Raw genomic sequence first — 57,671 nt, forward strand, 5'->3', positions numbered from 1 at the left:
CCAAATCCCGTGGCACAGGCATCTTGCCTGTGCAGTCCAAATCCCGTGGCACGGGCATCTTGCCTGTGCAGCCCAAACCAAATCTTTCTGAGATTTTAGCCTCTTCTTTACTTGTGAAATGAATTGCGGCTGCCCCTGCTAAATTAGGGCGTTCTAAAAGCGTGGCATAAATCTGTTTCAAGCGCTTTTTTTTCTGCAAGTCTGCGGGGTCAAGCATACCGCAGGGACGCATAATATATGGCAACTTGTGATATCTAGCAATTGTGGCGGCAAAGGTAGTTACTGGTGAGAAAAGAGCGTGAATGTGGGCGAGGTCAAATTGTTGTGCATTTTGATTCAACCACTGCAATAAACTCAGAGAAAACTTATATCTACGAAACGGATAACAGCGGAAATAAATAATTTGATAACCATTTTGTTTTATTGGTTGATTTAAGGGGACATCTAAGGGAATTTGACCGATATCTCCGTTAGAATCTGTGGTGATAATTGTGACATCGATGTTTTTGGTCGCGAGGGCAGCAGAAAGTCCGAGTACCATTTGACTCGGCCCGCCGTAGACGAGGGAAATGGAGGGGATAATTTGGAGAATCCGCATCAGGGATAGTTATTTAAATCAACATACCAACATCTCCCATTACAAATTTAATTATCTGCAAAATGCTGCCCGTCTAGCTGTTCAGCTTCCTCTCTTTTTGTTGCTGTAATTTGGGTATTGTGAGCCATTGTCTTGGAAAATTCATACATTTCACTGGCTTTTGCTTCCGCAGCTTTCACACTTTCAAGGATTTCCACCAGTAGGCTTTCATCTGGTAATTGTTTCATGGCAATGCTTCTAATCTCTCAACTACTTTGTCTATCATAATTTTCGATTCAGGAGCCATCTTTAGCAAGGCTGCTAAATAATCTCCGGCTTTTTGAACATCTTCATCGGGCACACCAGCCATCAATACATTGCCCACAATGTGCTCTGCTTGTAAGCGAGTACCTGCTACGTTGAATTGAAAATTGGTGATGGAAGAAAAGTATTGCATCAGTATTTCATTCTGGGGAAAAAGAGACATTGCTCTTCTAAGTGCAAAAAGTCCCTGCGTTGCTTGGCGCTCGCTATCGTCTAGTACCTGGTAGAGCTCGTCAACCAAAGAGCGTATCTCGGAAGGAATAGACATTTACCAAAGTTATTATTTAACACTTGCATTATAGCTAAAAGTTACAACAATTCTTTGTAGAATTCCAACAACTGCTCAGCTAAAGCTTTATTGGTATAATTGCTCATCGCTCTATGATAACCCCGATCGCCCAAATCGGCCGCCAACTCCCGCCGCTCCATTAATTTCTGCAAACATTCTCGCAAAACCCCTGCATTTCCTTCGGGGAATAATAAGCCCGCATCGCCGATGACGTGGGGAATTTCCCCGCAGTCGGAACCAATCACCGGAATTTTACAGGCCATCGCTTCGATTAAAACGTGACCGAATTGTTCTTTCCAGCCCACCGTGGTCAAAGTTTTGAATTTATAGCTGGTTTGCGAGGGCAATACCAAACAGTTCATTAAGTTAATGTAGGGGGGAATTTCTTCGTGAGAAACGCTTTCTACCCAGATTATGCGATCGCTGATTCCCCATTCAATACATTTTTCGGCGAGGTGCGTCCGCAATTTTCCTTGTCCAACTAACAGCCACTTCCAAGAGATTTTTTTCAACCCTGCCAAGGCTTCAGCTAAAGTCAACAATCCTTTTTCTTCGACAAATCGCCCTACAAATCCTACCACAAAATCGGTCTGTTCAATACCGAACCTGCGCGATAAATCAGCGTCTTTACCAGTGTGGCGAAACAAAGCTTCATCTACTCCGAGTTGGGGCATTACTTTTACCGCACCTTGATAGCCCCGCTGCCGCAAAATTTTAGCTCCATCTAGGTTGCCTGCAATAATTCCGTCGGTGTGCTGAAGATTGTAATTTTCTAAGATTGAAACAGGCCACTTCAATTTATAAGGCAGATTCCACCAAGTAAATAATATATTTTTTGCTTGCAATTTTAGCAGTTTATTTAGTAATATTAACTGAGCGCAAGCGATAGATTTTGAACCTTGTTCAACTTGAATTATCTGGGGCTTTATTTTATGCAAAAGTTCAATTAAATCTGTACCAAAAGTTAGCAATCCTTGATTGTTTTGACTAAAGTTGGAGACTGGGACTACTTTAAATGAACCTGTTTGATAAAATTGCGTTTCTATAATTTTATTTTGTACGCCTCCGGGTTTCCAACGCTGCGGCACTACAACTGTTACTTCAATATCGGGTTCTAGGTTGGCTAATATCTTGAATTTTTCCCGATTAATGTCCACAATATAGGTGTGACTAGCCACGAGAATTCTCATTTATTGGGAAGGGCGAATGGGGAATAGGTAATTATTCATCGTTAATCTTGTCTTGATGGCTATAACTTTGTCCATCATTCCAAAGAGATTGAATTACTGTGTTTATAGCACTGAGAAAACCCAGGATATAAAAAGCAAATCTAGTTAGGATTTTAATGGGCGATCGGCTTTTATAACAAGGTGGATTTCCCAAAACGTGGCAGTCAAAGAGTTTGGCAAAAAATCGCAGGCATTGAAAGGCTGTTAAATTTTTCAATCCCATGAGGAAATGGTTGTGATAAAATGTGACTTGATATTCGATCGATCGCGTGCTGACATCGTGACAGCCCCCGCTCTCTTCCCCCAAGTGAACTAAACAGGCCTTGGGATCGTACCAAATTTTCAGGCCAGTCGATCGCAATCTCAAACAAAAATCCGACTCCTCCCGCACCGCACTCCCTGCAAACCGCTCGTCAAACCTCAGCCCGCACTCGGCAAAAACCTGCCGGCGAAATGACATATTGCAGCCTCTAGCCGAGAGCACCTGCTGCGGTTTGACTGTATGCACCAAATCGATAAAATACCAGGCAATCCCGGCATCCATAGCTTCTGAGGGCAAATATTCGATCGCCAAATCGCCTCCAGAATTATCGAGTTTCATTCTGTCAAAAACCCTGCCTGCCACACATCCCACATCGGGTTTTTCTAAATAATTGTCAGCGTGAGCAGCCAAAAAACCATCTGGCAATTGTACATCATCATCAATAAATAAAATAATTTCTCCAACTGCGCGTCGCACTGCATAATTTCGAGCCGCCGGTAAACTCGCCCAATCTACTCTAAACCACCGAATTTGGCCAGCATTTGCCAATTCCTCTAAATAAACTTGAGTTTCCGATTCGTGGGTGCGAGTTTGATCAATTACCAGCACTTCAAAATTCGGGTAATTTTGCCTAATCGCATCAGCCAATGTCTCTCGCAGAGGTTGCTCGCGGTTGTAGGTAGGTATAACAACAGAAATCATCATCACACAATTGAGTGAAAATAAAGTTAAGGGCAGGCATCCTGCCTACCCCACTCGTTATTTTTGGAGAAGTTGATTAAAAATCGAAATTAATAGTTAGAAATTTTGATTTCTGAATTTTGAATTAAAGGATTTCAACTCAAAACTCAACACTCAAAATTCACAACTTTTAGCAAGTCCCCATTTCCATCAGATAGCTATGTGTTGCTGAACGGCTAAAACTAAATTTTCAGTCCAGAAATTAGCCAATTCGGCGCTAGCAGCTTCCACCATAACTCGAATTAGCGGTTCAGTGCCAGAAGCGCGAACCAAAACCCGTCCCTGTTCGCCCATTGCTGTTGTAGCACGCTCGATCGCCTTTTGCATTGCCTCGCACTCGTGCCATTTCAGGCGTTTTTCGCGATCGTCCACCCGAATATTTCGCAGCAACTGCGGATAAGTTTTGAAACTGCCACTTACCAATTGTGCCAAAGATTGCCCGGACTGGCGCACCAGCGAAGCCATATGCAAAGCTGTCAGCAAACCGTCGCCGCTAATACCGTAATGCGGACAAAGAATGTGTCCCGACTGTTCGCCTCCCAACATCGCACCAGTGCGCTGCATTTCAGCGTGAACGTACTGATCTCCCACGTTGGTTCTAGTTAGTTTGCCCCCCAATTCTTCCCAAGCTCGCTCGAAGCCGAGGTTAGCCATTACAGTAGAAATAATTAAATTGGATGGTAACTGTTCGGAGTCGCGCAACTGCCGGCCCCACAGATAAAGAATGTAATCGCCGTCAATCGTTCGACCTTGGTTGTCAACACACAAAACTCGATCGGCATCGCCGTCAAAAGCAAATCCCAAATCGGCATTGTGTTCCAAAACAGCCGCTTGCAAACTGTCGAGATGAGTAGAACCGCAGTTAACATTAATACGATCGCCATCAGGAGAGTCGTGCAAACAGATAACATCCGCCCCCATTTGCGCGAACACCGCCGGCGCCAAACCCGCGGCAGCCCCCCAAGCCAAATCCAAAACTATCCGCATTCCCTCCAAATTCATCTGTTGCAGCGAATCACAGAGCGAAGTGGCATAATCTTTAACCAACTCAGACCGATGGTAGTGGTGTCCCAAACCCAAGCTAGCAATTGGAACCTTTGCCCCCCGGATTCCCGCTTCGATTTGTTCCTGCAACTGCTGCGACAGCTTCGAGCCGTTTGAGCCGAAAAACTTAATGCCGTTGTCTTCTGGGGGATTGTGAGAAGCCGAAATCATCACTCCGCCGACCGACTCCGAAACGCTTGCCAGATAAGCAACGCAGGGAGTGGGACACAATCCCAAATTCCACACTTCCAAACCGGCGGCCGTCAAACCCGCTGACAGTGCCATTGCCAGCATATCGCTGGAATTCCTGCTGTCTTGTCCCAAAATCACAGGCCCCTGGTTGGGGGAATGTTGCCGTAGAACTTGTCCAGCCCAGAAGCCCACTTGCAGGGCTAGGGGTGCATTCAGCAATTCTCCAACTTTCCCGCGAATGCCGTCTGTGCCGAAGAGTTTGGTATTTGGCAGGGAGAGGCTATCTCCCACCAGAATCGTATCGCGTTTGACTGGCTGTACCGAGTTAGCAGCCGGAAACTCGCTGCCACGAGGGCGCGAAGGTGTCTGAACCATATTCACTCCTTTAGGAATATTCACACTCACACTTTGGGTTCATGTTACAACTGAAAGTCTTTATTTTCAGCCTAAACTCCATTTATTTCGTCAATTGCTGAAGCAACTTGCTCTGAGAACCTACGCACCAAGCTTAACTTCATCGGAAAAATTTGTATTGTACCCACGGGAAAAACTTTTAGTACCGAGGGCGCGCCCACGCCCGGAAACCCGGTTTCTTCCTGTCTCCAGGCGTGACTACGAATTTCAAAGGTGGTACCCGCCACGTGATTTATCTCGCGCAAGTCAATCCAAAATCGAAAATCCTCAAGAAAGAGCATTTATCTCGCGCAAGTCAATCGAAAATCGAAAATCGAAAATCGATTGACGCTGCTGCGGTTTGAGCCTGTCAGCCACTGCGGGAATAGAAGGTTAATGCTGTATTGCCGTATATTTTATGGCGGCAAATTTCTAGGCCGGGAATCGGTTGTATCGATCGCTCCGGGCTATGTTCGATCGCGATTTCGCCGAGGAGTGCTAGCATTTCTTGGCTGGCGATCGTGTTTAACACAGGTTCGTACAAATCGCTGGCGTAGGGCGGATCGAAGTAAATGCGATCGAACTGCTGCCCAGCTAGTGTTGCCAACTTCGCCGTCGCGTTTCCGCGCAGTATTTGGAATGTTTGGGACGAGTCTGCTACTTGCTCCCAGTTTTCGCGGATAATCGCACAAGCTTTCGCCGACTGTTCGATGCCAGTGACACTCGCGGCTTGACGACACAAAGCTTCTGCACCCATCGAACCGCTGCCGGTACAAATGTCAAGCCATCTGCAATCTGCGATCGTCCCTTGCCAAATATTAAATAAAGCTTCTCTGACTCGCGAAGGTGTAGGGCGAGTTGCGAGTCCCGGCAGGGTTTTGATTTGGCGGTTTCCGCAGATTCTCAGGCTCATTTAGGAAGAAGGAAGAAAGAAGTTCGGCAACGGATGTAACGGATGTCAGTCCGATGTCAGTCCGAAGAAGGAAGAAGGAAGAAGGAAGAAGAGTTTTAAAAATGTCAAACCCGGTTTCGGCCATCTACCGGGTTTCTCAAGACTCATGCCACCTAAGCAGGTACTTTTTCTCTCACCAGACTGACAAAATTTGACAGCATTTGCAATCCCGTACTCGAAGACTTTTCGGGGTGAAATTGCACGGCCATCAGATTGTCTTTAGCTATAGCAGCCGTCACGTTTTGACTGCCGTGAGTCACAATTGCCGATCGCACTTCCAAATCAACTGGATCGACATAATAAGAATGCACGAAATAAGCCCAAGGATCGGACGGTAAATTTTGCCACAGCGGCGAATCCGGCTGAGTAAATTGCAATTGATTCCATCCCATGTGCGGAATTGTCAAACCCGGTTCCGAGCGAAATCGGCGCACTTTTCCCGCAATAACCCCCAATCCCGGTTCTACGCCTTCTTCGGAACTTTCAAACAGAATTTGCAAACCCAAACAAATGCCTAAAAAAGGTTTCCCCGACGCGATCGCCCTTTTTATCGGTTCTATCAAATTGCGCGATCGTAAATTCTGCATTGCCGGGTCAAACGAACCAACTCCCGGCAAAACCACCGCATCAGCCTGCTCGATTATAGCAGGAGAATCTGTAATTTTTGGCACTGCACCCACATTTTCCAAGCCTTTACAGACCGAGTGCAGATTGCCCATGTCATAGTCCACTACTGCAATGACAGACATTGACTTACTTGCCTTATATGATCAATATCAGTATTATTGCACAAATATGACTACGAAAATCCTGCTAACCTCATTTGATACTTGGCTTCCCCATCAGAAATCAAACTCCTCCGACGACTTATTAGCCAAGATTTCCCAGATAAAATCTTGGCCTGATTCCCTGACTTTTTTGAGGAAACTGCCAGTAGATTTCCAGCTAGCACCGAATTTGGCGATCGCCCAAATCAACCAACTCCAACCCGACACTATTATCTGCTGCGGCATGGCCGAAAGTAGGTCAAAATTAACCGTAGAATCTTGCGCTTGCTGCGATAACGACATTCTGAAAACAGCAGTTAATCTCGAACCGCTAGTCGCTGATTTAGCTGCAACAGAAATCAGTCACGAAGCCGGAAAATTTGTATGTGAAGCCCTATATTATGCGGTTTTAAAACATATTTGCGATTCTCCAATAGCCGCTAAATGTATTTTCGTCCACGTACCAATTTTGACAGAAGAAAATGCCGACCAAATTGTCGCAGATTTTTTATTAATTATACGCCGCTTAGGAATGAGAATTAAATAACTTCCACTCTTGAAAGTGGGATGGGCGTCCCGCCCGTCCTTTTTGGACGGGCGGGACGCCCATCCCACAATAACAATTAAAATTGTAAGTTATTTAATTCGCGATCCTTAACTACACGCAGAGACTAGAAACCGGGTTTCTGGGTATACAGCATATTCCATGTATATGTGGTACACACGATCGCGGGCGATATCAAGTGTAAGGTGCGTCGCCATCAAACATCTGCAATTTCTATCCAAGATATAGCAAGCGACGCACCCTACAAACTTAGCGCAAAAACTTATAGAAACCCGGTTTCTGAGATTGAGCGCAGGGGCGAGAAACCGGGTTTCTACGAATATTTCTCGTTATTCATCGCCAAAACTCGTAGAAACCGGGTTTCTGAGATGGAGTGCGAAACTGCCAACTGCCAAGTCATTAGCCGCCGTAATTCCAACCGGTGCTTTCTAGCAGCAACGGATTGCCTTCTCGGTGGACGCCGGCTGCCAAAACTTCTCCCACATAAACCGTGTGATCCCCGTGTTCCACAGAACCGACAACTTTGCACTCGATGTAACCCAGAGAATCTGAGATAATCGGACAACCAGTTTCCGCGCCGGGATAAAATTCTACATCCTCAAATTTATTGCCAACGCGGCGCTGCTGCTTGAAGAATTTCTGGGCTAACTCTTTTTGCCCTGCTTCTAGGAAACTCAAAGCAAAGACACCGCTGGCTTTGATCATGGCGTGGGATTTGGAGTCTTGCTTGACGCAGTTGACAACTAAGGGAGGGGTAAAGGATGATTGCATCACCCAGCTAGCGGTGAAACCGTTGACTTCCTCCCCGTCTTTGACACCGCAGATGTACAATCCGTGAGGGATTTTCCGCAAGATGGTCTTTTTAGCTTGTTCGTCTAGCACGGGCTTACCTGTTCGATCGATAATTCTACACCGCTCAGTTTACCAATGTCGGGCCCACAAACCCACCTGTCTTAAGGGCTATTCGCTAATATTGCCTTTTTCGATCCCAAACTTGACACCAGTTTTAAGTGAAAATTAACAACTTACAACTATTATGAAACTCCATACTTTTTAAACCAATCTTGCATCCGTTTCCAAGCATCCTTAGCTTCTTTTTCCCGGTAACTGGGACGATAGTCAGCGTTAAAAGCGTGCGGCGCATCTGGATAAAGCACAATTTCCGAACCGCTGCTACCAGTTTTGAGAACTTCCTGCATTTTCTCGACTGTATCGTTGGGAATTCCCTCGTCTTTGCCGCCGTAAAGCCCCAATACAGGCACTTTCAAAGTTGCTGCAATGTTGATCGGCTGTTTGGGAGTTAAAGCCGTAGAATCGCCAACCAAACGCCCGTACCAAGCCACTCCAGCTTTGACTTTCGGGTTATGGGAAGAGTACAGCCAAACAATTCTGCCACCCCAGCAAAATCCTGTAATCCCCAACTTATTAATATTGCCTTTTCCTGATTTTTGTGCCCACTCTACGGTAGCATCTAAATCGGACATAACTTGCTCGTCAGGAACTTTCGAGACAACTTTACTCCTAATTTCTTGAATGTCGGTCATTTTAGAAACATCACCTTGACGGGCAAACATTTCTGGGGCGATCGCTAAATAACCTAATTTAGCAAAACGGCGGCAAATATCTTGAAGGTGCGCGTGAACTCCGAAGATTTCTTGAATTACTAAAATTACTGGAAAATTGCTGCCGCTGGCTGGCATTGCTCTGTAGGCTGGAATTGAGCCGTCTTTTACAGGAATTTTTACCTCACCTGCAACTAAACCAGCAGCATCCGTATTGATAACGGCAGCCGCCAGAGGATGAACTGCTAAAGTAAATCCGGCGCTTAATGCGGTGACAGTAATAAATTGTCTGCGAGTTAAATCAGTCATGGCGATTTTAGATTTTAGATTTTAGATTGGGGAATTGAGAATTGGGAATTGGTAATTGGTTATTTCATAATTGCTCCTTCTTCCCTCTTCCTTCTTCCTTCTTCCTTCTTCCTTCTTCCTTCGAGGGTCGGAAAAGCCGATCGTGCTCTGGATGGTACAAGCGCGATCGCCCTTCTGCCGATTTTCCCAACGCTGGACTAATAACGTACATTGTCGTTCTGATCAAATTATTTTCGCGCGTAGCAACGGCCATTTTGTCAAGGGGAACTAGCACAATTTTTTCATCCGGCCAGCCCAACCGATAACAAATCGCTACAGGCAAATCCGAGGGGTAATGTTCCATCAATTTAGCTTGAGCTTGTTCGACATGGCGGGCACTCAAATACAGGCACAAACTCGCTTGATGAGCCGCTAAACTCGCCAATTCTTCGCGTTCCGGTACTTCGGTTCTGCCGCTAATTCGCGTCAAAATAATTGTCTGCACAACTCCGGGAACTGTCAACTCAATTTTAAGTTTAGCTGCCGCAAGTTGGAAAGCGCTAATTCCTGGGATTACCTCAAAAGCAATTCCCTCCAAGGCCAAAGCTTGCATTTGTTCGCCAACAGCTCCGTAGAGACAGGGATCGCCGGAATGGAGACGGACGACGCTTTTCCCGCCGCGCACTCGTTCCACCATCAAAGGTACAATCTCTTCGAGGGTCTTATCCGCAGTTTGGATCACTTCAGCATCTGCGCGCACCCCATGCAAAATTTGGTCTGGAACTAGGGAATCAGCAAATAATATGACATCGGCTGCAGCCAGTAATTTTTGAGCCTTAACAGTCAACAAATCCGGGTCTCCCGGGCCTGCACCTACAATGTATACCCTTGGAATTAGGGCTTCAATCTCTGTTAAACTCATGGCTGCTAAAAAATTTGCTAAATTTACGGACGCTTCCGGATGTACCTATTTTGGTTGGAAGTAATAGATGGTAGATGCACCCTGGTTTTAACCCCTAGAGACTAACCTCTCTGGGGTTTTTTATTGATCCTCTGGGGATTTCTGAGTGATCTTTGCCCGATCGCTATTGGGGGAGACAACATCGGGTAAAGGTCGATCGAGCAAATAAAGCCAAGCTAACCCGCCCAACCCTAACACAATCCCAGTCAAGCTTACCATCTGTGCCGTCCGCAGCGGCCCGAACATCAAACTATCAGTCCGCAACCCTTCAATCCAGACTCTACCGGAACTGTAAGCTGCGATATAAACCAAAAATAAAGCACCAGTTTTCAAGCGAATTTTGCCCTGCAAATCTCGAAAAAATAAAGTCAGAAGCAACCCAAATACTGTCAAATTCCACAGGGATTCGTAGAGAAATGTGGGGTGGAAGTATTCAAAATTAGCGTAGGCGGGCGGGCGGCTGTTTGGCGGAATATAGAGTTTCCAAGGCAAATCCGTAGGACTGCCAAAAGCTTCGGAGTTAAAGAAATTTCCCCAGCGTCCGATCGCCTGACCGAGAATTGCCGAAGGCGCGATTAAATCTGCCAATTGCCAAAAAGAAACTCGCTGAATTTTTGCAAAAATTAAAGCTGCGATCGTTCCCCCCAAAATCGCCCCGTGAATGGCAATTCCGCCTTTCCAAATCGCAATAATATCTTCAGGTCTCTGGGCGTATTGCTGCCACTCGAAAGCCACATAGTAAATTCGAGCACAGGGAATAGCGCCCAGGACCAGCCAAATTGCCAAATCGCCCAGCAAGTCCGGGTTGACGCGGCGCTTTTGGGCCAAGTATTGGGACAGACTGACCCCAATCAAGACGGCCGAAGCTATCAACAGCCCGTACCAGCGGATGGCTAGGGGACCGAGTTGAAAGATAATCGGGCCTGGGGATGTAAATTGAAACGCTAAGGGCAGCGCCAGAATATTTAGCACCATAAAAGTTGCATTAATTGTGATGGAAAGCCGTTAAATTTGCACACCCTTGAACAAACTACAGAGTTTATCAGAAAAATGGGTCTAAAACCCTGTCCTTCTAGGACGGCTTTGTGCTATGATACAAAAGTCAAGGTTAAACTCCTTCGCCATCGTAAAACAGTAAGACACACTTTTAGGCGTAAAGAATTGGACAAAGAGCAGCGAAAACTCTTAAAACAGCAAGAGAATCAACGCATTCTCCTACCATAAAATAAATAATTTGGTTCCATCAATCAAGTAGGGCGGGGCACGCCCAAACTCTAGATTCATATTCTAGTACGCTTTTGGAGATAGACCCTCTGGGACTTAGTAACTTAGGCTCGTCAATTGGTACTATAGTACGGTTGAAAAGTTTAAGTATTGCCGAAAGGATACTATGTCAAAAGGTCAGTCGCTGAATTAAGAATCCTCGCCTATGAAAGAGCGAGGAGTGTCAATTTAGGTGGCTGCGGTCATTTAGATGCTATTTTGTGGAGTTAAGCCAGAAATTAACTTTTCGATCGACGGCAGTTTTGGTCCAGAAGTTTTAATATGGAGGATGGCTTTAAATTTTCTGATGACCTATGTCTCCTACTTCCGTTTCTCAGGTGTACTCTTCTGGTAATTCCAAGGGTGCGAATCAGTCTCGCAAGACTGCTGCTTTGGCTGTTGAGTCGGGTAAAATTCCACCTCTGTTGGGGGCGAGTTTGGCTGAGTTAACGGAGTGGGTGCAGCAAAACGGGCAACCTGCTTATCGGGGAAAGCAGTTGTACCAGTGGATTTATGAGAAAGGCGCGCGATCGATCTCTGACATTTCTGTATTCTCGAAACAGTGGCGCGAGACTGTTGCTAAAATTCCGATCGGGCGATCGACCATTCACTATCGATCGGTCGCACCAGACGCCACGGTAAAGTATCTCTTAAAATTGGCAGACGGTCAAATCATTGAAACAGTCGGCATTCCCACCGATAAACGGCTGACTGTCTGCGTCTCAGCCCAAGTTGGCTGCGCGATGGGCTGCGACTTTTGCGCTACCGGAAAAGGCGGTTTCAAGCGCAATTTAGAAGTAAACGAAATCGTCGATCAAGTCTTGACAGTACAGCAAGACTTCGGCCGCCGAGTCAGCCACATCGTATTTATGGGAATGGGCGAACCCCTGCTGAATTTCGATAATGTTGTAACTGCTGTCAAGTGTTTGAATCAAGACGTAGGAATTGGACAGCGAAACATCACCATTTCCACAGTAGGAATTCGCAATCGCATCAGCCAACTAGCCGAACATCAACTGCAAGTTACCCTCGCCGTCAGCCTCCACGCTTCCAATCAAAGATTGCGCGAAGAGTTAATTCCTAGCGCCCGCCCTTATCCTTTGGGTGAGTTAATCGCCGAATGTCGGGAATATGTGCGATCGACTGGACGCAGATTGAGTTTTGAATACGTACTTTTAGCAGGTGTGAATGACTTACCGGAACACGCAGCCGAGTTAGCGAGTCAGTTGCGCGGCTTTCAGTGTCACGTCAATTTGATTCCTTACAATCCGATTCAGGAAGCTGAATATAAGCGACCGACTCCCAATCGAATTAATAGTTTCGTTGCGACTTTGAAGGAAAAGAAAATTGCAGTTAGCGTCCGGTATTCTCGCGGCTTAGAAGCAGATGCAGCCTGCGGACAATTGCGCGCATCCGAGGTTTAAATTTTAATAGTGTATGAGTTATGAATTGTGAAAAAAATATTCACCATTCATAATTCATATTTGCCAAGGGTTAAATGCTAATCGGACGACAATTAAATCTATAATTTAACGCTGGGCATATGAAACATGGCCAAATAGAAGATGATTTAAAAAACGAGCCTAGCCTTAAACTTTTAAGAACTGACAACGCACCTTTAATTATCAGTTTTTTGTATCACCAGTTCAAGCCTCTAAATCGGATTACCGTTTCCCAATCAGAACTGGTAGAAAAACTTGAAAATTATTTGGAGAAGCTGTGCGAAGATCAACCGGAACTATATCGTGGGAAAGCACAGACTTACCTGGATACTTGGTGCAACAGCGATCATCAGTTCTTGAAGAGATATTATCAGACGAAGAATGACGATCCGGTTTTTGAACTTACACCGGGTACTAATCGGGCGATTGCTTGGCTGGAAGATTTGAAGAGGAGAGAGTTTATTGGCACTGAATCACAGTTTTTAGAGATATTTTCCCTTCTCAAAGAAATTGTCACCAAAAGTACAGAAGATCCAGCAGCGCGTTTAGACGAATTAGAAAAACAAAAAGCAGCCATTCAGAAAGAAATCGACACAATCAAACAAACTGGTGAGGTTGAACGCTACAGCGAAGCTAAGCTCAAAGAGTGGTTTCTAAAAGCTAATGATGTGGCCGGCCGACTCCTTGCTGATTTTGGAGATGTCGAGCAAAATTTTAAAGCAATCACGGACAAAGTGAAAAAGGCACAGCTAAAAGAGGAGGGGGGAAAGGGGTTAGTTGTGGCACAGGTAATTGAGGGGGATGAAGAAATTAGGAAATCCGATCAGGGGCGCAGCTTCTATGCCTTCCGAGATTTTCTGACAGATCCTTCTAAACAGGAAGAATTGGAACAACTGATTAATGGGGTATATGGCTTGCCAGAACTTCAAGATTTGGGTAAAAAAAATCCCATACTCCGAAGAATTAAACGCAGTCTGATTCAAGCTAGCGACAAAATTATTAAATCTAATTATCGTCTGGCAGAACAGTTGCGAAAAATGCTGGTCGAACAGCATATCGCCGAGAACAAACGAGTAATAGAACTGATTAAAGAGATTAAAAATTTAGCACTGGCGGCGATCGATAATCCTCCCAAAAATGAGGAATTTATTTGGATAGAAGGCGACCCGGAAGTGCAACTGGTGATGGAAAGACCGTTGGGTAAACCAACAGAAGAGCGGAGTTTTAAAAGCTACAATTTGTTGAGCGACGCAAATGTTGAGCTACCGATAGAACAAATTGATGCTTTGCGAAATTATTGTTATGTCGATGAGGAAGTATTGAAGCGGCAGATTGCAGCCACATTGGAGGGCAAAGATTGGGTAACGCTAGCTGAAGTAATTGAGAAGTATCCGGTGGAAAAGGGTTTGTCTGAAGTAGTTGCTTATTTGGCGATCGCCTCTCAAGACACAAAACACGCGATCGATGACTCAGTGAGCGATCGCATTACGGCAAGTTCCTTTGACAAGCAGAACATCCTGCACCTGACACTCCCACAAGTTATTTTTAAAAGATAAACACAGCAAATTCATGATGACAAACGAGATTATCGCATCCTACGCACCAGCACTCATCAAATTACTACAGGGTATCCTGTATGAAGATGAAGATAAGGATGATTGGGGTGAGCTATTGAAGAATGAAAAAAACGTCAGAGAATACTTTGGAAAAATTGGGCTGAGACTTTATTTAGATGAAGCGGAAGGATATGCTTTTTTACAGCAGCCAGATGGTGACGATGGCGACGAGGAAGCAAAGAAACTGCCCAGGCTGGTTAAGAGAGTTCCCCTGAGCTACGAAGTTACGGTACTATGTGTTTTATTGCGCGAAAAATTGCTAGAGTTTAATAACAGCACCTCTGATTCGACTCGCTGCATTGTGTATAAACATGAAATTCACGATTTGATGCGTCAGTTTTTTCCCGATCAAACTGATGAGCCAAAGCTTTTGAAAAAATTTGACGAATCTATCAATCGAGTTGTCAAGTTGCACTTTTTGAAAGAGTTAAAGAATAAAGAAGGCGAATCCTATGAGATTCGCCGCATCCTCAAAGCTAAAATTCCCGCTGAAACATTGACGGATATCAAAAAAGGGTTAGAAGCTTATGACAAATCTAATGCTTGAATTTGAGAGTGACAATTCCAAAGCTGGATATCGCTTGCATCGGCTGGAAGTATTAAACTGGGGAACTTTTAAGCAGGGTACGATCGCACCCTACGGTAAAACTTCCTTCCTCACCGGGGCCAATGGTTCCGGTAAATCGACTTTGGTTGACGGACTACTGACACTATTAGTCCCGAATGGAAAGCGGAATTATAACTTAGCTTCAGGTTCAGGAAAGCGAGAGCGAGACGAAAAGACGTATGTACTCGGAGCCTACAGCACAATTAAAACTGAAGATGACTACAAATCTAAACCGCAGTACCTGCGTACCAAAGATGATTATTCAGTTTTACTCGCTTATTTTTATAACGAAGGATACAAACAGAACGTCACTCTGGCTCAGGTTTTGTATGTAAAAGAGGGAGTTGAAAAGTTGTTTGTGGTTGCCGCTGGCGAACTGAGTATCGCCGAACATTTCAATGACTTTAAAAGTTTACCAGAGTTAAAAAAGAAGTTGGCATCTTTCCAGAAAGTAAAAATTGAACAATTTCACACATTTGCTGACTACAGCAAACGATTTCGTAAAATTTTTGGTGTGGAATCGGAAAAAGCTTTCGATTTATTCAATCAGACTGTCAGTATCAAAGAAATTGGCAAATTAAATGACTTTGTGCGCGGTCATATGCTGGAAAAAACTAATGTTGAAAATACAATCCAAGAGCTGATCGAGTATTATGAAAATTTAACCTCTTCCCATGAAGCAATGCAGAAAGCCAAGAAACAGCTAGAGGTTTTGAAACCGCTAATCGCTGACTCTGAAAGTTACGAAAATGTCAAAGAGACTCTGGATGAGTTAAATAAAGTATGGCCAATTGTTCCTGCCTATTTTGCTCAGCGTAAAATAGGTTTGTTGCAGAAAGCTATTGCAGACAAACAACAGGAACATACTCAAATCCGCCATAATTTATCAGAAATATGCAGAGTTATAGAAGGCTTGCGACAGCAAGAGAAAGACTTAACAGTCGCTATTGAAACTGATGAAACAGGACGGAGAATCAAAGAATTAGAACAGCAAATTAAGTCTTTAGACCGTCAGATAGCTAATCATCGACAAGCCGCCCAAAAATACGATAGAATTGCTGAAGGTATAGGATTTCCAACTTACAGTGACCTGGATACATTTAATAGTTCTATAATCCAAGCAAGGGAAACTCAAAAAAGTGTTGATGTTGAACTGGAAGAATTAAAAACCCAACGCGACGACAAAAAAAATAATGAGAAGCAAGTTAAAGATAGTTGCACTGAGTTAAATCAAGAACTGCTATCTTTAAGACAGCGAAAAAATCAGATTCCTGCTGAAAACTTGGGAATCAGAGAAAAGATATTAACAGCTTTGGGAATTGCTGAGTCCGAAATTCCTTTTGTGGGCGAACTGCTGAAGGTAAAGGATGGAGAGCGGCAAGAATGGGAAGGGGCGATCGAAAAACTGCTGCACAACTTTGGACTGCAACTCTTAGTTCCTGAAAAATACTACCATCAATTCACTCGATATGTCGATCGCACTCATCTGCGGGGCCGCGTCATTTATCAGAAAGTTGACAATAAAAATTTAGATCTGGTATCCAAAAACTTAGATAATAATTCCTTGTTTAACAAATTGGAGATTAAATCTGATACTGAATGTACTGTTTGGCTGACTAATGAACTATTAAAATATTATGGTGACTGCATCTGTTGTCAAGATTTAGAGCTGTTTGAGCGGCAGAATTATGCTATTACAAAAAATGGCTTGATTAAGAAGGGTAATAGACATGAAAAAGACGATCGCCATTCCATCAATGACAACAAAAAAAGATATATTTTGGGCTGGGACAATTCTGATAAAATTAAGGCTTATGAAGCTGATTCAATTCAGCTTAAAGCAGAGCTTAGTCGAGTAGAAAAAGCTCTACAGGGTATTGACAAAAAACTTGAAGAGTGCAGAGTTAAAAAAAATCGGCTAGAACAGTTATTGGAATTTAATGATTTTTGTGCGATCGACTGGAAACCGGACGAGAGCCAAAAGCAAACTCTAGTAGAGCAAAAGCAGGAGTTAGAGGGGAATTGCGATCGTTTAGAGCAGTTGAAGACAAAGCTAGCTGTTGTGTGCGCTGACATTCAGACAAACGACGCAGCTAAAAGTGTCGCCGAAAGAAACATTGGTATTATCGATCGCGATATCGAGCATTACCAAAAACAGAGCGCTGAATGCGAACAACGATCGAGTTTATCGACATCCCAAGAGATTCAGACTTATACTCCTGATATTGAAGAGAGTTTCAGCAATCAAATTCTGACCCTCGATAACATTGATAGTTTGAAATATCAAGTAAAGGAGTCTTACCAAACTCAAATAAGCGACGCAAACAAGAAGTTGAATTCTCTGCGAAACAGCATTGAAAAAAAGATGAGTAGTTACAAGGGGGACTATCCTGCAGAAACTGCAAATGTTGACGCATCAGTAGAATTTATCCCTGAGTTCAAGGGAATGCTAGAAAAAATCGAACGAGATGATTTACCCACACAGGAACAAAGGTTTAAAAAACTGCTTGATGAGAAAATTAATAGCGCTATTTATAATTTTAAAGATACTTTAGAAGAATGGGAAAGTGACATTAAAGACAATATTTACGATCTCAATCAATCCTTAAAAATGATTGAATATACACCCTTGACTTATATACAAGTCCAATGGGATGCCAACGGAGAAAACCAAATTAAGGAATTTAAAAATCTCTTAAAAAAAGGTTTGTGCTATGCTGATGTAGGGCTTGAGCGAACTTCGGAAGCTGACGAAGCTAGCTTTAAAAAAATTAAAGAGCTGATCGATCGCCTCCAGTCAGATGAGCGGTGGACAGCAAGAGTCACCGATGTGCGTAATTGGCTCAATTTCTCAGTCAGCGTCAAGAATAAAGCCGACGATACGGAGAGGGAATATCACTCGGACTCTTCTGGAAAATCGGGCGGGCAAAAGGCTAAATTAGCTTACACTATTCTAGCGTCAGCTATTGCCTATCAATTTGGATTAGTACAGGATGAAACTAAATCTCAATCATTTCGTCTTGTGGTGATTGATGAAGCTTTTAGCAAGTCAGATGAAACAAATGCAAGGTATGCGATGGATTTATTTAAACAATTAAATCTTCAGCTTCTGGTAGTGACCCCCAAAGACAAAATTCAAGTTCTTGAGCATTATGCAGGAGCTGGTTACTATGTTGAAAACAGTATTGAAGAGAACGACTCCAAGGTTTATAATATGTCCGTAGACAAACAGCCTCTCGGACAAATTGCTTCAAATTAACTGCGTCTGTTGATGATTACCCCCGAAGAAATCAGAAAAAAAGCCGATCGACTATATATTCCCTTCCTGCAATCCTTGCTCCAGGGAGAACCTTTTTTCCCGCGAGATTTTCCCGCTGGCAAAAAAATTCCCGACGACTACCTGAAGCTAAGAGATGCTGTACAGCAACTTCTGAAAGGCTCAAAAAAGTTCGTTGGCTACGGGTATCAAGTTGAGCTGCTCCAGCGGAAAACTCGCAAATTTGCTCTCCAGTCTTTACCATCCCGAATTACATTTGAAACAGAGACAGATTATCTCAAATTCCTGAATAAGGAACCTGAAGTTGCGGATTTTAAACAAGTTGTAGCAAGGATTAGAAATGAAATTCCTGATTTGAATATCTGGCTAAATCAAAATCCTCAAAAAGTAATCAATCACTTAGGAAAATGGGAGAATTTATTGCCTGTATGCTTGTATTTTCAGAACCATCCCAAACCTCAGCTTTATATTCGCGAACTACCGATAAATGTTCACACTAAGTTCATCGAACAAAATAAAGGTATTCTAAATGAATTGCTGTCAGCTATCCTGCCAGATGATGCTATTAATCAAGAAGAAAATGATTTTGAAAAGCGATTTGGTTTGCGATATGCTGAGCCATCGGTAACTATCAGAGCTTTGGCTCAAAACCTACAGGTGAAGCATGGCATTAGCACCTCGGAGATGAGCATACTCATTTCTGATTTTGAACGTCGCAATCTTCAAGGATACCGCTTTATTATTACTGAGAATCTGATGAATTTTCGCACTTTGCCTGATTTAAGCAACAGCTTTGCGCTGTGGGGAAAGGGGTTTAATGTAGCTATTTTAAAAGATGTTGAGTGGCTAAGGAATTGCCAAATAATTTACTGGGGCGATTTGGATGCCCAAGGGTTCCAGATTCTTTCGCAGTTAAGGTCTTATTTTGATAAAACAATTTCTGTTATGATGGATCGAGAAACTTTCGATACATTTCAGGAATCTGCTGTGCCGGGTAAATTGTGCAAGGTTGCTAACTTATTTTACCTGACACCGGAGGAGCATGATTTATTTGCTGATTTATGCAAGCAAACAATTCGTTTAGAACAGGAAAAGATACCGAAGGATTTTGTAATTTGCAGGTTGAATAATTTGACCGATCGGTAATATCGTTTCCGGTGGCATCGGAATCATATATTTGGATGAACTCGCGTGATCCCCGCTCGCATTACCTAATTCCGATGCTACCGGAGATGATATAAGCCCACATAAAAGAAACAGCTCTTTACAAGCGTTTAACAAGTATCCACCGCAACTCCAACGGTGGCGTTTCTTGCACAGAAAATAAATCGCGCCCGCTAGCCCAACTGACAAACCAAGGTGTCGGCGGCCACGCACAGTCAGGCAAATGTTTTTGTTCGTATTCAATCACCGATTCATCAGAAATAATTTCTAACGGCAAACCCTCGATTGCTGCTTGCAATTCTTCTCTGGTAATCAGATAAGACCAACACAATTCAGACATTTGTTTTGCCATCTCATCGGGTTCGTACCCATCTACAGCTAAGAAAGCACTGAATAAGATAAACCCGCCGCTTAAAACAGCATCTGACATTTTGCCGAGGAAAAGACGAATTTGTTCGGGGTAGCGGAAGTGGGAGAGAACTTCGGTAGCAATGGCTAATTTGTACCGATAAGTTTTCATCCTCAATAATGGGTCTAAAACGTCGCCTTGGGTGACATTTATCGGCAAGTTTTCGGCGGTTGCTGCTGCTGATAGCTTCTCGGCAAATATCGGTGTTAGTTCGATCGCATCCACGGAATGGCCTAACCTTGCTAAAGGCAGACTATTGCGCCCTGGACCCGCACCAACATCTAAAATAGGTGCTTTTCCCGGTTCGCCTAATTCGGCGGCAATGGCAATGACTTTGGTATCGGGATGGCTACCGAATAAAGGTTCGGGGCGAATATCCGGCCAGCTATGATATTTCTGGGCCATTGATTCGACTTGAATCTTGGTATTCAGAGTAATGCCACCGGCTAAACCGCTTTGGGAATTGGCGGGAAAGTATGAGACTATGAGATTAGCGTGGGGTGAATTTTTGAATCCTTCTGCTAAGGCGTTGGCGATTAATGTTCGCAAGTTTTCGGTTTGGGCAGCGTCGATGTTTTGTCCGAGGATGTTTAAAAAGTCTGAGAGTAATTTAAGATAGTCGTCTAGCATCGATGGCAAGCAAGGCAGATATAATTCTCCCTTGATGCCGATGCTCTTTTTGAGCCTTTCTTTGAGAATTAATTTCAGGCGATTCGAGTCTGTCAACGGCGGGCCTGTTTCGGGTGATTGACTGACTGGCAATTCGGGGAGAGATGCGGCACTCGCGAGGTTTTTAGTCACAGTATTTTTGATTAGATTCGGCAATAAGTGCGATCGCACCGAGCATAATCTTGTGCTCTTGCACCTGAATTCTCGCGTGCAGTGTTTCTGCGGTATCATCAGGCAATACTGGCACAGCAGCCTGCATTAAAATCGGCCCGCTGTCTACTTCTAAACGGGCGATATGCACGGTACAGCCGGTGATTTTAACCTTGGCAGCTAGTGCTTGCTCGACGGCGCGAATTCCTGGGAAACTCGGCAGTAAGCTGGGATGAATGTTAATAACGCGATCGGCAAAAGCATCAAGCAAAACTTTGGTAACAATTCGCATCCAACCCGCCATCACTACCCATTCTACATCATATTCTTGAAAAGTTTTGACAATTTTTGTATCTAATTCTTCGCGGCTTTTGCAGTCGCGGTGATTGAGCAGAATCGAGGGAATGCCGTATTTTTCGGCTCTGGCTGCGGCTTTGGCTTCGGGATTGTTGTAAATTAATACTGGGATTTGAGCGTTGAGTTGTTGATTTTGGATGGCTTGGGCAATTACCTCGAAGTTGCTGCCGCTTCCTGATGCTAAAACTCCTAGTTTTAATGGAGTGGCCATATTAGCCTTTCCCTCTATGAGTGCGGGAGGAATCGCGGGAGAAATTAAATAGTCTGTAGAAGTAGTATGTGCTGCAATCATCAAAGTTTCACCGTGCTATCAAAGAGGAACCTGTTGGGCATTCAAAATTGTCTGGAGCGTTATTTTTAGGAATTGGTATGGGAGGTACAGTAGAGGGTTCATTTGTGGCGCAACTAATTGCAAAGGTAGATTCGATGATCTCCTGGTCTTGGTTATACCACTTCTCTAAAAAAACGGCACCTGTGTAACTTTTTAATTCAGGTTTTTTAGCTTTTATCGTCATAATTACATCTGCCGTAAAATTACTTTGAGATACAAATTGATAGCGGTAATTTTCTTCGTCTAAATTCATTCCGATACCGAGTTCCTCAAATGTTGAAGAAAACTTGTTATATTCGGCATAGAAAGCTTGTTGAGCCTTACTCGCTTGGCGAATATATTGCCCGCTTTCATATACTTGTACTTGTGGCGGAGTATCTGGTTCAAACGGATTAAATGTTTCTAATGTTTCTATTCTTGTGTCTTGAGGCAAAGTTGTAGCTGTGGAAACTTTTTCGAGAAGAAATGCACTTTTGGTAAAAGTAGTTGGTCTGGCTTCTCCTGACTCTATACCCCTTGACTCTACACGCATTTGACCGTTGGGAGTAAATTCAAAAATTGTCTGCAAAGTTTGGCCTTCACTATCAGTTATATCCATTTCCATCGGCTGCGAAGTCTGGTTGATTTTGTATGTAAATTCATAGACTGTTATCCGTTCAGTTAGAGATACAAAAGGAACTGATAAAGGGAGTACAAATAACTTGCCTTCTTGTGTAAAAATTAGTGTTACCGGACTCTGGAATACGTATTGCAAATGCCAATGTCCTACTAATTGTTCGGTAACAGTTTTGGCGGTGGGAGTTGTTTGGGCGGGGACTGGGGCTCTCGGTGTGAGCGGTTGGGCGATCGCACTTATAGCAAACCTGCTCATAGAGAACAGGCAACAGCCAGCAATCAGCAATCTGGAAATATTTAAGTATGTTTTTTGCATAAATGTCAACCCTGACGTGCACAATCATTGTACCGCTTGCTGGCAGCGCTAATCTGGTCGAACCGCAAAAAAATCATCTCTGAGAAGCGAATAAATTTTGAGATCCCAATATCTGCCTTTCACAAATAGCTGCTGTCGCAATATCCCTTCCAATTGCATACCCACTTTTTCCATCACGCGAGCTGAAGCAATATTGTTAACTTCACATCGAGCCATAATTCGATTCAGCAACATCTCCCGAAAGCCGAATTCAATCACTGCATTAACAGCCTCGCTCATGTATCCTTCGCCCCAATACCTCCTAGAAAGTGCGTAGCCAATTTCCGCGCGGCTGTGCGTCATGCTCCATTCCACAAATCCGCAAGTACCGATAAACTTTTTCTCGGCTTTGTGGACAATTCCCCAATCTACCAGCTCTCGTCGTTTGTACATTTTTGTAAGTGACTTGAGAAAGTATTTAGTGTCTTCTAGTGAGGTGTGAGTTGACCACATGGTGTATTCTGATACTTCGGGGTTGCAAGCATATTCAAACATATCGCTAGCATCGTTTAAAGTAATTTTTCTGAGCAGGAGCCTTTCAGTTTCTATAGTGGGTAAATGAGCTAATATATCGAGAAGGTTCATTTTGACATTGACCTATATTGTGATACCATTTAAAACTAAAAGCTAAAATTTACAAGCCAATGGTTCGGATTAAATTTGGGCGTTTTAACTGGTTGGATAATGATACGATCGCAGCTTGGACTTTCCTGGGCCCAGCTTTGCTGTTTCTGGGTACTTTTTTGATTTGGCCGATCGCCTATTTATTTTACCTCAGCTTTACCAGCGGCAGCTTTACCCAGTCGGGAGTGCGTTGGATTGGCTTCAACAACTACTGGCGTCTAGTCACAAACCCGGATTTCTGGCAAATTCTCCAAAATACGCTCTATTTTACTACTGCAACAGTCATTCCCAGTTTAGTGATTCCATTGGGCTTAGCAGTTTTGCTAAATCGCTCGTTTGCTTGGCGAGGAGCTCTCCGCACCGCTTATTTTATTCCTTCGATTACCTCTTTAGTTGCAGTTGGCTTGGGTTGGCGGTGGTTGTTTCAAACCGAAGGCCCGGTGAATAATGCCCTAAGTGCGATCGGCTTAAATCCAATTCCTTGGCTTAGCAGCACAGTTTGGGCAATGCCTGTGATAATTCTGCTCAGTGTTTGGAAACAATTAGGCTTTAATATGGTAGTATTTTTAGCAGGATTGCAAGCAATTCCGGTAAATCGTTACGAAGCCGCAGAATTGGATGGAGCTAATGCTTGGCAGCAATTTTTGTACATCACTTTACCCGGTTTGCGGCCGACTTTAGTATTTGCTACCGTGACTACTGCTATTTTTACTCTGCGGAGTTTCGAGCAAGTTTACGTCATCACCGGCGGCGGTCCTTTGAACTCTACTAATTTGCTAGTTTATTATATTTACGAGCAAGCTTTTTCGCAATTTGATTTTGGCTATGCAGCCGCTGCTGCAACTTTCCTGATGGCTGTAGCTTTGATATTAGTCTATTTACAACTAAAAGTTTGGGGCGAAGATGCTTGATATCACATCGGGTCAGTAGTTAAGCAAAATTAATTACATAATTATTTCCAAATTCTTTAAGAATTTTCTCAACAATCGAACATTAAAATAGCTACCTTCCTAGTTGCCTTGACACTCCCCGGCGTAAACGCACGGGGATTCTTTAATCTACGAGCCAATTTGCTGAGGCAGGATTTTTCCAGCCAAAGTAGAGATTGATTCTCCTAAAGCGTTGCTTGCGTCAAGCGCAAAAGTTCCGGTATGCCCTACCGTACCCAATCCTCGACTAAGGATATTTCTAGCCGCGTTTTCGTCTCTCCCTAAGCTACATCCACATTTACAGACGTGCGTTCTAGTAGATAGCGTTTTCTTGACAATTACACCGCAGCTAGAGCATTCTTGGCTGGTATATTGCGGATTCACCGCCACCGTAATCTTTTCAAATACTTTTCCAAAGTATTCAAGCCAGACACGGAACTGATACCAAGATGCGTCGTTAATAGACTTAGCCAAGCAATGATTCTTCACCAGATTTTTTATTCTCAAATCTTCGTAAGCGACTACATCGTTTGATGAGATTACGCACCGTGCAAGCTTCATTGCATGGTCTTTACGCTGCCTACTTATTTTGAGATGGCGTTTGCCTAGAATCCGCCTAGCTTTGTCCCTATTATTTGAACCTTTTACTTTCCTGGACACCCGACGTTGACAACGTTTAAGGACTTTTTCACCTTTTCGCAAAAATCTAGGGTTCTCAACCGTCATTCCTTGTGAGTCGGTGTAATATTCCTTCAATCCTACGTCTAAGCCTATGGTGTTCCCAGAGGGGGCTATGTTTTCCTTTCGATCAATATCAATACAAAACTGAACGTATACGCCATCCGCACGTTTTACCAATCTCACCCGTTTTATTTGGCTAATTGGGTAGAAATGCAAATCGCGTGTCCCCTTGAGTTTTAACCGCCCAATCCCTTTCTTGTCGGTAAAATTGATGGATTTTCGGTCGTCGGCAAGTTTCCATCCAGTTGATTTATACTCAACAGAGCGACAATCTTTCTGGAACTGTGGATAGCCTTTTTTGCCAGCCACACCCTTCTTGCAGTTATCGTAGAATCGGGAGATAGAAGACCATGCTCGTTCTGCACTAGCTTGTCTAGCCATTGAGTTGAGTTCGTCAGCAAAGGAAAAATCACGCGCCAGTACAGCGCAGTATTTATTCAAATCATATTTATCCACCTTTTTGTTGTCCATCCAATACCTTATACAGCTATTGCGGACGAATTTTGCGGTACGAATTGCTTCGTCTACGGCAGTAAACTGATTCGATTTTCCGTATGCTTTAAACTCGAAAACTAGCATGGTTTTACCTCCCACCTTATACTACCCGGTTCAGCATAGGATGTTCGGTGAGTTATTAAAACTTTACAATTAAAGCCGTCAAGCGAAGGACGGGGTTTTCAACCCAATTTCCTGATAAGACATACTTCTGATAGAGACCAAAAATATCGGCGATTTGTTATCGTAGAACAGGTATAATTTAAATTATTAAAACTATGCCGAAAAAAAATCGCCATCGCGCCCTAAAAATCTGTTTTTTGTGTCTGGGTTGCGCCTTAGCAATTGCTGTTGTGCCAATTGTCACGCCCGCTCAATCCACAAGCCAATTAGAATTTCGTATTACTCAATTAGAAAGGCAAATTTCTGAACTCAGGGGACAAATCTACAGTTTGCAGAACCAAGGTTCTAGAGTTAACCGGCCTCAGTCTCCTTCTCCTTCCGGTTCGGGTCGCACAAATCCTGGAACGCTGTCGGGCGACCCGATGTTTGATAATTTAGCCACTTTGGCAATTGAAACTAAGCAAGATGTTATTAAAATTCAAGAGCGGTTGTCAAAGCTAGAAGCGTCGAGAAATCGCTAGAGAAGGAAGAAGGAAGAAGGAAGAAGGAAGAAGGAAGGCAGGACACGGATTTTGACACGGATACAGGGATTAATTATTGAGCAAAAGTCGGGAGTCAGGAGTCAGGAGTCAGAGGGAAGAGGGAAGAAGTCAGTAGTAATTAGTTAGAAGAATAAAGTCATATTCTCCCCAACTCAGAACTCCAAACTCTCCCCCTCTCCCCCTCTCCCATTCTCCAACGTTGAGGTCGAGAACAGCAGGGTCTGCTAAAAGTTAACTTGCAGAACTATTCAATGATATGGAAATAAAAGCCTGCAACCACAAAATTGATTGCTAGCAGCAAGAGAAACCAGCCTGCGCGAAATGTGTAAGGGAATTTGCCCGTTTTCATCACGGAGTCGGATTTTAATTGGTTCTTCGCTATCTCTGGCATAGGTAAAGCTCCTAATTCATAATGTCACTCTATTCACAAATAGCAGAGAGCGTCGCACTTATGCACAATCCTCTAGAGTTATTTTTTGTAACAAGGAGTTTATAGCGAGTTGAATTCAGCTTAATTTCAATCGCTCTCTCCGGCGTGGTAGGAACTGCGGACGAGAGGCCCCGATCGCACGCGCTCAAACCCCATCTCCCGGGCTATCGACCCGAAACGGTCAAATTCGGCCGGCGTCCAGTATTTACGCACTGGGAGGTGATCTAGAGATGGTCTCATGTATTGACCGAGGGTGAGCCGATCGCACTTGGCATCCCGCAAATCTGTCATCGCTTCGACTATCTCGGCTTCTGTTTCCCCGTGCCCCAACATCAAACCGGATTTGGTGGGAATAGTTGGGTCATATTGCTTCACAATACGCAGAACGTCGATCGAGCGATCGTACTTCGCCCCCCTCCGCACCGGCCCTTGCAACCGCCGCACCGTCTCAATATTGTGGTTGTAACAAGCCGGTTTAGCCTCCACCACCGTGCGAATCCGATCTCGCTGCAACTCATCGAGTCCGGAATTCTCCCCGTCTGGGGCGGGCACGGGGGCACCGCCCCTACCTGTTCCCCCCCAAAAATCCGGCGTCAGTACCTCAACTTCAGTATCCGGGTTAAGAAGGCGGATTTGGGCGATCGTCCTGGCAAACCAACCCGCACCCCCATCCGGCAAATCATCCCTCGCCACCGAAGTCAGCACCGCATAGCGCAAACCCAACAACTGCACAGCCTCGGCCACCTTTTCCGGTTCCTCCGGGTCTAGCGGCATCGGAGAATGACCTTTATCTACTTGACAAAAAGCACAAGCGCGGGTGCAAGTCGGCCCCATCAACAAAAAAGTCGCCGTTTTTTGCGCGTAGCACTCGCCCCGGTTGGGACATCTCCCCTCCTCACAAATCGTGTGAATTTGCCGCTGTTTGATAATTTTTTGCACTTGGGAAAGTTCGCTAGCTTTGCCAACGGGCCTACGCAACCACTCCGGCATCGCCTCGATTTCACCCCGCATTTGGGCGGCAACTGCTTTGACAGTAGGAGTTTTAGGAGTTTGGGGCGACATAAAATTAAGTGGCGATTGAGTTAATTCCTTCGATCGTATCCGAAATCAAAGCCCCTGAACTTGTAGGAGTACCACCCGAAATCAGAATCGCGCCCAGGTGCAACAAAACTAAACTCGCCCAGAATTATGGGTAGAATTCTGTTAGGGATATACTGAAGGTTGCAAATCATCACTCATTCATTACTGAAGGAGTCAGTCGTGGCTGGTCAAAAAATCTTGGTAATCGATGACAGTAAAGTCATCCGCGTCCGAGTCCGAGAGATGTTGCCGCAGGGTAACTTTGAAGTTCTAGAAGCAAAAGACGGCGAAGAGGGACTCAAACTGATCCGTCAAGCCCGACCAAATCTAATTATGTTAGATTTCCTACTGCCCAAAGTCAGCGGTTGGGAAGTGTATCAAAAAGTGCAAGCCCATCCTGAGCTTTCTAAGATACCTTTGGTGATCATGTCGGGCCGCGAAGAAGAGGTGATGGAAAAAATTCCGAAACCCTTTGAGAAGCATTTTTTTGCATTCATCGCCAAACCGTTTGAGAAGAAGCAGCTAACCGAGGCAATCAAATCGGCGATGGTACTGGCCAAAAAGAAACCAGTGCCGGAAGCCCCAGCCGCCGCTGCTGCACCCACTTCGGGAGCGGGCGCCGCCGAAATTCAGGCGATGACTGTGAAAATGGCGAAAATGCAAGCGGAAATTGATGCACTCAAAAAACAAATGACTCAGGTGATTACGATCATCAAGCAGAAATTGAAATAATTCTGCGGTTTTTTGAAGGCACTTATGTAGAAGGAAACTTCCACACCGTGAAACTTTCAGTTGAGTCTCAAAGGCTGCGATTTTATCTGCATTTTTTTGCCAAATTGTTTGAGCGAGTGCGATCGCCAATAGCCTGCAACTGGTTTATCAAAATCCCAGTGAGAAAATCAATTAAAAGTTAAAAATAAAACAATGGAGGAAATTAATTATTAATTAATATTAGGATTTTTAATTCCCGCTCGTTCCACACTCAATTATTAACTCCTCAGTCTCATTTTTTTGGTTAATGACTAACGACTATTCCGATTTTTTGCCTCAACTGCGTGCCTCAACAGAGCAATTATTGAAAAGATTAGACTGCTTCGATCGAGCGCAGGTATTAGCGATCGGAGATTTGACCTTGGACGAGTTTCTTACCGGACAAGTAGAGCGAATTTCCCGCGAAGCACCTGTGTTGATTTTGCGCTACGAAAATACTCAGCAAGTACCCGGAGGTGGCGCAAATGCTGTCTATAATTTAGCCAAACTGGGAGGCAAAGTAAAAGTTGCTGGTTTGGTGGGAAAAGACGACCAGGGAAAGGCTTTGTGCGGTATTTTTGAGGCGGCGGGAATTGATACGGGTGGGATTTTAATCGATTCGCAGCGTCCAACAGTCACCAAAACTCGAATTTCCGGGCACGCGCGGCAGTCGGTGACTCAGCAAATTGTCCGAGTCGATCGCAAATCGGACGAGTTGCCGGATTTAGATTTGCAATTGCAATTGTCAGACTACATCCGGCAGCAAATACCGACAGTAGATGCCGTGGTTTGTTCCGACTACGGCGACGGAGTATTGACAAATTTGGCGATCGAATCGGCAGTGGTTCCCGGCAAAACAATTGTAGACGCTCAAATAAATTTGCAGCGATATTCTGGAGCAATGCTGTTTACTCCGAACTTGCCAGAAGCCGAGCAAGCCGTCGGATATGCTATCAAAAACCCTCAAACTTTAATGCAAGCAGGACGCGATTTATTGAACTTAACTCAAGCTCAAAAAATCCTGATTACTCGCGGCGAAGAAGGGATGACTTTGTTTGAAAGGGCGAACGGCGAAGAAATCAAAAATTCACCCCCTCCAACATCCATTTGTGAAAAGGGGGAATTTGCCATTCAAAGTTGGGACATTCCTCCTTTTAACAAGACTGATGTATTCGACGTAACCGGTGCTGGAGATACAGTTGTAGCAGCAATGACTTTAGCTTTGTGCGTCGGTGCATCCGGTTGGGAAGCGGCAGTTTTGGGCAATTTGGCGGCTAGTATTGTCGTGCGTCAATTCGGTACGGCAACGACGACTGCAGACGAAATGAAAGAAGCTTTGAAAACGATGATTGCAGTATAGGGGCGGGTAAGCTGTACTGCATTTAAATTGCAGATTTCGGGCGTTGCTCTGAGCAACTGGCCACAATAGTTTAATTACTGGTTACTTGTTCCCAGGCAGAGCCTGGTAACGCAGATCCGGAGGCTCAGCCTGCAATTTTCCCATCGCTTTTCGAGGCAGAGCCTCTGGATATCGGTTACCAGGCTCTGCCTGGGAACCAGTTAAAATTCCCAATTCCCAATAACTACTTACTCTTTTTCAAAATTTGTCCCTTGTCATCAATTGTCAAACCGCTATTGGGAAAATCGCTCTTTGTCAAACGGTCAATCAACCCCACAGTCCTAAAATTGTTATCAACAGCCGGCACACCTCGCCCGTCAAGTTGAATGGGGATAATCTTACCAGAAACAAAATCCCCTTTCGGAGTCATTTTCACATCCAAAATTAGAGATTTACCGAGTGCTCCGGCTGTGGACAAAGTGCGATAACCCAAAAAATTGCCCAGGGAATAAGCAATCAATTTCCCTTTATAAAGTTCCATCGCTCTGGGAACGTGCGGGCCATGTCCCAAAATCAAATCCGCTCCCGCATCAATCATCGTCCGCGAAAACAAAACCATATTTCCCCGGTTTTCTCCGTAAAAGAACTCAGTTTTATTTCTCACATTGATAGCTCCCGTTCCTTCAGATCCAGCATGAACTGATATCACTACAATATCAGCGTTTTGCTTGGCTTTTTTGACAACTTCGGCTCCCGCTTTCAGTTCCAGCAAGGAATTGTGAACGTCGCCGTAGTTGCTGAAACCGATAAAGGCAAAATTCACGCCCTTGACATTTTGATAAACAATTTGATTTCTTTTACCAACAGCCTTCATGCCATTGCTGTCGATGTTTTTAATCGTGTCCTTAAATCCTTGCTCGTTAAAATCGTAAGAGTGATTGTTGGCAACACTCAAAATATCAAAACCAACATCTTTGAAAATTTTGGCATAACTCGGAGGCGTCCGAAAGGCAAACAGCATTCGTCCGCCGCCTGCTTTGGAACTGTAAGGATAATCGGTCATCGTGCTTTCAAAATTGCCAAACAGAATATCAGCTCCTTTGAGGTACGGTTTTACCGACTCTAATAACAGCTCTTTTTTTGCCGGCAGTTTGTTGTAGGGATAATTTGTGCCGGGGATCATGTCACCAACTGCTTTGATGCTGACAGTGGCGGGCACAATGGCAGGTTTTGTGGCAGCAGGGGAGGGCGGTTTTGGATCGGGAAGGGGTTTGGCTGCGGGTGTTGATCTCACTTCTTGTACCGCAGGCTTTGACGTTGGAGGGTTATTAGTAGCGGTGGGTGAGGATTTGTAAAGTTGAGAAGCCAGCACAAAGCCGGATATCGGTACGAGAATTAGACTCAGAGCACCGACTGACAGCCCTGATTTTTTAGTTTTAGTGCCGGCTAATTCTGGCTGCGGCGATGGCTTTTGCTGCCTTGGGTTTGGGGGTTTTGGAGTTGGGATTTTAGGGGGTTGGGGCGGAGATTTTTCTGGTGTTTGAGGGGGCGCCGTTGTGACATTTGGAGTTGTTTCTAGCTTGGGCAAAGTCACAGGAATGGGAGAAGCGGCTACACTAGCTGCTACTGCTGCACTCGCAGCTACTGCTGCATTCACGGCAACTAACGGACTCACGGGTGCGGAAGTCAAGCGTTTTTTTAATTCTACTGTCTGAGTCCAAGCGGGCAGTTGCTCGCCGCCGCGCCGCCCGTAAACTGTCACTGAGTAAAGGTTATTTGGTTGCAGCCGCTGCAACCCTTTGACTGCGACTCGGAGACAGGCTTCTTCTGCGGGTAAATGTTCTGCTTCCAGCAGCAGGTGCAGGGTGTCATTTTCCCGGCTGGCTTTAGCCGTGACGCCGAAGCTTTGGAGTGCTTGGCCGATCAGAAATGCGATCGCCCTGGCATCGCCTTCTTTTGCTAAATTTAAAATATCTTGTTGGCTCACAAACGCCTCTACTCTCACACTAGAAATTTAGCTCGATCTTATATCAAATTTGGCGGCACAGGATGAAATACCGATTGATTTAACTTAAGTAAGTGGGTACAAATAAACAGAACGTGGGCAGAGGGCGCGTGCGTGAAAGGGTATACTCGCTCTCACTATAGCTCCTAACTAAATCCGACCCTACTTTTACAAAAAAGTAGGATTTTTGGCGTTTGCTTGCTGAATACAATATTTCCTAACGGTTATCTTAGTCGATCGCCCAAACACTTCTATCCGCCATAATTCCCCCCCTTGAAATTAACATTGGTCAAATCAGCGCTCTCTTTCTTACAGCATTTTTGGTAAAAAAACCCGGTTTCTTCGATCGAGAGTGCGTCCTGGAATGTACGGAAAATATGCGGTTTAGCAGCGAAGAATTAACGAAAAAACCCGGTTTATCGTTATCAGTGCCAATCCTCCTGTCCCACTTCCGCCCAAATTCACACAAAAACGATCGACCTGTCGGCTCGGAAGCTTGTTAAACTTTTGGTCATGCCACGCTATTAGTGAGAAATCGACGGCGAGCCACAATCGTCTGCTAGCGCCCCCGCAGTGCTGCGCTGCGGGGCCTGCACTGCACACTGCACGTAGGTGAGATTAGCTGCAATCAACTTTCTGGATGCCGCTGCTAAAGTCGCGGCCGCCGATGTAGTTGTTCGTTTTAAACTAATTATTTAAAGGAGTTGCACGTCAATGACACAATTGTGCTTATAATATCTGGCTCAGTGCCCTCTCAAACCAGGGTTTTTCGCTAGTCTGGTGGTATTTGTGAGTTAGTTAAGCCCATAGCAGCTAGGATCTAGCTAACTCAAGGTTAAACTAAAGCTCGTCATGCGGCGTTGCCTCTCAAAACCCGGATTGAGTCTTATGGCGCATTACCGCTCCTCTGTATGTTTGTTCACCTGCATTGCCTGTCTGGGCGCTGCGTTCAGTCTAAGTGCCGACGGAGGGCAACAGGTACTCAATGCCTCTGCGCGTGCTGTTTCCCAAGAAATTGCTCAGGCGAACTCTCCCCCGGACCGCCAGGATTCCAAGCCTCCAAAACCGTCTCCAGCGCCCGATAAAAACAAATCTCAGCCGTCCAAAACGTCCAAATCTAATTCTAAGATCCCGAAATCGGTATCCAATTTGATCGTCATTTTGTCTCGTCAGCGGGGGTTCTTAATGTTGGGTTTGGCAGCAGTTGTCGTCACGGCAGCGGCAGTATTTATCATGCTCAAATTAGTTAGCAGTGACGAGTCAAATTATTCTAAGCGAAGACGGGGAAGATTTGATCGCCAGAACCCAAAAAACTCTCAATTCACTAATCCCGATTCTCCTACAAATTCGCACGCAATTACACAGCAAGAGGCTTCTTTTGGGCTATCAAAACCGCTGTCAGCCTTGCCCTACCCTTTGGATTTGCCAAAAGACTACAGTATTCAGAACAGCGATCAACCTTTTACCCTGGAATCCGGGGAATCAGAATCCCAGGATGCAGCAGTTGAGGGCGATCGAATTAATTCCGACACCTCGCCTTTGGAAACTCACAGCAACGGGTACAGCAACACAGGTTTCAACATTCCCGAAACAACTAATCAAGCCGATGCCCTAGCGAAGAAGAAAGGTATTGCCCTTCCCGAAACGGATGGTAGACCTAAAATTGATATTACTGAAGCACTGATTGAAGATTTGCAGCAGCTAAATCCGGCAAAGAGGGGCAAAGCAATTTGGGAACTAGGCCAGCGGGGAGATTCCAGAGCAGTTGAGCCGTTGCTCGATTTGCTAGCAAATTCCGACTCCAAGCAGTACAGTTTAATTTTGGCAAGTCTCTCAGAAATTGGCATTCGCACGCTCAAACCCATGAATAATGCGTGGTCAATTTCGCTGCAAAATGAAAATCCCGAAGTGCGTAAAAATGCAATTCGCGACTTGACGCGAATATACGAATTGGTGAATCAAATTAGTTACTTATTGCACCGTGCGACGGACGATCCAGATCCAGAAGTTCAGGAAGTTGCTCGCTGGGCAATCAATCAGTTGAACCGCCTCCGTCCGCGTTCTGGGATGGATTAATAAATGTAGCAATTTTTAAGTGATTTTAGATTTGAGATTTTAGAGGGGAGAATTTATAAGTTAGATAATGTTATAATTAGTGACGGCTGACTAATGACTAATGACTAATGACTAATAACCATTTAAAAGTATTGTTCCTATCAACTTCGGTCGGTAAACTCGGTTCGGGGTTGGGTGGCGGAGTCGAACTTACAGTCCTTAACATTGCTAAAGAATTGCAGAGTCGCGGTCATAAAATAGCAGTTTTAGCGCCGATAGGTTCAGTCTTAGAATCAATTTGTGTAATCGAAATAACGGGTGATTTGCAAGTAACCGCCCAAACACAAGATTACAATGATCCTATTGTGATGCCCGCAGATTCTGTGCTGGCGAATATGTGGGAATATGCTCGCCAAGTTCAGGATGAATGGGATGTCATTGTTAATTTTGCCTACGATTGGCTGCCGTTTTATTTAACGCCATTTTTTAGGACTCCGATCGCACATTTGATCAGCATGGGATCACTTTCGGCATCCCTCGATCGCATCGCCGGACAAACCGCCCTGCAGTTTCCTGGTACGATCGGAGTTCACACCGCTTCTCAAGCCCAAACATTTGCCTTTGCCAAGGAGTGTCAGTTGTTGGGAAACGGCATAGATTTATCCCTGTACGAATTTTGCAACAAACCGCACTCTAAATTAGCTTGGCTAGGCCGCATCGCCCCGGAGAAAGGCTTAGAAGATGCAGTAGCAGCAGCGAAAATTACAGGCATTTCCCTAAAAATTATGGGCAAAATGCAAGATGAGGATTATTGGCAAAAAATTTGTGCAGATTACCCGGATGCTCCGGTAGAATATTTAGGGTTTCTGACAACAACCCAAATGCAAGAGCAAGTCCGTCAGTGCCAAGCATTGTTGATGACACCACGTTGGGTGGAAGCTTTCGGAAATGTCGCGATCGAGGCTTTAGCGTGCGGTGTACCTGTGATTGCTTACGAGCGCGGGGGGCCGGCGGAAATTGTGAGAGACGGACTGACGGGCTTTTTAGTGGAGCCTGATAGTGTAAAGGGCTTGGTAGGTGCGATCGCCCGCTTAGACCAAATTGACCGCAGCGCTTGTCGGCGACAAGTAGAGGTAGAATACTCTTTGGAAGCTTTGGGCGATCGTTGTGAACACTGGTTCAAATCTATTCTCAAATTGAGTTAAATAAACTCTTAATCGACAACAAAAAAGAAAACAGAAAAAAACTATGGCAACCGAACGTTTAGTGCTTTTATCCAGTAGAGAAATCGCAAAAATGCGTGAAGCAGGTCGTTTAGCGGCCGAACTTCTGCTACATCTCGAACCGATGGTAAAACCGGGAGTAAGCACTCTGGAAATTAACGATGAAGCCGAACGCTGGACTTTGGCACACGGAGCAAAAAGCGCTCCGCTAGGCTATAAAGGATTTCCAAAATCTCTGTGTGCAAGCGTCAATGAAGTAGTCTGTCACGGCATCCCGAATGCTAAACAAATTCTTAAAGAAGGTGACATTATTAATATTGATGTAACGCCTTTAGTTGACGGCTATCACGGCGATACTTCCAAGACTTTTTTTGTGGGCAAACCTTCACCGGTAGCGAAAAAGTTAGTTGAAGTAACCGAGGAATGTTTAAGAAGAGGAATTGCGGAAGTCAAACCGGGTGCTCGTACCGGTGACATCGGTGCAGCGATTCAAGAATATGCTGAAGCGCAGGGTTTTTCGGTAGTGCGAAATTTTGCGGGACACGGCGTTCATCGCGTTTTTCACACTGAACCGGAAATTTTGCACTACGGTAAGCGGGGTACGGGGAAGAAGCTCAGACAAGGCATGGTTTTTACGATCGAGCCTATGATTAATGAGGGTACTTGGGAAGTGGAAATTTTGGGCGACGGTTGGACTGCGATCACGCAGGATGGAAAGCTTTCGGCTCAATTTGAACACACTCTGGCTGTGACTGATTCTGGGGTGGAAATTCTGACTTTACCTTAATTGTTGACGGTTGACTGTTGACCGTTGACCGTTGACGGTTGACAGTCAATGGTTTGCCATCAACTATCGCTCGCAATCTTTTGACTCAAGAACAAATCGATCGAGTGCATCCTTTATTAAATGAACTTTCACCAAAACTTAATGCCTATCTTAACTCACTAAAAAAAGCCAAAGGCTAACAGTCAAAAGTCAACCGTCAACAGCCAACAGTCAACAGTCAACAGTCAACAATCAACCTACTAATGACTAACATAAAATTTCTACAACCAGGAGATTTGCTCAAAGTAATTGCCCCTAGTGGCACTTTGCGAGAATCAACCAATTTTGAAAAGGGTGTAGAAATTTGGAAATCCCGCGGCTATCGACTTGAATTAACACCGGGTTTTGACGATCGCTGGGGCTATTTGGCCGGTTCCGACGAAAACCGCGTCCGACAGCTCGCAGATGCCCTCAATGACCCGGATTGTCGCGGTATTCTCTGTGTTCGAGGCGGTTTCGGCAGCACTCGACTTTTGGAAAAAGGAAAAGTGGGAAAGGCGGAAAATTCCCAATTTCCAACTCCCGATTCCCATTCGCCGAAATGGTTAATCGGCTTTTCCGACATTACTGCTTTGCTGTGGAATCACGACAAATTGGGGATTTGGGGTGTTCACGGGCCGATGCTGACAACTTTGGCGGATGAACCGGATTGGTCTGTCGATCGACTTTTTGACTGCATAGAAGGTCGTCCCTTACAATCTTTGCAAGGTAAAGGATGGGGTGGCGGACAAGCTACCGGGCGGCTGTTTCCGGCGAATCTGACGGTGGCTTCTCATTTGCTCGGAACCCCGTATCAACCGGATTTGACCGGGGTTATTCTCGCATTTGAGGATGTTTCCGAGGCTCCTTACAGGGTCGATCGAATGCTGACTTTATGGCGGATGGCGGGGGCTTTCGCAGGCGTGCGGGGCATTGCTTTGGGGCGCTTCAGCCGCTGCGAGATTGATCCGAGTATTCCCAGTTTTAGCATTGAAGAGGTTTTGCGCGATCGGCTCTTGGATTTGAATATTCCGATTGTCTCGGATTTGCCCTTCGGGCACGAGGGAGTTAACGCTGCTTTACCCATGGGAATTAGGGCTAGTCTCGACGCTGAATCGGGATTGCTGATTTGCGGCGATTGATCGCAACTTTAGATTAGGAATCTACGTCTATAACTTTAGCTTGAGATTTTGCACCCGCTAAATAGCCGGGTTTGGTGAGGTTGACACGGTTGGCAGAAATTACATTTAAAATAGAGTGTGTATGCAAATGTCGGCGCATAAAAAGCCAAAAGATTTTAAAATTTTTGAGAGGTTAAAATGAAAGCACACAACTTGTTAAACAGTATTGCTGCCACTGTGCTAGTTGCAGGATTGGCACTTACGGGGATTTCTCAGAGTGCTGTTGGCGAACAGATACGGAATAACGATCGCATAGATGGAGTAATCCGCCGCACTTCCCCGATTTACCGTTTCCGAAATATGTGGACACCGGGATCTCCGACGGAAGAATTGCGGGGTCAAGAATACACATTCAGCGCTCGGGAAGGCGACAACATTGAAGTGTTTTTAAACACAGATAGAAGTCGCGGTTTTACTCCCGTAATGGTGCTGTTTTACGGTGACAACAAACAAGTCGCTTTTACGCAAGACCGTTCTTTTAATTATCAAATTCCTCGCAGCGGCGATTACAAACTTTTAGTCTTAACGAAAGATGCTGCCAGAGGCGGTAGCTACACGCTGGAAGTTGCGGGAATTGATGGGGGCGACAGACGATCTGGTAATTCGCGGGACGATTGGTACACGAGGCGAAATGACGATCGATATGACAGTCAATATGACAGAGCACAGACTCTGCAAGATGATTTTGGCTTGCGGTCTGTTGATTGTCGCGAGAGACGTTCTATGGTGAGAGTAAGGTTTGACGATGGAAATCAAGACTCGACTTACTGCGCTGTCCCGACTAGAAACTTTCCAGCGGGAGATTATTACTACAATTCGCGGACTAGAAATTTAGATTCGGCGAGGCGGAATGATAGTAGATTCGATGCGGGCCGAGATCAATGTCGGGTAGTGGTGGGCGGAGTTTGTGTGACGAGATAGTTTCGATTTAATTAACAGTAGGGTGCGTCGCCCGATACAATCTACAACTAAACTTGAAAATATCGCAGCGACGCACCCTACAAGATGAGGGGAATTCTGAGATTTAGAATTCTATCGGGATTAGCCCCTAGTCTCCTGACAGCGATAATTATCGCTTTGTGACCGGGCATTTAGATGGTGACAGATTACCTCCCTACAGCGCTAAGACAGAAACTAAATTTGTATTTAGTTCAGCGTATCAACCGCGGTCTCTACAGATTTAAAGATCGACTAAGCTACATCTTTGAGAGCCGATCGCGAATTGTTCGGAGATTGTTTGACAACGCTCATGCTGCCGTCGGTTTCCAGCACGACTGCTTCGATTTCTTCGATCGACGCGCTGCCCGTCCCCCGAATCGCCGCCCGAATTTCCGATTCACCCACGCGCTGCTGCCGCATCGCCACAGGCAGAAATTGGCCTTGGCTGAGCAGCATAGTAGGTTCGGCTTTGATGAGATTTTTTACCCACTTTACCCGCACGGCAAGCCAGGTGACGATGAATTGCAGCCCGATGAGTAAGCCGAGTCCGAAAACGCCTTCGACGAGCGAAACGTCTTTTGACATGATGACAGTCGCCAGCGTCGAACCGAGGGCGATGGTAACGATGAAATCGAAGGCATTCCACTTCGACAGAGTTCGCTTGCCGGAGATGAGGAGCAAAAAAATCAGCACGACGTAAGCGGAAACGCCCACGGTCAAAATCCGAATCAATTCAAACCAATTGTCAAAAAACATATTTTTATTTCGCCGTCCTGATTTTGGGCGCTTTGCTGCTGCAAAGAGTGCTAGATGCTTCGTCTACTTGATGTCGCCGTCGCGCATTCTGTTAGTTTTGATTGTCATTGTAACAGAAGGGTCAAGGTGAAAATTCAGTATTAGCAATATTTTCAGCTATTAAGAATGCCTTGACCGTGCCAGAAGGTTGCTATCGAACTCAGGCAATTGCCTCATCTCCCTCCCCGCCGAGAGATGAATTTTTTGTCAAAAAGGACGATCGCACAATGGTAAGCTACCAAAGGCATTGAAATATCTAAGGTAGAGAAAAGTTAAAATGTCGGCATTAAATGAAGTTCCCTTGTTGTTGCGGGCAGCCCGTGGCGAAACCCTAGACCGCCCGCCCGTGTGGATGATGCGCCAAGCCGGCCGCTACATGAAGGCTTATCGAGATTTGCGAGAAAAGTATCCCTCGTTTCGCGAACGTTCCGAAATTCCCGAAGTTGCGATCGAAGTTTCACTTCAGCCGTGGCGCGCGTTTCAACCCGACGGCGTAATTCTGTTTTCCGATATTGTCACCCCCATGCCGGGTTTGGGCATCGACATGGACATCGCCGAAGGCAAAGGCCCGATTATCCACGCACCCATCCGCACTCAGCAGCAAATCGACAACCTGCAACCGCTGAACCCGGAAGAAAGCTTGCCGTTTATCAAAACAATCCTGAAATCCCTGCGCGAAGAAGTCGGCAACAAATCCACCGTGCTCGGTTTTGTGGGCGCGCCGTGGACGCTGGCGGCCTATGCGGTTGAGGGTAAAGGTTCTAAGGATTATGCCATCATCAAAAACATGGCATTTTCCGATCCAACTTTACTGCATCAGTTGCTCTCGAAATTTGCAGATGCGATCGCAGTTTACGTGCGCTATCAAATCGACTGCGGCGCGCAAGTCGTGCAAATGTTCGACTCCTGGGCCGGTCAACTCTCCCCGCAAGACTACGACACCTTCGCTCTACCTTACCAGAAACAAGTATTCGAGCAAGTCAAAAAAACCCATCCCGACACCCCGCTAATTCTGTTAGTCACCGGTAGCGCCGGCATTCTCGAACGCATGGCAACATCCGGCGCGGATATCGTCAGCGTCGATTGGACGGTTGATATGGCCGACGCGCGCAAGCGTTTGGGCCCCAATATGAACGTTCAGGGAAATCTCGATCCGGGCGTGTTGTTTGGTTCTCAACCGTTTATTCGCGATCGAATTCTTGATACAATTCGCAAAGCCGGTCATCGCGGACACATCCTCAATTTGGGACACGGCGTCTTACCGGGAACTCCAGAAGATAACGTGCGTTTCTTCTTTGAAACCGCAAAACAAGCCGACAAATTGCTTGCAGTTGCTGCTTAATTTGATTTCGATTTTAGAATCAGATCAAATCCGGTTAATTGCACCTGATATTTGTAGGAAAACGGTATTGCCTATTAATGTCAACTTAAGCCTAAAGCCGCAGTCCGGCAGGGACTTAAGTCCCTGCCTCAAAGCTAAAGTCCTCTTAAGAGGACTGAGAAAAAGACTTGTAAACTCATTAGTCCTCTTCAGAGGACTTTAGCTATTAGACAGGGACTTAAGTCCCTGGCGGCTTTAGGCTTAAGTTGACACTAATAGACCATGCCGTTTCCCTACCGCCCTTAAAAGCGTCAAATCCTCCCTCTTCCCCTGCGGCAAAATGAACTCCAAAAAAATTTTTGTGACGGGTGCAAGTGGCTGTATCGGTCACTACATGGCCGAAACTTTGATTCAAGAAACAAACCACGAACTTTACTTATTAGTTCGTAACCCAGAAAAATTAAAATTTGACTGGAAAGCCCGCCCCGGCATTAATATCATAGAAGGCGATATGCGAGATATCGAGCAACACGCCGAACTTTTGCAAACAATTAATGTAGCAATTGTAGCCGCTACTGCTTGGGGAGGAACTCAAGAAGTTTTTGACGTTAACGTAACGAAAACTCTCCAGCTAATTCAACTACTTTCGCCACAGACTTGCCAACAAGTAATTTATTTTTCAACGGCCAGCATTCTCGGTAGAGACAACAATTTGCTTAAAGAAGCCGGGGAACTGGGGACAGATTATATTAGCTCAAAATACAACTGCATGGTGCATTTGTCAGCCTTGACAAATGTGCCTCCGATTACGGCACTTTACCCGACATTAGTATTGGGAGGAGACGCAGAAAAACCCGTCTCTCACTTGTCATCTGGCTTGCCAGTTGTCGCAAAATGGATTGGTTTGATTCGCTGGTTTAAGGCAGATGGAAGTTTTCACTTTATCCACGGCGCAGACATTGCCACAGTAGTTAATTATTTAGTTGATCACCCGCCTGCTTCCGAGGAACCGCGACATTTTGTGCTAGGAAATCCGGCGATTACAGCTAACGAAGTGGTAGAACAAGCTTGCCAGTATTTGAATAAAAATATATTTTTTCGGATTACTCTGTCACCTTGGCTAGCCGATTTCTTTATTTGGCTGTTCCGAATTCAGGTGGCTGCTTGGGATAGATTTTGCATCAGCTACCGCCATTTTACCTATCAAAACCTTGTGAATCCAGAAAGCATAGGAATGCCAAGTTACTGCGGCACAGTGGCAGATATGTTAAGAACTAGCGGGATTCCGGGCAAAGATTCAAATTAGGCCAGAAGGAAGTTCGGCAGCGGATTTTATAACGGATTTAACGGGTTTAACGGATTTAACGGATGAATGTTGAGGGAAAAGGAAGAGTCAATGTGGATCAAGCAACTAATGTAGAGTTCTTATGGCGCACCAAAGCAGTAATTTACTGTTTCCAGTTCTTTTTTGCCTTAATCCCATGCTTTTTAAATGCGATTATCGTTAATTAAGGGTCAAATACGATAAGATATCAGCATTTGCAAACTTTAACAGGGAACTGCAAGCTAAAAATTGCGCTCAATTTGTGGGTTTTAGGGGGTGTCACCCCTCGCCAGATATTCGATCGAGTGCAAGATCGTAATTTTAGCCTTAACATGAAGTCTTGAGAGTCGATCGAACTTTCAAACACGCCAGCCCGATCGCAAGTTGTTTACTGATGTGAGGTTTAACATATAATGCGAGTCCTTCTAGTTTACCCGCTGTTTCCGAAAACATTTTGGTCTTACGAGAAAATCCTAGAATTAGTCGATCGTAAAGTGCTGCTGCCACCGCTGGGTTTGGTAACGGTAGCAGCTATTTTACCCCAAGAATGGGAATTTAAGTTAGTCGATCGCAACATCAGACAAATCACAGAAGCAGAATGGGAATGGGCCGAGCTCGTTATTCTCTCCGCAATGATTGTCCAAAAAGAAGATTTGCTAGACATAATTCGCGAAGCAAAACGGCGCGGTAAATCCGTAGCTTGCGGCGGCCCTTACCCGACTTCCGTACCCGAAGAACCTCAAGCAGCGGGCATAGATTACCTGATTCTCGACGAAGGCGAAATCACCTTGCCCATGTTCGTAGAAGCGGTACTGCGGGGCGAAAAAAGCGGAATGTATCGATCGGACGGCGTAAAACCCGATGTTACCACAACCCCAGTCCCCCGCTTCGACTTGCTGGAATTAGACGCCTACGACTCGATGTCGATTCAATTTTCCAGAGGCTGCCCTTTCCAGTGCGAATTCTGCGACATCATCGTCCTCTACGGCCGCAAACCCCGCACCAAAAACCCCCAACAATTGATAGCAGAATTAGACTTTCTCTACAACTTGGGCTGGCGGCGCGGCGTGTTCATGGTAGATGACAATTTTATCGGCAACAAACGCAGCGTCAAACTATTGCTAAAAGACTTAAAAGTCTGGCAAGAAGAACACAAATTCCCGTTTACTTTCAACACAGAAGCATCCATCGATTTAGCCCAAGACCAAGAATTGATGGACATGATGGTTGCTTGCAATTTCAATGCAGTGTTTTTAGGGATTGAAACTCCCGACGAAGAAAGCCTGCAAATGACGAAAAAATTCCAAAATACTCGCAATTCCCTGATCGAATCCGTAGAGTTAATTGCCAAATCCGGGTTGCGAGTAATGGCCGGATTTATCATCGGATTCGACGGCGAAAAACCCGGTGCCGGTCAGCGGATTGTCAAGTTTGCCGAAGCAGCCGCCATTCCGAGTACAACCTTTGGAATGCTGCAAGCTTTGCCGCACACTGCATTGTCCCACAGACTAGCAAAAGAAGGGCGGTTGCGCGACAAATCTGGCAACCTCAACCAGACTACCTTGATGAACTTTATCCCGACGCGGCCTCTCGAAGATATTGCCCGCGAATATGTCGAGGCATTCTGCGAAGTGTACGATGCTGAGAAATATTTAGACCGGACTTATCGCCATTTCTTAATGTTGGGTGCACCTACAGCAAATATACCTGCAAGAATTCCCAGTTGGATAGACTTGCGAGCACTGCTAACTGTGGTGTGGCGTCAGGGAGTCAAGCGTAGCACTCGCTGGAAGTTTTGGCATCATTTGTTCAGCATTGTCAAGCGCAATCCTGCGGTTTGGGATCACTATTTAACTGTGTGCGCCCACAACGAGCATTTCCTCGAATACCGCCAGATTGTACGGGATGAAATTGAAGCTCAATTGGCTGACTTTTTGGCTAATGAGTCTCAAACTGTATATCAAGAACCAGTTGCTGTTGAGGAAAAGCAAGTGCAAGCGGTTTAGGGTTGGAGAATTCAACCTAATAGCCAGATACCCGACTTCTTAAACAAGTCGGGTATCTGGCTATTCTGTTTTGTTAGCTGGGCTTACTTATAAAATTTTTGCCTTCTTCATCACCACACCCGCTGAATTGGATAAGCATCGAAAGCCTCATCACGACTAATCAAAACCAGCGAATGATTCATCGTCTGTGCTACCAGAATGCGATCGAAAGGATCTCGATGATGCAGAGGAAGACCTGCATAAATCTCAGTGTCTTCAAATGTAATTGGTAGAATTTGAGCGTTAATGTATTGCAATTCCTTCGGCAGGTCTTCAAATGGCCGATTCAGTTGAAGCTTACCGACATTAATTTTAATAGAGATTTCCCAGAGGCTGGCCATACTAAAATACAAACCTGTTTTAGTATCGATCGCTTATTTTGCTTTACTACCTAGATTGGAATCGCCAAGCAAATACCACAGAAAGGCATGAGTATCTAAAAGGGATTCCATGTTACATATATTCCTTTAAATCTTCCAGCGGTTCATCGAAATCATCAGACATAACGATCTGACCGGCCCAACTACCATAACCATGAGGTTGTTCAATTTGTTCGGGAGATGATTCTGTTTTGGCGTGTTTTTCAAGTAGATATTTTGCATAATGCAATATCTCTTGTTTGAGAGATTCTGGCATCTTGACGACCGTTTGAAAAATCTGTAGCTCGATAGTCATGATTTCTGTACAATTTTTACTATGTCATATTCACTAATTATACTGTAATTGCAGTCCAAGGGTATTTAGAATGGTTATCTCGTTTAATCTCGTTTCCAACCAGAGCCTGGAAATGTCATATCCTGTGGCTCTATCGCCTCTTGAGAGCAGGCGATAGAGCCTCCCGAGGGATTCCCAGTTTCTGACTCAAAAGGTGAAATACTACTATTGGCGACAGCAGTTATTTCGGCAGATAGAGGCGCGATCGCTCCCAAACATGAAAATCTAATTACAAGCTCAAAAATATCAAAATAGCGATCGCCCTCAACCCGCCATGTTAGGAACAAATCAACTCAGAACAGCCGCTCTCTTAGGACTCCTAAGCGGCCTTCTCGTTTTAGGAAGTTATTATTTAATCGGCAACGAGCAAGGACTTTACATCGGTTTAGCGCTAGCCGCCTTCTCAAGTTTTAGCTCTTGGTACTATTCCGACACGGCCGCTTTAATGGCTTACCGCGCTCAGCCGATCGCCCGCAGCGAAGCACCCGAAATCTACGATATGGTAGCATCGCTGAGCGAAAAAGCCCAAATTCCCGTACCGAAAATCTTTGTAGTTCCCACTCAATCTCCCAACGCATTCGCCACAGGAAGAGACCCGGAACACGCGACAATAGCAGTTACTGAAGGCATCATGAATCTGCTTTCCCGCGAAGAATTGGAAGGCGTTTTAGCGCACGAACTCACGCACATCCGCAACCGCGACACCCTCACTCAAGCAGTTGCAGGAACAATTGCCGGTGCAATTACATTTATCGGGCGAATTCTGACTTTTGGAGCGCTTTACGGCCCGGTGACGCGGGATAGCAGACAAGGGCCGAATCCGTTTGGGTTGCTGTTTTTAATCATTTTAGCACCCCTATCAGCAACCGTAATTCAAATGGCGATTTCTCGGACAAGGGAATTTGCAGCAGACAGCGGTGCGGTGGAAATTACCAATAACCCGATCGGCTTAGCAAACGCGCTGCAAAAATTGGAGAAAATGGGTCATGAAATTCCGATGCACGGCAATCCTGCGATGTCGCCGCTGCTAATTGTGAATCCTTTTTCGACTAAAGGTTTGCAGTCACTTTTCCGCACTCACCCGCCGACAGAGGAGCGGATTCAACGCCTTTTGGAAATCGCGCAGCAGCAGCAAGGTACTCCAGTTATGGCCTACGTACCCGGAATTTGAGCGGTCGAAAATGCAGCAAAAATATGGAGAAGCCCGGTTGTTTGAAGCAGCCGGGTTTCTGTTTGTTTATAATGGTAAAGGAATTATAGCTATAGATTTAATGAGGTGGAAACCCTGAGTAAAGATGAACTAGAGTATGAAGTCAGTAAAGAATGGGTTGAAAAGTTTACAAAAACTATAGCTGCGATGGAGCGGGATGCAGAAGCAAAAAGAAAGGACTTTCTCAGATGGGATGCAGGTTGAGGTGCGATTTAACCCCTTAAATAAAAATAAAAACCTCAGCAACAAAAGCTGAGGCTTATCAATTTTTATAGGTATCTTGGAGAACAGTAGGCAAGCTTGACGTTGTATTCAAAATCGCCAAATATCGACTTGTATTTCTCCATTGTGGTAAGCCCTGTGGCACTCTGGGCAAAGTGTCATCATATTCTTCAAATCCGCCGGACCACCATCACTGTAAGCAATAACATGGTGTCCATTTGCGATCTCCGGGACTTTACCGCAAATTTCACATTCGTTACCATCCCTCTGCTTGACTGCCTTCTGTGCCTTCAAGTGTTCGTTGGATCGTTTCTGACTTGCCACGTTACTTACCCTCGATTTCCTTGTTGGATGAACCCTTAAATGTTTGTGGACTGGCCCCCAGAATTGAGATATCGCTATTTGGAGCAACTGACTTGACTGTTTTCACTATCCCATGAGCAACATCGGCGTAGTTTTCATCAGATAAACCATGAACTGTTATTTTAAGAGACTTCTTACCCATTACTCACCTCATTAAGCCGTTATAGAGAGAACTTCTTGACCACTAGCATCGGTTGCCCGTGCTTCAACTTCACCATCTCCATGAGTGATGGTAATCTCTGGTAATTTAGACAGTTTAGGCTGTCCATATGCATCACGGGATACGGAGTAAACAAAAACTTCCTCGTTCGGTTTCCGCACAACTATGTGAATCGCTTCACCAATGTATGAGACATTCAAAACTTGGTCGCCTTCCTTGAGAATTTTGACGATGAGCGTGTCTTTCATCTCACTGATATCTTATTAAATTTATAGGTTGAGCCATGTATTTGACATTTCCCAGAGTAAAGTTGCTCCCGCTCCATACTAGCACTTAACTTTGGTTTTTCAGCTTGCAAAAACTTTGGTAGTTATCGGGACTTTTCGAGTTGATAACAGACAAAAAATTGGGAAATATGGGAAAATGTTGGGAAATGTGAGTAAATGTTGGGTACAATACAACCAACCTTGATATCTATCCGGATGTATGAACCTTACAGAAGTGCTAAAACTCGCAGAAGATTTGGTATTTGCTAGAACAGGTAAGCACCTCAATGACTTGCAAGAGAGGATTCTGCGCGGAACATGGGAAGATGAAGGCTACAAAGAAATTGCCAAGGCGGTTAATAGATCAGAGGATCGTGTTAGAGAGGTAGGAATGGAATTATGGCAGGCACTTTCAGAAGAATTGGGAGAAGATGTTACTAAATCAAATTTTCGCTCGGCAATTAAGAGGTTCCAAGTCTCTAATTCTTCAAACTTTGCACAAGGTGACGTTGTAGCCATCGGTAATTTTAACATTTGTGGAGATGCTAGATACCCGCCAGATCTCCCAAACTCACACCCACCAAATCAGGAAACATCTAACACAAAACAACCTCAAACTCTACATCAAGATTTAAGCGAAATGCCAGAGTTGGGCGATTTCTACCATCGCACCCCCGAACTCGACACCCTCACCACCTGGATTCTACAACAACGCAGCCGCCTGATCACGCTCACCGGCATCAGTGGAATCGGCAAAACATCCCTAGCAGTGCAACTCGTACAACAAATTAAAGACGAGTTTGAGTACGCAGTTTGGTACACTCTAGACGAATTCCCCAGCATAGATAAATTTCAATCTAACCTAACACAGCTTTTTTCCCAGTCAGAAAAACAAGATTTATCCCCAACAAACCAGAAACGCTTACCGCTGATTAAGTATTTGCAAAACCATCGCTGTTTAGTAGTCTTAGATGACGTTCAAAACCTTTTTTCTAGGGGGGAATTGGCAGGAAAATATAAACCCCAATGCGAAGAATATCGCTCTTTATTCAAACAAATAGAAAAATTATCCCATCAAAGTTGCTTTCTGTTAATCGGTTGGGAACAACCCAGAGAAGTCACTCAAGTTAAAAACCAAAATACTCCCATTCGTACTTTACAACTCAAAGGTTTAGACATCGCCGCCGGACGGGAAATACTCAGAGATTATGGGTTAGAAGAAATTGACAACAATGAAGCACTCATTCATCGCTACCAAGGCAACCCCCTATGGTTAAAAAGCGTGGCTAATTTGATTCAAGAGTTGGGAATCGGCGTGACAGAATTATTACTAGATAATATCATATTGTTGCCAGAAGATTTGAAAGATATTTTACAGCAGCAGTACGATCGCACTTCCGAACTAGAAAAACAAGTTATGTCTTTGTTGGCTAGGGAAAACCAGCCAGTCAACCTAGCAAAATTACTAGAAAAAGGACAAATATCCTCATCAGATTTACTCAACGCGCTCCAATCTTTATCACGGCGCTGCTTTATAGAAAAACAGGAAAGTCTTTACACTCTCCCACCTGTATTGAGGCAGTATATCAAAGGGTTGTAACCTAACGCGATTCCTACCAGTAAGTATCAAAAAACGCAGATGATTTGGAATCATCTGCGTTCATCTGCGGTTTAATTAAACCCTATTAAACTGAAGCTGCAACCTTATCTAAAGGCCGCACTTGACCGAGGAATTCGCGAAGTGCGTCACCTTCCACCACCTCAGTTTCCAACAGTTTCTGCGTAATTGTTTCCAACAATTCTCGATTGGCTTTCAGAATATCCAAAGCTTGCTGGTGTGCAGTTTCGACTATTTCCTTCACTTCTTGGTCGATCGCCTCAGCAGTCTGAGCACTGACAGCGCGGCGGGCATTTCCCATACCGTCATTGAGGAACATTGCTTGCTGGCCTCGATCGTAAGCTAGAGGCCCCAAAACCTTACTCATCCCGTAAGTTGTCACCATCCGTTCAGCTAAATCAGTCGCCCTTTGCAAGTCGTTGGAAGCGCCAGTAGTAATGCTACCAAACACAACTTCCTCAGCCGATCGCCCGCCCAACAAAGTCGCAATTTGACCGCGCAATTCCGATTCATCTAACAAAAAACGGTCTTCTGTGGGTACTTGCAACGTGTAACCCAATGCTGCCATACCGCGCGGGACGATCGATATTTTGGCCACTTCGCCACCGCCAGTCAGTGCGGCACCAACCATCGCGTGCCCGACTTCGTGGTAAGCCACAATCTTTTTCTCTTTTTCGTTGAGCACCCGGCTTTTCTTTTCCAAGCCAGCTACAACGCGCTCAAACGCCTCAAAAAAGTCTTCCTGCGCTACAGTTAGTCGTTTGTTGCGGGCCGCCAACAAAGCAGCTTCATTGACCAAATTTGCCAAATCTGCGCCCGAAAAACCGGGGGTACGAGTGGCAACTGCCTTCAAGTCAATATCCGGGCCCAACTTCACTTTTTGAGAGTGAATGTTCAAAATTGCTTCGCGGCCAGACAAATCCGGGCGATCGACTAAAACTTGGCGATCGAAACGACCAGGGCGCAACAAAGCAGCATCCAAACTTTCCGGGCGGTTAGTTGCAGCCAACACAATTACCGTAGTATTGCCCGCAGCAAAACCATCCATTTCAGTTAACAGTTGATTGAGAGTTTGTTCGCGCTCGTCATTCCCGCCGAAGCTAGCGTTACTGCTGCGGGATTTGCCTATCGCGTCCAATTCATCAATGAAAATAATACAAGGAGCCTGTTTCTTAGCCTGCTCGAATAAATCTCTAACTCTTGCAGAACCAACACCTACAAACAGTTCCACAAACTCCGAACCCGAAATGCTAAAAAACGGCACGCCAGCTTCACCAGCCACTGCTTTTGCTAACAGAGTTTTGCCAGTTCCCGGCGGCCCGACTAACAGCACACCTTTCGGAATTCTCGCGCCAATTGCCGTAAATCTGTCGGGAGTTTTCAGGAATTCAACAACTTCGACTAATTCAGTTTTAGCCTCTTCTACTCCAGCCACATCAGCAAAAGTAATTTTCGCCGATTCGCCTTCTACATAGACCTTAGCTTTGCTTTTGCCGATCGACAGTGCACCCTGTGGCCCGCCACCCTGCCTGTTCATGAAAAATTGAAAAATCGCCACAAAAATCAGCGGCGGAACCACCCAGCTCAAAACACTGCCGATCCAGCCATTTTTAGAAGGGGGAGTTGCCGCAAATTCAACGCCTTTTTCTTGCAAAAGTTTAGGCAGTTCCAGGTCAAAAATAGGCGTAGTTGACAGCACTTGACCGGGTTGATCGCCTTCGCCTTTGAGTTGGTAGCGAATTTCATTTTGGCCTACCGAAGCTCGGACTACATCTTGTTCTTGCACTTGATGGACGAACAAGCTGTAAGGCACTTGCGGAATTTGGGGCCCGAACAAATTGGGCAAAAAGATATTTGCCAGCAGGAACAAACTTGATAGCAATAACAAAATATTGCTAATTTGCCGAAAACGAGGGGGTTGGGGCTGGTCTTTAATTGCCATTGATAACTGTCATCCTTTGATTTAAACCAGTTTTATTCATCTATTTTCTCATCAAATATGCACGCACAGTCAAGCGGATTTCCTCACTCGATTGGGTCGGTTAACCAGGCTGCAAGGATTTGCTACTATTAACAATCCTTTTTTTTAATGAACTGCGAAGGTGTGAATAAGAACAGGCGGGACGCCTGTTCCACAAGACAAGAGAAGAAAAGAGAAGAGCATTATCCTTGTGAATGGTTAGTTAATAGTTATTCAATGGTTATTACTTCAGAATCGCTTTAAAATTTTCTCGATCTTTTCTTACTTCGTGGAACAGGCGTCTCGCCTGTTATTCTTCGCGTCTTCGCGGTTCGTTATATTTATGCAGCTTCTGGGTTTAAATCAATCATTTCCCAAGTAATATAAGTGCCGATCGCACCCCAAATCGCGTAAGGCAAAAGTAACAAAGCTGCTGTTTGAGAAATTGGCAAAACAGCCAACGTCAACACACATCCCAAAATCTCGCCAGCCCCTCCCAACATTGTCCCTACTTTGAGACTTTTGGCTCTGAGAGTAGCGGGAATATAAGCAACTGTGACAATTTCTAAAAGCAAGTACAAAGCCATCAACAGCCCACTTTTAAGGCTCCCTGGCTCCTGTTCCCACACGAAAGTAGCGCTGCCGGCCCCGCAAGCAAAAATCACCGTCCAAATTAACGGAATAGCAGGCTCAAAAAACATCCAATCCGGTCTTTGAAGTTTGACTGCCCAGTTAATATCGCGCAGTTTAAAAAACAGAGTACCGAACGCGACTGAGAAAGTCACGCCGCCGATAATCATCCAAGATTCAATCATGGTTTTCAACTTTCCAATTGCTCGATCGCTCATTAAGTCGATCGTGTCAAATCCAAGCCGAACTTTGATCCGCCTTTAGTAATAACTTTTGTAAAGCCCGATGCAATTATTGCTAACCGCCCGACACATTTTTAGCAAACTCTTCGCGTCCAGACCTCAAATTAGCTGGAACGCCGTTAGGGTAATTTTTCGCGATTAAAGCTTGCAACTTTTCAACTCGGTTTTCAGGGTTCGGGTGAGAACTTAAAAACTCCGGCGGCGCTTCGCCCTTCCTAGCAGCACCGAGAATTTTCATCACCTCAACAATACCTCTAGGATCGTAACCCGCTTCCGTCATAAACCGAAAACCGAGCTGATCGCTCTCAAGTTCATCAGACCTACCGTACCGCAAACCGACAACTTGATTGACAGCTTGAGCAATTAATGCTGCCTGCTGACCGCCCCCGCGATCGTCGCTAGTAGCCACCCCAACCGCCGTTACCAAAGACCTGCCCAACTGCTGTTTTGCCAAGTGTTCCGCACCGTGCCGGCCCACCACGTGACCGGCCTCGTGCCCCAGTACAGCAGCCAACTGAGCCTCCGAATTCAGCCGCCGCAGCAGCCCCGCAGTAATGAAAACTTGTCCCCCCGGTAAAGCAAAAGCATTCACAGTTTCTGGGTCTCGCAGCAGGTGGAATTCAAACGGATAACCTGCTTGTTTCGCCACCGAACCGTTGACAACTCGTTCTCCTACTCGATCGACATACTGCTGAATACTCTGGCTGGGATAAAGCCCCCCGTATTTGGAGGCCATTTGATCTCGCGCCTGCAATCCCAAAACTATCTCTTGGCGAGGAGAAAGCTGCACCCGCTGTCTCTCTCCTGTTACCGGATTTTGTACATCGTTTGTAAAATAGGTAATTGCCCCAAAAAATGCCATTAATAGCCCGATCGCAGCTCGAAATAAAAATTTATTCACAGGCTTTCTACCTAAAAAGTTTAGCGAGTAGACTACCAGGCTGACACCTCTCTCCACATCTGTCTGAAGTATTAATAATGGAAAGAGGAACCGCTGATTAAGGCAGATATACGCTGATGAACGCAGATGAATCTCAAGATATGAGCCGGCGATATTACTTCAGATTTTATTTAATATTCTATTGGTGATTCCTGATTTTTTCGCAATATGTTCCAAGCTACCCGTCGTCGCCTCGCTATTTGGTACACAGCCGTTACTGCTGTATTGTTGCTTGTATTCGCCACTGGTTTCTATTTCTACGTCCGCCATACTTTGATCGATCGCATTGATGACACCCTCAATCATGTTGTTGAAGTAATAGAGCGAACTCTCGTTATCGAACCGCTAACTTTCCCTACTACCAAAGATAAAAATAAGTTGCAAGTTAATATTCAAGCCAGTTTTCGAGATAGCACCGATGCAGTAGAAGACGACCACATTGATTTAGAATGGTTCAGTCCTACGGGCGAATTGCTGTGGTCTACTTTATCGGAACCGCTGAATATTCCTATTCACGCTAACCGCACCGGCGAAACAGTTTGGATAATTAATAATAAGTTGCAGTCGGCTCAAAACTATTCCCTCCGACAAGTAACGCAGCGAGTACAAATCGGTCGCCAAGTTCTGGGATATTTGCGAGTCAGCCATCCTTGGTTTGAAGTGACAAAACCCATCCGCCAATTAATTCTCGATTTGATTTTGGGCGCGGGTTTAACTCTAATTTGCGTTGCAGCTATTGGGTGGCTGCTGTCGGGATTGGCGATGGCACCGGTGCGGGAGTCTTACGGGCGTCTCAAACAGTTTACCGCTGATGCTTCTCACGAACTCAGAAATCCGATCGCCACTATTCAAACTAACGTCCAAGTAGCTTTGGCGGAACCGGATATCGAACCGCAGCAGCATCAACAGCTACAAGTTATCGAACGCCTAACGCGCCGTTTGGGGCGCTTGGTTGACGATTTGCTGTTTTTAGCCAGACAAGACAGCGGTATCGTGCAGCAGCAGTGGATTGAGGTTCCTCTCGATGCTTTGCTGATGGAGGTAATTGAAGAACAACAGGCGATCGCCACTACCCAAAATCTCTCTCTTTCTTTGGAAATTGTCGATCAGCCCAACGCTGAGAATAACTTTACAGTCTTAGGCGACTGGGATCAACTAGCCCGACTTTTTACCAATCTCGTCAGCAACGCCGTGCAGTACACGCCCTCTGGCGGCGAAATTGAAGTAGAATTGCAACTTGCAGCTAAAAACAAAAGAAATTCGCCGATGTTAAATCCAGCGCTGCAAATCAAAGTAACAGACACCGGCATCGGAATTTCCGCAGAAGCCCTGCCGCATTTGTTCGATCGATTCTACCGCGCAGATCCCGCCCGCACCCACCGCAGCGCCGCAGGTTCCGGTTTAGGATTAGCCATCGCCAAAGCAATTGTCGAAAATCACCGCGGCCAAATCCGCATTGACAGCCAAGTCGATCGAGGTACCACCGTTACCGTCACCCTCCCCCCACACAAATCAGAAGCATCTCGCCTCTAAAACTTCCCCTCCTCCTCTGCGCCCTCTGCGGTAAAAAAAAATCTACCCCTCAAGCCAGATTCTTCCTACATCGCGCCTAAACCCAGCTATTAAAATTCAATTCCAGCATAGATTAACATAAACGTTGTTGGAAAACCTCGATCGAACTTGTGAGGAGTTATTTATGTTTCACCACAATCTACCGTTAAAAAAAATCAGCTTGCTAGCCGCCACCTGCGGGGGTTTACTCGTTAGTCTCGCAACACTTTCCCAAGCCGGCGGCCCCCCGCCCCAACAAGGAAAACCCGTTTCCCAACCCGCAGAAACTCCCGCAGCCACTGAAGAACCCGTCAGCGAACCAACTCCCGCTGCGAGTCCGGGCCCCAGCGGGATGCCCTCTACACCAACAGACGCGCCTCCCCGCTTCCCCATGCCCAGTGCGCGAGTTACGCCTGCCGAAGGCATGATAGTAATTAAACTGGTGAATACCACCAATGCTGTCATCAATTATCAAATCGTAGGCGTCACCCAGCCGCGCACTCTGGGCGAACAATCTGAAATTTTGCTTCAAGCCCTCAAAGTGCCAATCACCCTCACTTACCAGCGCCCAGACGGCGGATTGCTGCTGGTTCGCCCCCAAGCAACCGCGATGCCGGGAATGTTGCAAGTCAGTTTCGGGGCGACAACTGACTTGGACGCTGATACAAAATCGCTGCAAATTCAGGAAGATGGCAAGGTAATTTTGAATTAGTTTAACTGTTGACTGTTGACTGTTGACTGTTGACTGTTGACTGTTGACTGTTGACTATTGACTGTTGACTGTTGACTGTTGACTGTTACCATTCGTGTCAACTTAAGACTAAAATCCATAATAAATATCGTTTATAGTTGAGTTTCGATCCCCCCTAACCCCCCTTAATAAGGGGGGGACAAGAGTATTCTTACGTCCCCTCTAACTCCCATTAATAAAGGGGGAAGAGCATTCAAATTCCCCCTTCTTAAGGGGGATTTAGGGGTATCGAAACTTCGATACAAACGAGATATACACAGGGTTTTAGTATTAGGTTGACACCGATGGGCTGTTACTAATTTACAATTCCCAATTCCCAGTCAGCCGTCACTCGCCGAGTAACAAAGGAGGTAACTTAGTAAAAGGTAAATCCTCGTTGACTGCATCAATTTCTTCCTGTTCTCTTTCGTTAATTTGACCGATATAAGACTTGAGAATTTGCGCCAGACGGTTGTTATAAAATCGGTGCAAACTATAATTTGGCGTAGCTGGAAAGCCGCGCCGTTTTTTGTGCCGCCCGCCGGCACCGGGATCGAAGCTTTGGATGCCCCGATCGATCGCCCATTCGATCGGCGTATAGTAGCAAGCATCGAAGTGCAAACAGTCTATTTCCTGCAAACTTCCCCAATAACGCCCGTACAGTCGATCGCCCTTATACAAACAAAAAGACATACCCACCGGCTGTCTCTCATCTTCCTTGTCGTAGGCGGCTACAAATAAAACTCGATCGCGATAATTGTGGTGCAACTGTTCAAAAAATCGCTTAGTCAGATACTTGCTTCCCCACCAACCAAATTTGTCGCAAGTATTCTCATAAAAAGCATACATTTGAGCAAACATGGCTTGGGGAATTTCATCGCCCGTCAGCGTTTTTATCAACAAACCAGCTTGATCGACTGCTTTGCGTTCGCGCTTGATATTGCGGCGCTGGTTGGCATTAAATGCGCCTAAATAATTGTCAAAATTTTGATAGCCTTGATTTTGCCAAATATAGCTGTGGTGCAGCCAACTGCTGAAACCGTGGCTTTCCATGCGCTGCCGCCATTCTGGATCGACATAAAGGAAATTGCAGCCGGAGATATTGTGGCGATCGCAAAAATGGTCGATCGCGCTTACCATTACTCCGGTTAACTCGTCTTCATCTTCCCCCTCGGCAATCAAAAACCGATAGCCTTCAGCCGGAGTAAACGGCGTCATTCCCATCAATTTCGGATAATATTTAATGCCCAAACGTTGAGCTAAATCGGCCCACTGATTATCGAATACAAATTCGCCGTAGCTGTGGCTTTTGACATACAGTGGCGCACAAGCAATCAACTGTTTGTCTCGCCACACAGTCAAGTGATGCGGCAGCCAACCGGTTTTACCTGTCGCACTGCCCGATACTTCGAGATTGTTAAGCCAATCCCATTCCAGAAATGGAGTTTTTAGTGGCATCGCCAAGGCATCCCACGACGCTTGCGGGATTTCGCCTATTGTGCTAATCCAGGCTACAGAATATTGAGGTTTTGGCTGTTTCAGCATAGGGAGATTTGAGCGTAGAGCGATCGAACTTCATTTAAGTTAATACAATTATTTGATCGCTGGGAAACGCGAGTAATCAGAAACCGGGTTTTTGCGAAAATCCTTGATCGCAGTCGCCAGATTCAGGAAAAAACCCGGTTTCTTTAGCCCGATCGACCTTATAATGCAAAAACACCTCTTGTCCCACCTGTTTAACCGCCAAAAGCTGCAATTTCGGAGCCAAATCCGCCAAAAAACCCTTTCCCTCAACGGGAGTTGGCGCATCCACTCCGCCCAAAATTAACGGGCACACCGTCAGCCAAAGTTCATCAACCAAGCCCGCAGCGAGCACAGACGCTACCAGTTTCCCTCCGCCCAGAATCGCCAAGCGTTTGATACCCAAGCTGGCTAGCTGTTGAAACGCATCAATCCAATCAATCTCTCCATCCGTTGTTTTAGCATGGATAGTGCGATCGAACTCACAGTCATTCACCGTGTTCGCATCTTGGCCAGTCAGCAGCCATCGCGGCACCGGTTGCTGGAAAAATCGCAAGTTTGGGTCAAATTGGGGCGATCGCGAACATACAATTTGCACCGGTTGTGGGGGCTTCCCTTGCAGTTCCCTCTGTTTGAGCAATTCCGGCGAAATCACTCTCATCGTCGTCCCATAAGCCTGTAAAGTGCCGTTGCCGAACAAAACCGCGTCACTTGCTGCTACTTGCTGTTCGAGGTGGGCTTTGTCGTTGGCAGAACCGAATCTCGCGGGCGATCGCACTGCATCTGCAATCTTACCATCGGCACTGATCGCGAGTATTACTGTTGTGTGGGGCATTCGATATCTTTACGCATAATACAAGCAACATTCCCATAAAATTCACCGACGAGCCCTTCGAGAGTTTCATGTTGAATATCTTCATCTTGGCCGAGTTTGCTCGTCCATTTCCCATCAGGTAGCTGTCTGGCTGCGTGTGTCGGTTTCGCCGCAGAATCAGCGTAGATTGCTATCTTTTGAAATCCTGGTTCTAAATTCGGACGATCGCAAACTTGATAACCTATAGTTTGATAAGCTTGGATGAAAGCATTAAGCGTCACTTCGCGCGGTACTCCCGCAGGCCAATAATCAATATTTTGTGAATCCGGCCACCACCATCTCTCGTTATCTTCTGCCGCCCAATCAATACAATTATAATCGATTGTATCGGGGCTAGTGATTTTATAACCTGTATTTGACAAGTTAGGAAAATCTCGTTCTATCCAAACTTTAACCCTAGCAATCCAGGCTTCATTTCCTACCATTTGTAACCTTTCTCTCTGCCCCAATTTAACCAAGTTGCAATCATTTATTGCGTTTTACCCCGCTGTTCTGGCGTTACTGGTTCTTCACGACTAATTGCTTTGAGAGCCCAAAACCAGCGGCCGGAATTATTTTCCAATTCTCGCAACAATAGCGGAATCACATTGGGGCCCATGCCAATAATTTGCTGATAGGCTGGGTGTACTGACATTTGTTCGGTGGATGAAATGCCGCGAGTTTCGGTTTTCCATTGTTCGGCTAACTGGTAAAAGGTTGTTGCTAATTCTGTTTGTTGGCGGGAATTGCCTGTGGCACTTTCTTCTGATAAGGATAGTTGCTCGATAGCTTCCTGGAAGTTAGAAGGAAGTTTGTCTGTTTCTGGATTGCCGGTAAATGGCATTAATGCTGCTATGATTTGTCCGTTGCGAGTCAACATAATTGGCTCTTGACTATTTGCATATTCTGCAAGCGGATCGATCGCTTCGGTAATTTCAATAACTCTCATAATTGTTTTGAGTTTATCCTTATTTTACACTGTTTTTTGATCGCCCGATCGCCCGTTTCCCAAAAGTCGATCGCCCAAATCCCCAAAAGTCGATCGCCCGTTTCCCAAAAAGTCGATCGCCCGTTTCCCAAAAAGTCGATCGCCCGTTTCCCAAAAGTCGATCGCCCGTTTCCCAAAAAGTCGATCGCCCGTTTCCCAAAAAGTCGATCGCCCGTTTCCGCAAAAGTCGATCGCCCAAATCCCCAAAAGTCGATCGCCCGTTTGCAGTAAAACCTTTTGTATCTGTCGTCAATCGCCGAGGCCAGATCCCCCTAAATCCCCCTTAAGAAGGTGGACTTTGAAAAGATTCTTGTCCCCCCCTTCTTTAAGGGGGGCTAGGGGGGATCTGGCCTTAGTCGATCGCCCGCCCAACTAAATCGAATGCGACGATCGCATCTAACAATCGTAAATACGGCAAAATATAACACCGCGCCGTGCCGTTTCCCTACCCCAAAAAATCATCGCAAATTTGTCTCAAACATCGCCCAAATCCCCCATTCCCTCCAAACGCAGGAAATGCACCCGGCCCGACGAATCGCCCGCTACAACTGTCACT

56 protein-coding genes and 1 pseudogene (1 of these 57 running past the window's edge) are annotated in these 57,671 nt (G+C 45.3%); 22 read left to right on the forward strand and 35 right to left on the reverse strand.

What is annotated here, in order from left to right; translation table 11 throughout:
- From QUB08_RS12445 to hisH, 9 genes are all read right to left on the reverse strand, one after another.
- The coding region (locus QUB08_RS12445) for a glycosyltransferase (protein ID WP_333224996.1) at positions 1 to 598 on the reverse strand (598 nt) is incomplete at its 3' end.
- A gap of 47 nt (positions 599 to 645) precedes the next feature.
- Positions 646 to 825, reverse strand: a complete 180-nt coding sequence (locus QUB08_RS12450; RefSeq protein ID WP_333224997.1) for a hypothetical protein — start codon at positions 823 to 825, stop codon at positions 646 to 648.
- Positions 822 to 1,169, reverse strand: coding sequence for a hypothetical protein (locus QUB08_RS12455; RefSeq protein WP_333156010.1), 348 nt, complete (start codon positions 1,167 to 1,169; stop codon positions 822 to 824). Before QUB08_RS12455 ends, QUB08_RS12450 begins: the two co-directional genes overlap by 4 nt.
- A gap of 41 nt (positions 1,170 to 1,210) precedes the next feature.
- A complete protein-coding gene (gene hpsO, locus QUB08_RS12460; RefSeq protein ID WP_333224998.1) occupies positions 1,211 to 2,380 on the reverse strand; it encodes a hormogonium polysaccharide biosynthesis glycosyltransferase HpsO in 1,170 nt (389 codons plus the stop codon).
- Positions 2,381 to 2,411: 31 nt separating this feature from the next.
- A complete protein-coding gene (gene hpsN / locus QUB08_RS12465; RefSeq protein ID WP_333224999.1) occupies positions 2,412 to 3,386 on the reverse strand; it encodes a hormogonium polysaccharide biosynthesis glycosyltransferase HpsN in 975 nt (324 codons plus the stop codon).
- Between the two features lie 186 nt (positions 3,387 to 3,572).
- A complete protein-coding gene (gene glmM, locus QUB08_RS12470) occupies positions 3,573 to 5,033 on the reverse strand; it encodes a phosphoglucosamine mutase (RefSeq protein WP_333225075.1) in 1,461 nt (486 codons plus the stop codon).
- A gap of 71 nt (positions 5,034 to 5,104) precedes the next feature.
- Complete coding sequence (locus tag QUB08_RS12475; protein ID WP_333225000.1) at positions 5,105 to 5,353, reverse strand: hypothetical protein; 249 nt, start codon at positions 5,351 to 5,353, stop codon at positions 5,105 to 5,107.
- A gap of 68 nt (positions 5,354 to 5,421) precedes the next feature.
- Positions 5,422 to 5,964: a 16S rRNA (guanine(966)-N(2))-methyltransferase RsmD gene (gene rsmD, locus QUB08_RS12480; RefSeq protein ID WP_333225001.1), complete on the reverse strand. Its 543-nt coding sequence runs from the start codon at positions 5,962 to 5,964 to the stop codon at positions 5,422 to 5,424.
- 152 nt (positions 5,965 to 6,116) lie between these two features.
- Positions 6,117 to 6,752 carry an imidazole glycerol phosphate synthase subunit HisH gene (gene hisH, locus QUB08_RS12485; protein WP_333225002.1) on the reverse strand — a complete coding sequence of 212 codons (636 nt, stop codon included), beginning with the start codon at positions 6,750 to 6,752 and terminating at the stop codon, positions 6,117 to 6,119.
- Positions 6,753 to 6,798: 46 nt separating this feature from the next.
- On the opposite strand from hisH, the gene QUB08_RS12490 reads away from it, so the two are divergent.
- Positions 6,799 to 7,317, forward strand: coding sequence for a pyroglutamyl-peptidase I family protein (locus tag QUB08_RS12490; protein WP_333225003.1), 519 nt, complete (start codon positions 6,799 to 6,801; stop codon positions 7,315 to 7,317).
- A gap of 417 nt (positions 7,318 to 7,734) precedes the next feature.
- Here the strand turns inward: QUB08_RS12490 and QUB08_RS12495 are convergent, their stop codons facing one another.
- The 4 genes from QUB08_RS12495 to lgt all read right to left on the reverse strand — a co-directional run bounded on the left by QUB08_RS12495 (position 7,735) and on the right by lgt (position 11,121).
- A complete protein-coding gene (locus QUB08_RS12495) occupies positions 7,735 to 8,217 on the reverse strand; it encodes a flavin reductase family protein (RefSeq protein ID WP_333225004.1) in 483 nt (160 codons plus the stop codon).
- 152 nt (positions 8,218 to 8,369) lie between these two features.
- A complete protein-coding gene (locus QUB08_RS12500) occupies positions 8,370 to 9,206 on the reverse strand; it encodes a dienelactone hydrolase family protein (protein ID WP_333225005.1) in 837 nt (278 codons plus the stop codon).
- A 64-nt stretch (positions 9,207 to 9,270) separates the two neighbouring features.
- On the reverse strand, positions 9,271 to 10,107 hold the full coding sequence (gene cobM, locus QUB08_RS12505; RefSeq protein ID WP_333225006.1) for a precorrin-4 C(11)-methyltransferase: 837 nt from the start codon (positions 10,105 to 10,107) through the stop codon (positions 9,271 to 9,273).
- A gap of 120 nt (positions 10,108 to 10,227) precedes the next feature.
- Complete coding sequence (lgt, locus tag QUB08_RS12510; RefSeq protein ID WP_333225007.1) at positions 10,228 to 11,121, reverse strand: prolipoprotein diacylglyceryl transferase; 894 nt, start codon at positions 11,119 to 11,121, stop codon at positions 10,228 to 10,230.
- A 602-nt stretch (positions 11,122 to 11,723) separates the two neighbouring features.
- On the opposite strand from lgt, the gene rlmN reads away from it, so the two are divergent.
- The 5 genes from rlmN to QUB08_RS12535 all read left to right on the forward strand — a co-directional run bounded on the left by rlmN (position 11,724) and on the right by QUB08_RS12535 (position 19,497).
- Positions 11,724 to 12,833, forward strand: a complete 1,110-nt coding sequence (gene rlmN, locus QUB08_RS12515; protein WP_333225008.1) for a 23S rRNA (adenine(2503)-C(2))-methyltransferase RlmN — start codon at positions 11,724 to 11,726, stop codon at positions 12,831 to 12,833.
- A 119-nt stretch (positions 12,834 to 12,952) separates the two neighbouring features.
- Complete coding sequence (locus tag QUB08_RS12520; protein ID WP_333225009.1) at positions 12,953 to 14,407, forward strand: DUF3375 domain-containing protein; 1,455 nt, start codon at positions 12,953 to 12,955, stop codon at positions 14,405 to 14,407.
- Between the two features lie 13 nt (positions 14,408 to 14,420).
- Positions 14,421 to 15,014, forward strand: a complete 594-nt coding sequence (locus QUB08_RS12525) for a DUF4194 domain-containing protein (RefSeq protein ID WP_333225010.1) — start codon at positions 14,421 to 14,423, stop codon at positions 15,012 to 15,014.
- On the forward strand, positions 14,995 to 18,333 hold the full coding sequence (locus QUB08_RS12530) for an SbcC/MukB-like Walker B domain-containing protein (protein ID WP_333225011.1): 3,339 nt from the start codon (positions 14,995 to 14,997) through the stop codon (positions 18,331 to 18,333). Before QUB08_RS12525 ends, QUB08_RS12530 begins: the two co-directional genes overlap by 20 nt.
- Positions 18,334 to 18,345: 12 nt before the next feature.
- The gene (locus tag QUB08_RS12535) at positions 18,346 to 19,497 is read left to right on the forward strand and encodes a Wadjet anti-phage system protein JetD domain-containing protein (protein WP_333225076.1); all 1,152 of its coding nucleotides are present in this window, start codon (positions 18,346 to 18,348) and stop codon (positions 19,495 to 19,497) included.
- 118 nt (positions 19,498 to 19,615) lie between these two features.
- On the opposite strand, the gene QUB08_RS12540 is transcribed toward QUB08_RS12535, so the two are convergent.
- From QUB08_RS12540 to QUB08_RS12555, 4 genes are read right to left on the reverse strand one after another with little or no spacing between them, the layout of a single operon-like run.
- Entirely contained in the window at positions 19,616 to 20,725 is a 1,110-nt protein-coding gene (locus QUB08_RS12540) for a methyltransferase domain-containing protein (RefSeq protein ID WP_333225012.1), read from the reverse strand.
- Positions 20,718 to 21,392: a phosphoribosylglycinamide formyltransferase gene (gene purN / locus QUB08_RS12545; protein WP_445300913.1), complete on the reverse strand. Its 675-nt coding sequence runs from the start codon at positions 21,390 to 21,392 to the stop codon at positions 20,718 to 20,720. The genes QUB08_RS12540 and purN overlap by 8 nt, the downstream gene beginning before the upstream one ends.
- Positions 21,393 to 21,399: 7 nt before the next feature.
- The gene (locus QUB08_RS12550) at positions 21,400 to 22,362 is read right to left on the reverse strand and encodes a type IV pilin-like G/H family protein (protein ID WP_333225013.1); all 963 of its coding nucleotides are present in this window, start codon (positions 22,360 to 22,362) and stop codon (positions 21,400 to 21,402) included.
- A 48-nt stretch (positions 22,363 to 22,410) separates the two neighbouring features.
- Complete coding sequence (locus QUB08_RS12555) at positions 22,411 to 22,986, reverse strand: GNAT family protein (protein WP_333225014.1); 576 nt, start codon at positions 22,984 to 22,986, stop codon at positions 22,411 to 22,413.
- A gap of 59 nt (positions 22,987 to 23,045) precedes the next feature.
- Between QUB08_RS12555 and QUB08_RS12560 the strand changes: the two genes are divergently transcribed.
- Positions 23,046 to 23,936 carry a sugar ABC transporter permease gene (locus QUB08_RS12560; RefSeq protein ID WP_333225015.1) on the forward strand — a complete coding sequence of 297 codons (891 nt, stop codon included), beginning with the start codon at positions 23,046 to 23,048 and terminating at the stop codon, positions 23,934 to 23,936.
- A 147-nt stretch (positions 23,937 to 24,083) separates the two neighbouring features.
- On the opposite strand, the gene QUB08_RS12565 is transcribed toward QUB08_RS12560, so the two are convergent.
- Positions 24,084 to 25,274: a transposase gene (locus QUB08_RS12565; protein WP_333225016.1), complete on the reverse strand. Its 1,191-nt coding sequence runs from the start codon at positions 25,272 to 25,274 to the stop codon at positions 24,084 to 24,086.
- 194 nt (positions 25,275 to 25,468) lie between these two features.
- On the opposite strand from QUB08_RS12565, the gene QUB08_RS12570 reads away from it, so the two are divergent.
- A complete protein-coding gene (locus QUB08_RS12570; protein WP_333225017.1) occupies positions 25,469 to 25,834 on the forward strand; it encodes a hypothetical protein in 366 nt (121 codons plus the stop codon).
- Positions 25,835 to 26,099: 265 nt separating this feature from the next.
- On the opposite strand, the gene QUB08_RS12575 is transcribed toward QUB08_RS12570, so the two are convergent.
- Complete coding sequence (locus tag QUB08_RS12575; protein WP_333062195.1) at positions 26,100 to 26,246, reverse strand: photosystem I protein PsaX; 147 nt, start codon at positions 26,244 to 26,246, stop codon at positions 26,100 to 26,102.
- Between the two features lie 126 nt (positions 26,247 to 26,372).
- On the reverse strand, positions 26,373 to 27,347 hold the full coding sequence (locus tag QUB08_RS12580) for a lipoyl synthase (RefSeq protein ID WP_333225018.1): 975 nt from the start codon (positions 27,345 to 27,347) through the stop codon (positions 26,373 to 26,375).
- A 198-nt stretch (positions 27,348 to 27,545) separates the two neighbouring features.
- Here QUB08_RS12580 and QUB08_RS12585 point away from each other — a divergent pair, with 198 nt between their 5' ends.
- A complete protein-coding gene (locus QUB08_RS12585; RefSeq protein WP_333225019.1) occupies positions 27,546 to 28,097 on the forward strand; it encodes a response regulator in 552 nt (183 codons plus the stop codon).
- A gap of 286 nt (positions 28,098 to 28,383) precedes the next feature.
- A complete protein-coding gene (locus QUB08_RS12590) occupies positions 28,384 to 29,475 on the forward strand; it encodes a PfkB family carbohydrate kinase (RefSeq protein WP_333225020.1) in 1,092 nt (363 codons plus the stop codon).
- 223 nt (positions 29,476 to 29,698) lie between these two features.
- Here QUB08_RS12590 and QUB08_RS12595 read toward each other — a convergent pair whose 3' ends face one another.
- Positions 29,699 to 31,441 carry a CapA family protein gene (locus QUB08_RS12595; RefSeq protein WP_333225021.1) on the reverse strand — a complete coding sequence of 581 codons (1,743 nt, stop codon included), beginning with the start codon at positions 31,439 to 31,441 and terminating at the stop codon, positions 29,699 to 29,701.
- Positions 31,442 to 32,644: 1,203 nt separating this feature from the next.
- On the opposite strand from QUB08_RS12595, the gene QUB08_RS12600 reads away from it, so the two are divergent.
- The 5 genes from QUB08_RS12600 to QUB08_RS12620 all read left to right on the forward strand — a co-directional run bounded on the left by QUB08_RS12600 (position 32,645) and on the right by QUB08_RS12620 (position 37,644).
- Complete coding sequence (locus QUB08_RS12600; RefSeq protein ID WP_333225022.1) at positions 32,645 to 33,535, forward strand: HEAT repeat domain-containing protein; 891 nt, start codon at positions 32,645 to 32,647, stop codon at positions 33,533 to 33,535.
- A gap of 107 nt (positions 33,536 to 33,642) precedes the next feature.
- Positions 33,643 to 34,719, forward strand: coding sequence for a glycosyltransferase family 4 protein (locus tag QUB08_RS12605; protein ID WP_333225023.1), 1,077 nt, complete (start codon positions 33,643 to 33,645; stop codon positions 34,717 to 34,719).
- 43 nt (positions 34,720 to 34,762) lie between these two features.
- A complete protein-coding gene (gene map / locus QUB08_RS12610) occupies positions 34,763 to 35,524 on the forward strand; it encodes a type I methionyl aminopeptidase (protein ID WP_333225024.1) in 762 nt (253 codons plus the stop codon).
- Between the two features lie 242 nt (positions 35,525 to 35,766).
- Complete coding sequence (locus tag QUB08_RS12615) at positions 35,767 to 36,684, forward strand: LD-carboxypeptidase (protein ID WP_333225025.1); 918 nt, start codon at positions 35,767 to 35,769, stop codon at positions 36,682 to 36,684.
- A gap of 177 nt (positions 36,685 to 36,861) precedes the next feature.
- Entirely contained in the window at positions 36,862 to 37,644 is a 783-nt protein-coding gene (locus tag QUB08_RS12620; RefSeq protein WP_333225026.1) for a hypothetical protein, read from the forward strand.
- Positions 37,645 to 37,914: 270 nt separating this feature from the next.
- Here the strand turns inward: QUB08_RS12620 and QUB08_RS12625 are convergent, their stop codons facing one another.
- Positions 37,915 to 38,418, reverse strand: a complete 504-nt coding sequence (locus tag QUB08_RS12625) for a YetF domain-containing protein (RefSeq protein WP_333225027.1) — start codon at positions 38,416 to 38,418, stop codon at positions 37,915 to 37,917.
- Between the two features lie 316 nt (positions 38,419 to 38,734).
- Here QUB08_RS12625 and hemE point away from each other — a divergent pair, with 316 nt between their 5' ends.
- The 3 genes from hemE to QUB08_RS12640 all read left to right on the forward strand — a co-directional run bounded on the left by hemE (position 38,735) and on the right by QUB08_RS12640 (position 43,108).
- Positions 38,735 to 39,799: a uroporphyrinogen decarboxylase gene (gene hemE / locus QUB08_RS12630; RefSeq protein WP_333225028.1), complete on the forward strand. Its 1,065-nt coding sequence runs from the start codon at positions 38,735 to 38,737 to the stop codon at positions 39,797 to 39,799.
- A gap of 319 nt (positions 39,800 to 40,118) precedes the next feature.
- Positions 40,119 to 41,084, forward strand: coding sequence for an NAD(P)-dependent oxidoreductase (locus QUB08_RS12635; protein ID WP_333225029.1), 966 nt, complete (start codon positions 40,119 to 40,121; stop codon positions 41,082 to 41,084).
- A gap of 431 nt (positions 41,085 to 41,515) precedes the next feature.
- Positions 41,516 to 43,108 carry a B12-binding domain-containing radical SAM protein gene (locus QUB08_RS12640; protein WP_333225030.1) on the forward strand — a complete coding sequence of 531 codons (1,593 nt, stop codon included), beginning with the start codon at positions 41,516 to 41,518 and terminating at the stop codon, positions 43,106 to 43,108.
- Positions 43,109 to 43,218: 110 nt separating this feature from the next.
- On the opposite strand, the gene QUB08_RS12645 is transcribed toward QUB08_RS12640, so the two are convergent.
- Together QUB08_RS12645 and vapB are read right to left on the reverse strand one after the other, a co-directional pair.
- Positions 43,219 to 43,500, reverse strand: a complete 282-nt coding sequence (locus tag QUB08_RS12645) for a type II toxin-antitoxin system VapC family toxin (protein ID WP_333225031.1) — start codon at positions 43,498 to 43,500, stop codon at positions 43,219 to 43,221.
- A 100-nt stretch (positions 43,501 to 43,600) separates the two neighbouring features.
- Positions 43,601 to 43,822, reverse strand: a complete 222-nt coding sequence (vapB, locus tag QUB08_RS12650) for a type II toxin-antitoxin system VapB family antitoxin (protein WP_333225032.1) — start codon at positions 43,820 to 43,822, stop codon at positions 43,601 to 43,603.
- Positions 43,823 to 44,135: 313 nt separating this feature from the next.
- Here vapB and QUB08_RS12655 point away from each other — a divergent pair, with 313 nt between their 5' ends.
- Positions 44,136 to 45,032: a M48 family metalloprotease gene (locus QUB08_RS12655; RefSeq protein ID WP_333225033.1), complete on the forward strand. Its 897-nt coding sequence runs from the start codon at positions 44,136 to 44,138 to the stop codon at positions 45,030 to 45,032.
- A 351-nt stretch (positions 45,033 to 45,383) separates the two neighbouring features.
- Here the strand turns inward: QUB08_RS12655 and QUB08_RS12660 are convergent, their stop codons facing one another.
- Both QUB08_RS12660 and QUB08_RS12665 read right to left on the reverse strand, forming a co-directional pair.
- Positions 45,384 to 45,617, reverse strand: coding sequence for an HNH endonuclease signature motif containing protein (locus tag QUB08_RS12660; RefSeq protein ID WP_333105038.1), 234 nt, complete (start codon positions 45,615 to 45,617; stop codon positions 45,384 to 45,386).
- A gap of 192 nt (positions 45,618 to 45,809) precedes the next feature.
- Complete coding sequence (locus QUB08_RS12665) at positions 45,810 to 46,064, reverse strand: hypothetical protein (protein ID WP_333105036.1); 255 nt, start codon at positions 46,062 to 46,064, stop codon at positions 45,810 to 45,812.
- 238 nt (positions 46,065 to 46,302) lie between these two features.
- Here QUB08_RS12665 and QUB08_RS12670 point away from each other — a divergent pair, with 238 nt between their 5' ends.
- Positions 46,303 to 47,682 (forward strand): NB-ARC domain-containing protein, encoded by a 1,380-nt coding sequence (locus QUB08_RS12670; protein ID WP_333225034.1) that lies wholly within the window; start codon positions 46,303 to 46,305, stop codon positions 47,680 to 47,682.
- Between the two features lie 85 nt (positions 47,683 to 47,767).
- On the opposite strand, the gene ftsH4 is transcribed toward QUB08_RS12670, so the two are convergent.
- From ftsH4 to QUB08_RS12685, 3 genes are all read right to left on the reverse strand, one after another.
- Positions 47,768 to 49,642, reverse strand: a complete 1,875-nt coding sequence (ftsH4, locus tag QUB08_RS12675) for an ATP-dependent zinc metalloprotease FtsH4 (RefSeq protein WP_333225035.1) — start codon at positions 49,640 to 49,642, stop codon at positions 47,768 to 47,770.
- Positions 49,643 to 50,001: 359 nt separating this feature from the next.
- Positions 50,002 to 50,508, reverse strand: a complete 507-nt coding sequence (locus QUB08_RS12680; RefSeq protein ID WP_333225036.1) for a tryptophan-rich sensory protein — start codon at positions 50,506 to 50,508, stop codon at positions 50,002 to 50,004.
- 79 nt (positions 50,509 to 50,587) lie between these two features.
- A complete protein-coding gene (locus QUB08_RS12685) occupies positions 50,588 to 51,433 on the reverse strand; it encodes a M48 family metallopeptidase (protein WP_333225037.1) in 846 nt (281 codons plus the stop codon).
- A 207-nt stretch (positions 51,434 to 51,640) separates the two neighbouring features.
- On the opposite strand from QUB08_RS12685, the gene QUB08_RS12690 reads away from it, so the two are divergent.
- Positions 51,641 to 53,005, forward strand: a complete 1,365-nt coding sequence (locus QUB08_RS12690; RefSeq protein ID WP_333225038.1) for an ATP-binding protein — start codon at positions 51,641 to 51,643, stop codon at positions 53,003 to 53,005.
- 163 nt (positions 53,006 to 53,168) lie between these two features.
- Positions 53,169 to 53,735 (forward strand): hypothetical protein, encoded by a 567-nt coding sequence (locus tag QUB08_RS12695; protein ID WP_333225039.1) that lies wholly within the window; start codon positions 53,169 to 53,171, stop codon positions 53,733 to 53,735.
- Positions 53,736 to 54,101: 366 nt separating this feature from the next.
- Here the strand turns inward: QUB08_RS12695 and QUB08_RS12700 are convergent, their stop codons facing one another.
- From QUB08_RS12700 to QUB08_RS12725, 6 genes and pseudogenes are all read right to left on the reverse strand, one after another.
- Positions 54,102 to 55,298 carry a GNAT family N-acetyltransferase gene (locus tag QUB08_RS12700; protein WP_333225040.1) on the reverse strand — a complete coding sequence of 399 codons (1,197 nt, stop codon included), beginning with the start codon at positions 55,296 to 55,298 and terminating at the stop codon, positions 54,102 to 54,104.
- A gap of 76 nt (positions 55,299 to 55,374) precedes the next feature.
- A complete protein-coding gene (locus tag QUB08_RS12705) occupies positions 55,375 to 56,109 on the reverse strand; it encodes a RibD family protein (RefSeq protein ID WP_333225041.1) in 735 nt (244 codons plus the stop codon).
- Positions 56,091 to 56,573 carry a DUF7689 domain-containing protein gene (locus tag QUB08_RS12710; protein ID WP_333225042.1) on the reverse strand — a complete coding sequence of 161 codons (483 nt, stop codon included), beginning with the start codon at positions 56,571 to 56,573 and terminating at the stop codon, positions 56,091 to 56,093. The genes QUB08_RS12705 and QUB08_RS12710 overlap by 19 nt, the downstream gene beginning before the upstream one ends.
- A 44-nt stretch (positions 56,574 to 56,617) precedes the next feature.
- A complete protein-coding gene (locus QUB08_RS12715; RefSeq protein ID WP_333225043.1) occupies positions 56,618 to 57,076 on the reverse strand; it encodes a hypothetical protein in 459 nt (152 codons plus the stop codon).
- 19 nt (positions 57,077 to 57,095) lie between these two features.
- Entirely contained in the window at positions 57,096 to 57,368 is a 273-nt protein-coding gene (locus QUB08_RS12720; RefSeq protein ID WP_333225044.1) for a hypothetical protein, read from the reverse strand.
- A 221-nt stretch (positions 57,369 to 57,589) separates the two neighbouring features.
- A pseudogene (locus tag QUB08_RS12725) lies at positions 57,590 to 57,671 on the reverse strand (WD40 repeat domain-containing protein); its annotated part runs 392 nt beyond the window's last position; the annotation flags it as partial.

Origin of the sequence: Microcoleus sp. BR0-C5 (assembly GCF_036705045.1) — a bacterium.
Taxonomy (GTDB): Bacteria; Cyanobacteriota; Cyanobacteriia; order Cyanobacteriales; family Microcoleaceae; genus Microcoleus.

Coding starts and splice junctions, on each gene's coding strand:
- QUB08_RS12450 (WP_333224997.1), bottom strand. CDS start 825: ATGAAACAATTACCAGATGAAAGCCTACTGGTGGAAATCCTTGAAAGT.
- QUB08_RS12455 (WP_333156010.1), bottom strand. CDS start 1,169: ATGTCTATTCCTTCCGAGATACGCTCTTTGGTTGACGAGCTCTACCAG.
- hpsO (WP_333224998.1), bottom strand. CDS start 2,380: ATGAGAATTCTCGTGGCTAGTCACACCTATATTGTGGACATTAATCGG.
- hpsN (WP_333224999.1), bottom strand. CDS start 3,386: ATGATGATTTCTGTTGTTATACCTACCTACAACCGCGAGCAACCTCTG.
- glmM (WP_333225075.1), bottom strand. CDS start 5,033: ATGGTTCAGACACCTTCGCGCCCTCGTGGCAGCGAGTTTCCGGCTGCT.
- QUB08_RS12475 (WP_333225000.1), bottom strand. CDS start 5,353: ATGCTCTTTCTTGAGGATTTTCGATTTTGGATTGACTTGCGCGAGATA.
- rsmD (WP_333225001.1), bottom strand. CDS start 5,964: ATGAGCCTGAGAATCTGCGGAAACCGCCAAATCAAAACCCTGCCGGGA.
- hisH (WP_333225002.1), bottom strand. CDS start 6,752: ATGTCTGTCATTGCAGTAGTGGACTATGACATGGGCAATCTGCACTCG.
- QUB08_RS12490 (WP_333225003.1), top strand. CDS start 6,799: ATGACTACGAAAATCCTGCTAACCTCATTTGATACTTGGCTTCCCCAT.
- QUB08_RS12500 (WP_333225005.1), bottom strand. CDS start 9,206: ATGACTGATTTAACTCGCAGACAATTTATTACTGTCACCGCATTAAGC.
- cobM (WP_333225006.1), bottom strand. CDS start 10,107: ATGAGTTTAACAGAGATTGAAGCCCTAATTCCAAGGGTATACATTGTA.
- lgt (WP_333225007.1), bottom strand. CDS start 11,121: ATGGTGCTAAATATTCTGGCGCTGCCCTTAGCGTTTCAATTTACATCC.
- rlmN (WP_333225008.1), top strand. CDS start 11,724: ATGTCTCCTACTTCCGTTTCTCAGGTGTACTCTTCTGGTAATTCCAAG.
- QUB08_RS12520 (WP_333225009.1), top strand. CDS start 12,953: ATGAAACATGGCCAAATAGAAGATGATTTAAAAAACGAGCCTAGCCTT.
- QUB08_RS12525 (WP_333225010.1), top strand. CDS start 14,421: ATGATGACAAACGAGATTATCGCATCCTACGCACCAGCACTCATCAAA.
- QUB08_RS12530 (WP_333225011.1), top strand. CDS start 14,995: ATGACAAATCTAATGCTTGAATTTGAGAGTGACAATTCCAAAGCTGGA.
- QUB08_RS12535 (WP_333225076.1), top strand. CDS start 18,346: ATGATTACCCCCGAAGAAATCAGAAAAAAAGCCGATCGACTATATATT.
- purN (WP_445300913.1), bottom strand. CDS start 21,392: ATGATTGCAGCACATACTACTTCTACAGACTATTTAATTTCTCCCGCG.
- QUB08_RS12550 (WP_333225013.1), bottom strand. CDS start 22,362: ATGCAAAAAACATACTTAAATATTTCCAGATTGCTGATTGCTGGCTGT.
- QUB08_RS12555 (WP_333225014.1), bottom strand. CDS start 22,986: ATGAACCTTCTCGATATATTAGCTCATTTACCCACTATAGAAACTGAA.
- QUB08_RS12560 (WP_333225015.1), top strand. CDS start 23,046: ATGGTTCGGATTAAATTTGGGCGTTTTAACTGGTTGGATAATGATACG.
- QUB08_RS12565 (WP_333225016.1), bottom strand. CDS start 25,274: ATGCTAGTTTTCGAGTTTAAAGCATACGGAAAATCGAATCAGTTTACT.
- QUB08_RS12570 (WP_333225017.1), top strand. CDS start 25,469: ATGCCGAAAAAAAATCGCCATCGCGCCCTAAAAATCTGTTTTTTGTGT.
- QUB08_RS12575 (WP_333062195.1), bottom strand. CDS start 26,246: ATGCCAGAGATAGCGAAGAACCAATTAAAATCCGACTCCGTGATGAAA.
- QUB08_RS12580 (WP_333225018.1), bottom strand. CDS start 27,347: ATGTCGCCCCAAACTCCTAAAACTCCTACTGTCAAAGCAGTTGCCGCC.
- QUB08_RS12590 (WP_333225020.1), top strand. CDS start 28,384: ATGACTAACGACTATTCCGATTTTTTGCCTCAACTGCGTGCCTCAACA.
- QUB08_RS12600 (WP_333225022.1), top strand. CDS start 32,645: ATGTTGGGTTTGGCAGCAGTTGTCGTCACGGCAGCGGCAGTATTTATC.
- QUB08_RS12605 (WP_333225023.1), top strand. CDS start 33,643: ATGACTAATAACCATTTAAAAGTATTGTTCCTATCAACTTCGGTCGGT.
- map (WP_333225024.1), top strand. CDS start 34,763: ATGGCAACCGAACGTTTAGTGCTTTTATCCAGTAGAGAAATCGCAAAA.
- QUB08_RS12615 (WP_333225025.1), top strand. CDS start 35,767: ATGACTAACATAAAATTTCTACAACCAGGAGATTTGCTCAAAGTAATT.
- QUB08_RS12620 (WP_333225026.1), top strand. CDS start 36,862: ATGAAAGCACACAACTTGTTAAACAGTATTGCTGCCACTGTGCTAGTT.
- QUB08_RS12625 (WP_333225027.1), bottom strand. CDS start 38,418: ATGTTTTTTGACAATTGGTTTGAATTGATTCGGATTTTGACCGTGGGC.
- hemE (WP_333225028.1), top strand. CDS start 38,735: ATGTCGGCATTAAATGAAGTTCCCTTGTTGTTGCGGGCAGCCCGTGGC.
- QUB08_RS12635 (WP_333225029.1), top strand. CDS start 40,119: ATGAACTCCAAAAAAATTTTTGTGACGGGTGCAAGTGGCTGTATCGGT.
- QUB08_RS12640 (WP_333225030.1), top strand. CDS start 41,516: ATGCGAGTCCTTCTAGTTTACCCGCTGTTTCCGAAAACATTTTGGTCT.
- vapB (WP_333225032.1), bottom strand. CDS start 43,822: ATGACTATCGAGCTACAGATTTTTCAAACGGTCGTCAAGATGCCAGAA.
- QUB08_RS12655 (WP_333225033.1), top strand. CDS start 44,136: ATGTTAGGAACAAATCAACTCAGAACAGCCGCTCTCTTAGGACTCCTA.
- QUB08_RS12665 (WP_333105036.1), bottom strand. CDS start 46,064: ATGAAAGACACGCTCATCGTCAAAATTCTCAAGGAAGGCGACCAAGTT.
- QUB08_RS12670 (WP_333225034.1), top strand. CDS start 46,303: ATGAACCTTACAGAAGTGCTAAAACTCGCAGAAGATTTGGTATTTGCT.
- ftsH4 (WP_333225035.1), bottom strand. CDS start 49,642: ATGGCAATTAAAGACCAGCCCCAACCCCCTCGTTTTCGGCAAATTAGC.
- QUB08_RS12680 (WP_333225036.1), bottom strand. CDS start 50,508: ATGAGCGATCGAGCAATTGGAAAGTTGAAAACCATGATTGAATCTTGG.
- QUB08_RS12690 (WP_333225038.1), top strand. CDS start 51,641: ATGTTCCAAGCTACCCGTCGTCGCCTCGCTATTTGGTACACAGCCGTT.
- QUB08_RS12695 (WP_333225039.1), top strand. CDS start 53,169: ATGTTTCACCACAATCTACCGTTAAAAAAAATCAGCTTGCTAGCCGCC.
- QUB08_RS12700 (WP_333225040.1), bottom strand. CDS start 55,298: ATGCTGAAACAGCCAAAACCTCAATATTCTGTAGCCTGGATTAGCACA.
- QUB08_RS12705 (WP_333225041.1), bottom strand. CDS start 56,109: ATGCCCCACACAACAGTAATACTCGCGATCAGTGCCGATGGTAAGATT.
- QUB08_RS12710 (WP_333225042.1), bottom strand. CDS start 56,573: ATGGTAGGAAATGAAGCCTGGATTGCTAGGGTTAAAGTTTGGATAGAA.
- QUB08_RS12715 (WP_333225043.1), bottom strand. CDS start 57,076: ATGAGAGTTATTGAAATTACCGAAGCGATCGATCCGCTTGCAGAATAT.